The following is a 57,671-nucleotide window of genomic DNA, read 5'->3' on the forward strand; positions in this document are numbered from 1 at the left end:
TCTGCCAAGCGGTGATGTCATCCAAGATGTTGTCAGTGACTCTGGAAACCAAGCTGCTTGAGATGTCGACGTCGTAGATGTCCTTGATGGTTTCGACAATCTCAGTAGTGGTTTGACCTTTGGCGTAAAAGCTGATGATTTTGTCATCAAGACCTGAAATACGGGTTTGGTGCTTACTGACAAGTACAGGCTCAAAGCTACTGTCGCGGTCTCTTGGGGTGGAGATCTCAAGCTCGCCTGTGTCGCTACGGACTCTCTTTTTAGTGTGCCCATTGCGCTTATTAGGCCTGTCTGCCTTTTCATGCTTGGGGTAGCCGAGATGCTCTTCCATTTCTGCTTCTAGGGCAGTGTCGATGAAGGACTGCATGAGCTGCTTTTGAAAGTCTTTGATGTCATCGAAGCTTTTCATGCTGCTGGCCATTTGCTCAGCCAGTTTCTTGATGTCAGATTGGTTAGTCATTGCTTATTCTCCTGTTAGTGGATTATAAGCAGTTACACAAAGTTTGGGAAACTCTCATTGGATATGCTGTTTTAGTGGGAAATGGTAGTTAAGTGAATCATTTACTTCGGTTGCAACGAATCAATTATTGGGCAGTGGCTATCGTCATCATTATTTTGGCATTGTCCTAAATGTTCTTCCAAAGCGTGTTCTAACAACAACAAGTCAGCCATCTTTTTTTGTACTGCGATCAGTTTTTTATTAGCTAATTCTTGTACTTTACTACATGGACTATCGTTTAACGCAAGTAACCCTTCAATCTCATTTAGCGTAAAACCTAATTCTTGAGAACGCTTGATAAAATGTATTCTATTTACCGTTTCTTTCGGGTAATGTCTATAGCCCTGCATAGGCTTTGGTGGTTGTTTAATTAAGCCTTTGCGTTCATAAAAGCGAATTGTTTCGACATTTACACTCAGTTCTTTAGCCAACATACTTATGGTTCGTTTAGACACGTTATCAATTACCTTACTGACTTTTTGTTTACTTACTTTATATCTAATTAAAGTGACCATCAATGAATACCAGTTTAAACATCGCTAATTGATTTTGTTTTTTCTTCTATTAAATAAGTAAAGTTACCGTTGTTACAACAATATTAAACCACAACAATGTATGGTTTATCCTTTTTCATTATCAAAGTCCAAATTAGTGTTATTACATGCAGTTCTACATGAGTATACCCCAAGGAAACCAGTTATTTTACCCTTCAAACATATTAACAGACTACTCAAAATAGACTGTTAATATGGAACCATCTATAACAGACTTTAGAATTATAGGACTGGTTGCTGTGCTTTTTTCCTATCATTAGCCTATACCTAAAACGTAAATCCTCTAAACGATAATTTATCTATCAGTAGACTTGTTTCTAATATTAAATGATAGTAATATCTGTCTATTATCAATGAACATTAATTATTAAGTCTAAGTGATAGGGGTGGCGTTATGACTGTTCGTATTTATGTGAGAGCCAGTACTAAGGATCAAGACGCTAAGAGAGCCTTGTCTGACTTGATTAGCTTTAGCCAAAGCTATGATGATAAGCATGTTGAGTACGTTGAGCATTTCAGTGGTACGAAGCTTGATAGACCAGTACTCACTCTGTTACTCAATGACGCTGAGGAAGGCGATATTCTGTTGGTCGAAAGTGTGGATAGATTAAGCAGGCTATCTCAAGATGATTTTGCAATTCTAAAGCAGCGCATCAAAGACAAGGGCTTGCGATTGGTGGTGGCTGATCTACCAACTACGCATACGGTAAGTAAAGGCATGACAGGTGAGATCCTAACAGTGATTAACCATATGCTGATCGACTTATTAGCAACGATGGCAAAGCTTGATAACGATAAGCGTAGAGAGCGTATTAAGCAGGGGTTGGCGAACAGTGGTTATAAGCCCACTGGTAAGAAGCCTAATACAACGAAACACAATCGTATTAAAGAATTAGCCAGTCAAAACAATATGACAAAAGAGGAGATCGCTAAGGCGGTTGGTGTTGGGGTAGCTACGGTTTATCGGGTGTTAAAGCAGGGCTAGACGACACTATGTCGGAGGGTCTCCAAACCCGGTACGGTTCACTCAAAAAATAGGAGCTTAGAGCTCCCATTTTTATGTTAGCTTTCTAAGTCTCTATGTTAATTTGAAGAATACTTCATCATAACTCCGAATACAGCTATATTTTTTTGATTTCTACAATATCATTTGATTCAATTAGCGATTGGATATTACCAAATAAACTTTGAATATAATCAGACGCTATATGGATATCTGGTGGTGTTCTAAAAAGTATGCTGGCGATAGAAGTCAATAAGAAATCTATGCTAAGTTCTCTGATTCTATAGGGCTTTCAAGGCTTCAAAAATTGTTCAAGTTTTAATCAGCATACTTTTTGACACACCACCAATTAGTTAACCGGACTTATAACAGCCTAATGCCATCTAAATAAGACCTAGACGATCACACCTGAAAGACAGGCGCGAATCCACCGCCTGGCGTACGGAAGTTAGTCACCTGACCTTGATACACACGCGCAGCAGGTAGTAACAGTTTTCCGCCATACGTATAAAGACGTATATCTACCTTTCTTGTTGTTACGATGTCATCAATTTTGAGTGATCTCTCTCCTGCAGGGACAAAGGTCTGTGCGATATAATCTTCATCCAGAATGTTTTCGAAGACGCGTCGAGTCAGTTTGCTACCGCGATAAACGCCTTTGCTTCCATGACCAGCAACTGGCTTAAAAAACAGTTGCCGCCGAGTAAGCCACAACTCTGCTGCATCGTCTCTTGATACAATCTTAGTCCTCGGTACAGACCTTTCGAGGCACTCCACTGCAGCCTCATCCAGACCCCAAGAGCGCAATATTTGGGAGTCTGATAGCAATGTCAGGTTTTGCTTATTGGCCAACATAGCATGTACGCGGGGATTGGGTGTCACTACCACAGCACCCTCTAAATAAGCCTGCTTAAGCAATACATGGTCAGGGTCCTCAAATGCAAAGTCGACAAGCCGATTGTAAATCATATCGATTTTCTGGCCATGGGCTGTTAACGTACCGTCGATATACTCGAGTTCAGAGGGATCAAGTATCACAGTATCAATACCTCTAGCTTGGAGCAGTTGACAGGCTAACTCAAACTCTAAGAACATGAACTGACTCTCGGGGTCATTGTCCACAATGGCTATCCGATTGGGCATAGCAACAGCGGACTGTCGCTGCCATTCCTGTTTGAACATGTCAAACACTGCTTCCTCGAACCTATCTAGCATTTGATTGGTTGCAGCGCTTTGCTCTGAGGGGTTGCAACAGCGTTTTTGTGCGCGAGCGAGCAACACATTCAGAAATGCGCCACCGGCATTAGTATTGACCTCGATGAGCTGAGGTCCATCGCTACCCAAGTGAAAGTCATAACCCATGAGGGCCCCTATTGGGCCTGGGTCGAAAGCAGCTATTTCTGGTGCCCACGACAGCACTTGCTCTTGATACAATGGCAGTTCGGCAGCTGACTCGATAGCCCTGACGATTCGCTCCATCGCCTCTATCTCTGTTTTGGGAACGAACACGGGTGTTGCTGAAAAAAGCTTATTAAGCTCGTTCGCTCCTATTGGATTGTTTCTAGTTTCTACCAATTGATCTTGAAGGCTTGTATTAAGCGCTTTACGATCAAGGGTAATGCAGTAGCACTCTTGGTTAAGTCGATTTGCAAGACCGTCATTTTTTTCGTTGTTATTAGTTGGGTGTTCCATTTAGAGTCCGTCGCTAAGTAGAGTACTCACGCTGACATACTCTAGTAAAAAGTAAAAAGTAAAAAAGGTTCTTGGCGTGTTTAAGTAGTGCTAGCTACTTTCTAATGTTTCATTCCCTGAGACTAAATCATTATTTCGTTCATTTTTAATTAATATCTTTGCTAAGAGTAAACCCAGCTCAAATAATAGCCACATAGGAATCGCCAACAACAGCATTGATACACCATCAGGCGGTGTCACTACCGCGGCGATCCCAAAACAGCCGACTATGATATAACGACGCTTATCTTCTAAAATTTGAGTAGAAACGATTCCGGCCATTATCAGCAATAAGGTAACCACTGGAATCTCAAAAGTCAGTCCAAACACCATAAATAGCTTGAGGGCAAAGCTCAGATAACTGTCAATATCGGTCATTGGTATAACGTTCTGCGGAGCGAACATAATAAAAAATTTCAATACCCCTTTGAGTACGACAAAGTAGGAAAAAGCAACACCAGCATAAAATAGAAATATCGAAGATAGCAGTACAGGAATGGCAATTTTCTTCTCTTTTTTATATAAGCCGGAAGCTACAAATGACCAAATTTGATACAGGATATAAGGCATTGCTAAAAATGCGGCGACGAATATCGTTAAGCGAATGGGTGCCATAAAGTTTGACGTTATATCAGTGGCAATCATGGTCGAATTGATGGGTAACTGCGCCACTAATGGGTCTGATAAAAGATTATAAAGCTCGCGTGAAAATCCCACCAATACTAAGAATATAATTAAGACGACCACGCATATTCTTATTAAGTGCGTACGCAGCTCGATTAAATGTCCGGTAATAGGCATATCGCCAAGCGTACCTAACGTATCTCCAGACTCACTATTCTGTGTTGTATCTGTTGGCGCCTCAAACTCTATATCTGTTATTTTTTCTTGTCGACTTTTTTGCCGTTTAAATAGGCTCACTGATCCGCCTCCTGTTTAATGAACGAGGAGGTAGTATTCTGTTGATGGTCTTTAGCATAAGGGGTGATTGACTGATGTGAAGCGTCTAGGCTTTGGTTCTGTGACTGCTCAAACTTTTGCATACTGCCACGCATTTCTGCTAATTCGCGCTTCATATCCGACTCGGTCTGACGGATTTTCGCAAGTTCATTTTGCATTTGTTGACGTGTTTCAGCTAGATCAAGCTCAGCTTCTATTTCAGATTGTAGAGTGGATACTGTACGGCGCAGTTTGGCATACCATTGCCCAGCGGTACGTGCGGCTTGCGGCAGTTTTTCTGGGCCCAATACGATTAAAGCAATGACGCCAAACAAGAGTAATTCGGAAAACCCAATATCAAACATAACAGTCACATATATTAATAGACTACTTAGTGCCGCTATTTATAAGCGGCGCGCTTCATACTTTAGGCTGGTCATCAGTGGAAATAGGGCTGATTTCCATATCATCAGCCTGATTACCTACACGCGTATTTAAATCATTACTTGCAGCTGGCGTACTATTTTCATGGCTAAGCACATGATTTTTGCGAGCATTCTCGGGTTCTTCATCTTTGACCGCTTCTTTAAAACCCTTCACCGCACCGCCTAAATCTTTACCTGCATTTTTAAGCTTGGCAGTACCAAATACGACCACCACTACGACCAATAAAATCAGCCAATGTGTAATAGAAAAGCTGCCCATAACGGTATCCTTATATTTTGTGATCTTGTTTAGACCAGTATGTGTCAGTGTGCTTTAGAACACTTTTTACCGTACCAGAATTATAGTTTCAAACGGCGCAATCGCAGCGCGTTAGCAATCACCGAGAATGACGACAAGCTCATCGCTGCCGCTGCTATCATCGGACTGAGCAGAAGCCCAAATATGGGATAGAGCACACCTGCGGCAATAGGAACACCAAGTGCATTGTAGATAAAGGCAAAAAACAGATTCTGTCTGATATTGCGCATGGTGGCGCGGCTAAGCTTATAAGCTTTGGCAATGCCCATTAAATCACCTTTTAGCAGGGTAATGCCCGCACTCTCCATCGCCACATCGGTACCGGTTCCCATAGCGATACCAACATTAGCTTGCGCTAGCGCTGGTGCGTCGTTGATACCATCACCCGCCATAGCGACCAATTTACCGCTGTCTTGCATTTCTTTGACGATACGGTTTTTATCCTCTGGTGAGACATCCGCATGAACTTCATCAATACCTAGTTTATTGGCGACTGCCTGCGCGGTTTTTTCGTTGTCACCGGTTAGCATCACAACTTTTAAACCTGCGTCATGAAGCAGTGAAATAGCCTCTTTAGTGCTTGGTTTAATAGGGTCAGCAACTGAAATAATACCAGCAGCTTTACCGTCTATAGCCACAAACATTACCGTTTCACCGTCTTTTCTACGGACATCAGCTTTAGTGGACAGCTCATTATCAAAACTATTTAGGCTTTCCATAAGCTTAGAGTTACCAATAGCGACTTTCTTACCATCGACCACGGCTTGTACGCCTTCGCCAGTAGTCGAATTAAAGTCAGTAGCTTTAGGAATAATGAGTGATCTTTCTTGAGCTGCTCTAACGATAGCTTCTGCTAAAGGATGCTCGCTAGCGCTTTCTACTGAGGCTACCAATGCGAGGAACTCGTCTTCATCTTGACCTACCTGCGCATCAATTGCGGTAAGCTCGGGCTTACCAGCGGTCAGTGTTCCGGTCTTGTCGACGACAATGGTATCGACTTTTTCCATACTCTCTAACGCTTCAGCATTTTTGATGAGGACGCCGTTTTGCGCGCCTTTGCCGGTACCAACCATAATGGACATCGGCGTCGCTAGACCAAGGGCACAAGGACAAGCAATAATCAGTACCGCAATCGCGTTAACCAAAGCATAGGCCATAGCGGGCTCAGGGCCGAATATCGCCCAGACAATAAAGGTTATGATAGAGGTGACAATAACAATAGGTACGAACCAACCCGCCACTTGATCTACCAATTTCTGTATAGGTGCGCGGCTACGCTGGGCTTCAGCAACCATTTGTACAATTTTAGATAATACTGAATCTGCTCCAACATTGACCGCTTCGACTAATAGCGTTCCGGTGCCATTTACCGTACCACCAGTCACTGTATCTCCTGCTACTTTTGATACAGGGATTGGCTCACCCGTCACCATTGATTCATCAACATTACTATTACCATCGATCACTGTACCATCTACGGGTAGTTTCTCACCTGGTTTAACCCGTAGCTTATCGCCAGTGACGACCTCATCAAGCGAGACTTCGACTTCTTCACCGTTTTCATCGACACGTCTTGCGGTTGGTGGTGCGAGCTCAAGCAAAGCTCTAATCGCACCTGAAGTTTGACTTCTAGCTTTGAGCTCTAATACTTGACCCAGTAGCACCAAGGTCACAATGACCGCTGCCGCTTCATAGTAGACTCCGACTTGACCAGAGGCATCTCTGAAACTGTCTGGGAAAATATCGGGAAAAAAGGTCGCGACAATACTAAAAATATAAGCAGCGCCTACGCCTATCGCAATCAAGGTAAACATATTTAGATTGCGGCTTTTTATAGACTGCCAGCCACGGACGAAAAACGGGGCGGCGCCCCAAAGCACTACAGGGGTCGCGAGCACTAACTCAGCCCATTGTAAAACCTGTGAAGGTATACCATACTGACTAAAGTCAACTCCAAACATACCGCTCATCACATATATTAATAGCGGTACAGTCAACACGGTACATATCCAAAAACGACGAGTCATGTCGTCAAGCTCTGAGGTGTCCTCTTCACCGATAGTAAGCGTTTCGGGCTCAAGCGCCATACCACATATCGGACAACCGCTATTTCTAACGTCTCTCACTTCAGGATGCATAGGACAGGTATATACCGTGCCATCGTAATCAGCAGGTACTTTATCGTATTTACCGCCTTTAACAGATTTTACTCCGCTACTATCAGTATCCTTTCCATGACAGCTAGCGTGACTATCATCTTTAGCAACTTCGTCTTCAGGTTTAAGAAACATGCCACATATTGGGCAGTCACTTTTTTCAACATCTCTTACTTCTGGATGCATAGGACAAATATAAATCGTGCCGCTATAATTTTCCGGTATCTTGTCGTACTTATTGCCTTCGACAGAATTTACCTCATTACTATTATTAGCATCCGCTCCATGACAATGCGCATGACTATCTTCATGGTTGTTGGATTCAGCAACCTCGTCTTCAGGTTTAAGAAACATGCCGCATATCGGACAATTGCTCTTTTCAGTATCTCTAACCTCAGGATGCATCGGGCAGATATAAACCGTACCACTATAATTTTCTGGTACTTTATCGTACTGACCACCTTTGATAGATTTTTCATCGGCAATATGTTTCATAAAACCACTCCTTGAAGACAATAAATATTTATAATAAGTACAACTCTTAAAGCACTATCATCAATCCTCGATTGCTATTCATCTAATCATTAATCTAAAAACCTCTAAAAAATAATTTCTATACTTTTCAATTGGAATTTAGTTTTTATCACGCAAATACTTGAGCAGTGCCATGATTGTTAGTACTAGTACTGCGAAAAATAGTAGGGTGAATAACAAACAGATAAGCATCATAACCCAGCCCATGCCATACATCATTGAGCCGTTCATCATGCCATGCATTGACCCATTCATTATGATTTCTCCTCAGTCTAAACTATGATCACTCCAACTCTTCAATTAATTTTTACTCGAACCGAAGAGGTTTACTGACTGTTAATATATCAATATCTTTAGCGCACTTTGGCGAACCAACGGTATAATGGCACGAATAAGATTGCGAAATACCAACCGTAAAGATACGATTCGACAAACCCAATTAGAAAACCTGTCCACGTCAACCACTCAAAGCCAGGTAGCAGAGGCGCCCAAGCTTCATGCATACTTATCTGTTCGGGTGCAAGTAAGCCAAAGCCTATGCATAACAGGTAACTAATGAGTAGAAACAACGATACACTGTTGCCAACAGGGGCAATCCTTAAAGTACTTGTTGTTAAGTTTGATTTGACCATCTTAGTAATCCTCACTATTGTATGATGTGGTTCAAGCTCAAGATAACCAATCGTATCTAACCATGCTAACTCTAAGGATTTGTATGAATTAAAGCTTTATCCTGTATTGATATTACTTTTTAACTCGTGCGGCGGCGGCAAGTTGACGCCATTGACCCCATTGAGGAATAAACATTGGCACTTGCTGTTTGTAAGCAAGGTAGTCTTTACCAAACTCTTCAAACATATGCCGTTCCTCACGTCGAGCTAACCATGTGTATACAAGCACAATCACTGGAAACAGACCGATTGAAAACAGAGTTGGCCAATGCACCACACCCTCACCGAACAGTGCAATAAACAACCCGGTGTACTGAGGATGACGTACGTAGGCATAGAGTCCATCAGTTACTAAACGATTTTCCCCTCGTGCTTTGTGGACTTGGCGCCAACCTTGAGCAAAAAGACCGACTCCTAAAAATGCAATAGCATAGCCGAGTAGCATTGAGATCATCATGCCTGTCTCACCTAAACCAACAAGGGTCGACCATAAGCTAGCGCTGACATATTGGCTGTCCAAACCAAAAAACCGTACTAATAAATATATAGTAAGCGGAAAGCCATACATTTCTGCGTAAAGTGCAATAATGAAAGCCTGAACTACACCAGCACCCGCCCATTCACGCCAGTTCTTTGGTGCGAAATAACGGTAAAAGAACCAAGAAATCAGAACAATAACAATTAGTGCGAGACCCCAAGTTCCAGCGTGATTAAATGACTCATTCATAGCTTACTTTCCCTGTTGTCTTTATGAATATCGTATTGCATGAAATCAATTCTTGAAGATAGTAAGCAGACGCTTAAATCTATGCAATTTTTAACCAAACAATTTTCTGTAAACTCTTTGATGTTACTGTCAATGATGGTCTGCAAGCGTATCTTTTTCGATAGCTTTTTTCCTCGCTGAAGATTTCAGGTAAACCTGCTCAGCCACAGCAATCACTACAATAGTGACGACTGCTACGCCAAGTACGAATGGATCTGAGTTTAGTTTAATCCAGACAAAACCGCCGAGAACCAACAGGTCAAGAAGTATGGCCACTATAGGCACCCACATCACCGCCTTTATATCCTGACGAAGGTATCGCAAAACACCCCAATGAATGGCGATATCCATAATTAGATAGAAAACAATGCCAAGCGCTGCAATTCGTGATAAGTCAAATAACGTCGTAAAAGCTAAACCCAACACCACAGTATAGACCAACGTATGTTTTTGAACGCTTCCCGGCATTCCCAAATGACGATGAGGCACCAGCTTCATCTCAGTCAACATAGCAAGCATACGAGAGACTGCGAAGATGCTAGCAAGGAGGCCGCCAGCGGTAGCTACCATTGCGATTGCAACTGTGAACCATAGACCATAGTCGCCAAGTGCTGGGCGTGCGGCGGCAGCCAAGGAGTAATCTTTAGTTTCGATGATTTCGGCAAGAGATAGATTACTAGACACCGCTAAACCGACTAGAGTGTAAATAACTACGCATATTGCGATTGATATTACAATGGCACGGCCGACGTTGCGATGAGGATTTTTTACTTCCGAGCCACTGTTGGTAATCGTGGTAAAGCCTTTAAATGCCAGTATGCCTAGCGCCGTTGCGCCAAGAAAGTCACCAACAGTATTAGTGTCACCTAATGTAGAAGAATCAACTGCAAAGCTATCAGCTAGCCAGATACCAACCAACCCGAATATAAGAATACCGACAATTTTTATAATACCGATAACCGATGCAACCCCCTGAATCCAACGATTACCAAGTAAATTGATAAAGAACGCAGCAAGAATAAGCGCGGCGCCAAGGATGGATACCATGCGACCGCTGTCATCGCCACCGAATAACTGCATAGTGTATGACCCGAACGTCCGGGCCAAAAAGCTCTGCGCTATAACCATGGAGAAATACATCAGCATGGCATTAAATCCAGTCGGTAAACGATCTCCGTATGCCTGATGCAGGTACATTGCAACACCGCCAGCCGACGGGTAAGCGTTAGAGATTTTGATATAAGAATAGGCACTAAAAGAAACAACGATTGCGGCGGCTAGAAAAGCAAGTGGGAAAAGCGAACCCGTCATCTGAGCCATCTGACCGGTCAGAGCGAAAATACCAGCACCGATCATGACACCGGTACCTAGCATAACTGTTCCTGATAATGTCAAACTATCCTTCTGATAGCGAGTCGTTCTATCTTGCTTCATACTTATTCGACCTTAATCTATTTCTTCGTAGAACTTCAGTTTTACAGGTTATTTTTGAAGTAAGGAGTAGGTATAGTTAGAATTAAAAGACGCGATATAGTAAATAGTTTTTAAAGAAGAGCTTACTTATTGGTATCATAATATATTATTCCAACTCATCAATAAGTGCTTGCATCTCACCGATTTCACGCTTTTGTGCTTCGATAATGTCATCAGCAAGCTGACGTACACGTGGATCTTCGATATCAGCACGCGAACTGGTCAAAATAGCAATCGAGTGATGCGGTATCATCGCCTGCATCCAATCCACTTGATCGACCGTTTGTTGTGATCTAACGCCCCATAAACCAAAGGCAAATAGCACGACACTAATCCCATAAACCATTAGATTGACCTTAGTCTTTTTATACATATTGGTCATAAAGGCGAGCATAATAATAGCCATCATAGCGCCCATATACAGCGCCATATAAGCTCGGGTTTCACTAAAGTAAATATGATCCCACTGATAGGTGTTAAAATACATCATGATAAACATCACCACTGTCGATGTTAAAATCATGATTGTGAACTTTACATAAGGGTTCATTTGCTTCTGTTTATTATCCATATGGTTATTCATATTCTTGTCCTTAATTTAGTAAAAAGGCACCTAAATAAAGAGGTGCCTTTTTTTAGAGCTAGTGTTATAAACTGTTGTTACTTACATGGTTAACACTAGAACCAAAACATCACACCAGCAGTCAGACTATTAGAATCAACGTCTTCGTCCTCTTGACGACGTAAGTCTCGCGCATCACCCAAGGCGCTCTTGTAGCTGAAACCAACATAAGGCGCGAGCTGACGACTGAATGTCTCATAAGCCAGCCTAACTTCAGCTTCAAACTCATTAAATCCTTTAGTAATACCGTTATCGGTATCATCTTTACTAAAGGCAGTCAGCTCCAGCTCTGGTCTGACCACCCAACGCTGATCTAAGCGCCACTCGTACGCTGTCCCAAGATCAAGCTGGACTTGACCATCAGTATATAGATAAGCTCTTGCGTCAGTCTCAACGAAGTACGGCGCCGTACCAACAATGCCTGCCATGATTGCGGACTTATCGTTTTCAGTATTATAAGCAATACCCGCTTCTCCATTCCAGAAGATACCGAGCGGCTTCCAATAAGCGAGTGAGGTTAAGCTATCAATTTCTTTATCATCGTTAGTTTGAGCACTACCTTCACTGCGTAGAGTGACACGATTACTATCAGTACCGTACCACGTATCAAACTCAAAATCGATTTGGTCATTCTCAAACTGATAGCCCAAAGTTTCTACTGACACACCCCATAACGGTAAGCTATCCATCATCACAGGCTTACCAAAGCGACCATAGGGAACACCGTTCGAGTAGTCAGGGCTTCGAGCATCAGCTGGAGCTTTACCACCTTGCATACCTCCTGACATATCCATACTGCCATGGTCCATACCTGACATGTCCATACTACTGTGATCCATACCTGACATATCGCCCGACATATCCATGCCACTATGATCCATATCTGACATGTCACCTGACATATCCATACCACTGTGATCCATATCCGACATATCGCCTGACATATCCATACCACTATGATCCATATCCGACATATCGCCTGACATATCCATGCCACTATGGTCCATATCTGACATATTGCCCGACATATCCATGCTGCTGTGATCCATATCTGACATATCCATACCAGACATGTCCATACTGCCATGATCCATGTTCGACATCTCAGCAGCGTTTGCTAAAGGTGACATTAGTAGCATCAAAGATGACATGCCAATAAACGGTAGACCTACTTTATATATTTTCATAATAAGGCTCATATTCGAAGGTTTATTAAACAACGGCAACTTCTCTAAACATCCCGGCTTCCATATGATAGAGCAGATGACAATGCCATGCCCAGCGACCAGCTTCTCCTGTGACATCAAAGCTAATTTTTTGCGCTGGTTGCACCATTATCGTATGTTTGCGAACTTGAAAATCGCCATCAGGCGTGCGCAAATCGCTCCACATACCATGCAGATGCATAGGGTGGTTCATCATAGTGTCATTGACTAAGGTAATACGCACACGCTCGCCCGGTTTGATATTGACAGGCGGCGCATCCTTAAACATGATGCCGTCGAGTGCCCAGATATAGCGCTCCATATTACCGGTTAGATGTATTTCAATCTCTCGAGTGGGCTTGCGCTGCTCGGCCATTATTTCATTGCCAACAGAATGCAGTTGGTTATAGGTTAAAACCTTACGATTAATATCACGCAAATTAATACCCGGATCATCGAGATTCATCCGTGGACTATCGACGCGCATATCTGTCTTAAAGTCATATTCGGTCTTAGCATGACGGGCATCATAGCCATTAGCACCCATAGCCCCCATCATATCGGACATAGTTAGCCACTCAACATCATCCATAGCAGGTATGGCAGCGCGAGCGCCTCTTTTAGTGGCAAGCGTGGTTGCGACAAAGCCGGTGCGATCGATGTTTTGGGCAAATATGGTATGCGCGTCACGGGTTGGGGTGACGATGACGTCATAAGTCTCGGCCACCCCGATACGGAAGTCATCGACATCAACGGGCGCGACATCAATCCCATCCGTCGCGACGACTTTCATTTTTAGGCCGGGGATGCGTACATCAAATATCGTCTGCGCGGAGCCATTGATAAAGCGTAGTTTGACAGGCTGACCGGCTTTGACCAATTGCGACCAGTTAGCCGCTGTCGTTTTACCATTCATAAGATAAGTAAACGTGGTCTCACCAGATAAATCAGTAAAATCAGTCGGCATCATGCGCATCTGGTTCCACATTTTACGTTTATCATAAGCCGCCTCAAGATCCGTAGCGGCAATATCGGACAATAGCTTTTTAAAGTCTGGCAGATGATAATTATCAAAGTCAGCACGCTGCTTAAGTAGTTTTAGCAGATTATGCGGATCGCGATGCGTCCAATCACTAAGCAGGATAACGTGATCTTCCTCAATAGGATAGCGTTCGCGCCCTTTAGGTTCAATCACAATAGCCCCGCGCATACCGGTTTGTTCTTGGAATCCAGTGTGCGAGTGATACCAATAAGTGCCTGACTGTGTCAGTTTAAATTTGTACGTGAAGGTGCTACCCGCAGGAATACCATCAAAGCTGATACCCGGTACGCCATCCATCTCAAACGGCACTAAGAGGCCATGCCAGTGAATAGAGGTCGACTCATTCAGCTGATTATGGACTCGAATGGTGACCGTATCGCCTTCTTGCATCTTAAGCGTTGGCGCAGGCAGTGAGTCATTTATCAGCGTTGCCATGCTTGACTTGCCGTTGACCGTTATCATCTTCTCACTGACATAAAGATCAAACTCTTTGCCTGTCAGTATAGGTACTTTATGATCGGGTTTATCACTGTTAATGACGGCATTTTTTTGATTTGCACCCAACGCACTATTGGCAATGGTTGGTAACGTCGATAGCATAGACGCGCCAAGTAGCGTAGATGACCCTGTCAAAAAACGCCTGCGGTTAAATCTGTTTTTATTCATAATATTGACCTAAGTTAATCCATGAAATGAGAGTTGAACTTATATATCTGATAACTTATTAATAGAACTACATCTGCTGCGCTGGCGACTCAATAGCCGCATACACTTGAGTGCTGCCATCCTTGTTCAATTGCATGACTTTATAGGGCATGAATTTACCTTCATACTCCATACCGGGGCTACCAACCGGCATACTCGGTACGGCAAGTCCAATAGCTTGTGCAGGAGGATTTGCTAAGAATTCAGCCATGTGTTTAGCAGGAACGTGACCTTCAAAAACATAACCATTAGTAGTGACGGCGGTATGACAAGAGCGCATTTGCTGCGGGACACCGTAACGCTCTTTAAATAAAGATAAATCTGTAACGTCTTGCGCAGTTGCGCTTAGACCATGACCTTCGGCATAGCCTACCCATTCTTTACAGCAGCCGCAGTTGGCATCTTTATAAACCGTGGCTGAGACGTTTTTGAGTAATGATGACGAGCTGTTAACGGGAGCATTTGTAGGAGCAGAACTTTCATTTTGTACTTGTGCATTCTGGGTAGCAGACTGTTCAACCTTTACTGGTTGAGAATCAGAGCCACTGGTATTAGATTGGCTGCAAGCGGCTAGCGTTAACGAGAGTGACGATGTCACCACCAATAAAAGGACACGACCGGATAACCAGCTATGTCCATTAGAAAGCACATGTGTGTAATGTCTCATTAAATTACTCCTAAACGTCTATTATTATGCTCGATATTCTAAAAACTTACACCCTATATTTAAATTCTTATGTACTTAACTAAAAACATTAAATGCAGCATTGTTCAGTACTGCATTATTAATATAATAGCGACAACCGTGAGTTAGGAGGCTTTCATATCTAGAAAGTATTAATGCTGCATTCCAGATCCATCATCCGACATATTCATATCACCGTCAAATGACATGTCCATCATATCGCCATCTATCCTAGTGGTTAGCATCGTGTACTGAGCTTCATCTAATTCAGGTAACGATCTGATAAAAGCAACCATTGCCCACATTCTAGCGTCGTCATGAGAAGCACCCCACGTAGGCATTCCAGATGCCATAATACCGTGCTTGATTGCCCAAAAGCCTTGCTTTGCACCGTCTTCTGTTTGATAACGTTTGACAATATCAGCCTTGGTAAAGTTGGGCGGCTTTGGATATAAGCCCTCACTAAAGTCAGTTTGTGCCACTCCCGGAGACAAGTGACAGCCTGCACACATATCCTTATAGTCCGCGCCCCCAGAAATGATATCGACCTTCTCTAAGTCTGGTACCACAATATCTTTACTGGCATTTGCTATGGAACGATTGCGAGCGGTTTCCAAAAAGCTAAACATCATTGGGCTATGCTCTTGGTCAGCTCCCACATTGACAACACCACTAGTAACAACCGCAAACACGCCAACGATTGCCACAAATACGGTAAAGAGCGCACCCAATAAAAATTTCATATGTTTTCCTAAAACTTTATTTTCGTTAAGTGTTGACTGCTATTTAGCAGAGCTAAAATTTTTAAGATTTACTGTCGTTAGTAACACAGTTTTTTTGGTACATTTGCTTCATTTTACCCATGTTAGCCATCATTGCTTTCATAGCAGGATCTTTCATATCCATCTTGCTATGATCCATTTTTTGCATCATTTGCATATTCTTTTGCATTTTTTCACAGTTCATTTGATCTTTTTTAGCATGCAATTTTGGATCATGCGCCATAGCTGAGGTCGATACGACAAGAGCGATGGCAGTGGCTACGATTGCTTTAGGTAAAGACTTTGATTTAAAGAGTGACATGGTTAATCCTTAATTGATTTAGTTGAGGGTACATAAAGCTTTAGGATATTAATTCAGTCTAAAGCATAACTTATTGATTCTGACAGAGAGATGACAGCAAGATGACAATATTGTCATCTTGCTACTTTTATATTTTAATGCTGCACGTATTCATTTAGTATGGCATCAGCATTTCTATCACGATCGCTACCATATTTTTTTATAAAATACTTTTCAGACTGCAGATGTTGATCTTGATGCTGAACTTGGCAAGCGACTCGTGCATCAACATAGCTTTTCATTTGAGCATCAGACATCTGCGCGTTATTGTGATCTAGATTTCTGGCAAACGTAGTTAAGTTATCGCAATTATCGATAATTGAAGTGCTTAGATTGGTAGTATGCGCATTAGCTGCTGATATACCGATAAGCATCGAAGCGGATAGCAGCACCACTTTTTTGAATGAACGATAGCTTTTCATATAACATCCTTAATAAATTATTAAATATTGAAACTAATTACCTGTAGTAATAATTCATAGTAGCTACTCGTATCAAGAATGAGCCGCTATGTACTATAGGTATAGATTAACAAACGAAGACTGACCATTTGATGACGAGCGCATGACATCTTTGTCAGATACCAGTCCGTTTTGTCATTTATATTGATTTGGGTATTATAAAATCATAATTATATTGAAGGATTACTATGAAAGTACTACTAGTAGAAGATGAATTAAAACTCGGCGAATATGTAAAAAAAGGCTTAAGTGAAGCAGGCTTCATTGTTGATCATCAGCTGACAGGTTTAGATGGCTATCATGCGTTAATGACTGAAGATTTTAGTGTGGTTTTGATGGATGTCATGCTACCTGACGTCAGTGGCTTTGAGTTGGTACAGCGCTACCGAGCTGCTGGAAAGCATACGCCAGTTTTATTTTTAACGGCTAAAGATGATTTAAGCGATCGGATCAAAGGTATTGAAATTGGTGGCGATGATTATCTGACCAAGCCTTTTGCTTTTGCTGAACTGATTGTTAGAATAAAAAGCCTATTGCGGCGTGCCAATCAATCAGACTATAAAAGCTCTGTCATACATATGGCTGACCTAAAAATGGATATTGCTAAACGCACTGTATATAGAGGCGATACCAACATAAAATTGACTGCTAAAGAATTTGCTTTATTACAACTTTTCTTAGAACGTCAAGGTGAGGTACTGCCACGCACTGTGATTGCCTCACAAGTATGGGACATAAATTTTGACAGTGATACAAATGTCATTGACGTGGCTATAAGGCGCTTGCGGATAAAAATTGATGATGGATTTGATATAAAGCTGATTCATACGGTACGCGGAATGGGCTACAAGTTAGAGCCACTGAATGTCGACGTGGATAGTGGCATGGGCGACGATGACACCAACAAAGATGATCTAAAATAAAATGAGAGATAAATTTAAGAATCGACGCTGGCCTTTGTTATGGCGTACTGTTTTTTTACTGACAATATTTGTTGTTATCTCTCAAGTTGTTATTTATATATGGGTTCAGCGCTCTGTTAACGAGCACTTTGAGCAAATGGACTCAGAGATTATTACCCATGCAGCTTTTAACCTGCGTAAACGCATGGTGAATTTTAACGATCACATAGAACCTTTTACAGTGTCAAAGTCGCAAGCGCTAATTGATGCCAATCATCTACATTCTTCTTGGTTAGACTATGATTTAAAAACGTTAATATCAGACAAAAACGGCAATTTATTGTCCAGCGATCCCAGTAATTTCATCAATGATCTACCGGCAGATTTTAGCTTGTTACAACTATTGCAGGACTATCGCGATCAGCAGTTTATGATCAAGATAAATAATAGGCATTACCGAGCCATTATCATTACACATCAAGAGGTTTTGGCATTTATTGCTCTACCTATCGATGTGCATCATCAATATCTTATCCAGTTTAATCGCCAGCTGAGCTTGATACTTATCGCCATTACCTTATTATTGGTTTCAGTAGCAGCACTAAGTGTACACTGGGGTTTTGCTCCCCTAGCTACTATCGTACAAAAGATGAAAGGCATTAATCTTCAAAGGTTAGATGAAAGAATTGTGGTTGGCGATATGCCGTTAGAATTACGTCCACTAACGGAGTCTTATAATTCTATGATGGTCAAGCTTGAAAGTAACTTTGAATCATTATCACGGTTTTCAGACAATATCGCCCATGAGCTACGTACGCCAATAGCGACGCTGAGTACGCAAACGCAAGTCATGTTAACTAAGCCAAGAGAAAGCGACGAATACATTGAGCAATTGCATCATCAGCATGATACGTTAAAGCAGTTATCCGCCATGATTAACGATATGTTATTACTGGCAAAAACTCAAAAAGAGCTGAGTGATTCGCAAATCAGTCATGTCGATATAGAGAGCTTGATCACAAAGCTTATAGATTATTATGAGATGATTGCTGAGGATCGTGAGATAATCTTTGAAAAATCGGGTGATTTTAAAACAGTACTAGGTGATAAAGGCTTATTGCAACGGCTGTTTGCCAACCTGATGTCAAATGCGATTTATTATGCGGCTAGTAATAGCACTATTATGATATCCGCTACTGTCCTCACTTCAAGCACCTCGCTTAATGCGCCAAAAGACGATATTCAATCCCCAGAGCAGCTCTGGTTAAGAATAACTATGACCAACCGTCTAGACAAACCATTAAATCAGATTGAAGCCGATAAACTGTTTGAGCGATTCTATCGTCATGATAAAACGAATACGATGCATTCAGGAACAGGCTTAGGCTTATCTATTGTGCAAGCTATCGCCAATGCTCATAATGGCAAAGTTAGTATTACTATCAAAGATGAGTGTCTTTTTGAGGTTGCTGTAAAGTTGTTGATTGCCAGGTAGTAAATACCTTCATACTGTCTATGAACGAGCCTTTCCTAAATTTCGTGTAAGTACTTCTACAATCTAAATGATAGTTACACACTTTTTAGGAAAGGCTCGACAATGCAAGAGCTAATCTTAGCATGGGAAATATATCAAAATTTTTAATTCCTATACCTCCTCTAGCTGAACAACACCGTATCGTTGCTAAAGTCGATGAACTAATGGCTATTTGCGATCAGTTAAAAGTTAAGCTACAGCAGTCTCAAGAGACACAGGTTCAGCTTACCGATGCGTTGATTGATAGGGCTTTAGGGTGAGTTTTAATGTTGGAGCAATCACGTTTTATATGCCTTAGTACAACTAAAAGAAATAAACAAGACCTTCTATTAGCAGTGATATTTTAAAATCAGGTATAATAACCTTGTATGTATAACCCATATTGTGCAGAATTAAAAGTGCACAATGCTATTATAGCTGTTAAGGCTATGTTATTAGGCGTCTTGTGCATAAATTAGGGGTTATAATATTCCTAGGCGTGCCTTTCAACATTGCGAGCTATGCGCTATTGACTCATATGATCGCGCAGGTGTGTGGTTTAGAAGTTGGAGAGTTTGTTTGGACAGGTGGTGATTGCCATATCTATCAAAACCACCGTGAGCAGGCTGAGTTACAGTTGACTCGCTCGCTATATAAACTGCCGACATTGTCTTTGAATCCTGAAGTAAAAGACATATTTGCGTTTGAATACGAAGACATTAGTGTCAATGACTATGAGTCGCACCCTGCTATCAAAGCCAAAGTTGCCGTATAAAGTTAGTCTGGTTAACTACGCTAAATAAGAGCAAAATTTAAGAATATAATAAAAAGGATATATTATGAGCTATGCCCATACCGAAGTTGCCCAAATCGCTGCTATTAGTAGCAATCGCTGTATCGGCAAAAACAATGAGCTACCGTGGCATATCTCAGCAGATTTGCAACATTTCAAAAGCATGACGACCAAAGAAAACGATAGCAAGATTCAAGGTATCGTGATCATGGGTCGTAAGACATTTGAGTCAATGGGTAGTAAACCATTACCTAAGCGTGTGAGCTTCATTGTCACGACACAGATGGATTATGCTGAGACAAAAGGTCTCGCAGATAGCAACAATGCTTATGTGGTACACAATCTAGACGATGCTCTGACACAAGCAGCTAGCCTAGCACATGGCGCGCATCTTGATACGATTTGGGTGATTGGCGGCGAGCGAGTATTTAGTGACGCTCTGATGTACACCGACCGTATTGAGCTGACTCATGTAGATACTGACATTGCTGACGGCGATGCCTTTTACCCTGAGTTGCCAGAACGCTTTAAAGTAGCAGACGAATCTGAGCAGATGCATGATGAAAAGAGCGATTTAAGCTTTAAATTTACCACTTATAAAGTAGAAACTGATAAGTAGTAAAAGCCTATTAAAAAAGGGGCAGTCTTGGATAATTTGACTTATCCAAGACTACCCCTTTTTTTTTAATCTCCACACAGTCGTATTTATAGACAATGAAAAAGATAAAAACTGCTGCTTGATAATATCTAATCCTTTACTCATGCAATACTTTATAAACCGTTTTTGCGAGTACTGGTCCGATACCTTGTACGCCTGCCAACTCCTGCTGTGAAGCGCCTAACAGCTGCTGCATACCACCAAAGTGATTGAGCAAGTCACGACGACGTTTCTCACCCAGTCCCGGTATTACCTCTAGCACTGATGATGAGCGACGCTTATCGCGTTTTTTACGGTGAGCGGTAATCGCAAAACGATGCGCCTCATCACGAATGTGCATCAGCAAGTGCAATGCTTTGCTATCCATTGGTAGATCTAACGGCTCATGATCGATAAAGTGCAATACCTCAAGCCCAGCCTTGCGACCTTCCCCTTTTGCCACACTGATGAGCAAAGTGTCACCAAGAATACCCAACTCAGTCAATACTTCTTTGGCAATACCAAGCTGACCTTTACCACCATCAACCAATAGCAAGTCCGGCAATGGCTGCTTCTTATAACGTCGGGTCAGCACTTGTTTCATCGCTGCATAGTCATCGCCGCCTTGGATATCATGGATAGCATACTGACGGTAATCGCGACGGCGCGAGCCACCTTGGTCAAATACCACGCAGCTACCGATGGTCGCCTCACCCATCGTATGTGAAATATCAAAACATTCAATGCGATCAATCGTCCGATCGGTGACAGTCGCCAACACGTCTTTTAGCGCACCAAATCGTGCGTGCAGCTCTAAATAATCGCCAAGCTTGGTTTTTAATGCATTACTGGTATTCAATGTGGCTAAGTCCAGCCACTCTGAACGGTGCTCGCGCACGTTGGTCTTGATGACTACTTTATTGCCAAAATGCGTTGCCAATGCTTCGCTTACTGCCACCTGATCTGGTATCTGATGGCTCAATATGATTTCAGCGGGCAAATCATCGGTTACTTGGAAATAGAACGACGTAATAAAGGCTGATAGGTTATCTGCTAACGACTCACTACTATCCACATCTGGGAAATAGTTTTTCCCGCCCAATACACGGCCCCCACGTACCGTCAACACATTCACACAGGTCATGCCAGCCTGACTGGCAATCGCAATCACATCTGCCTCACCTTGTACGGTATAGACCGCTTGCCTTGCTTGTACTTCACGTAACATGGAAAGTTGATCGCGATAAAATACTGCTTTCTCAAAATCTAGTGCTTCAGCTGATGCTTCCATCTTTTCAATCAGAGTCGTATGAATATCACTAGAGTCGCCTTTTAAAAAACGGATGGTATTATTCACATCCTCTGCATACTCTTCTGGCGTTACCAAACCGACACAAGGCGCACGGCAACGTTTGATCTGATACTCAAGGCAAGGACGCTGACGCTGCTTAAAAAAGGTGTTGGTACATTGACGCATTTGAAACATCTTTTGCATCAATACCAGCGTTTCTTTTGCCGCATGTGCAGAGGGAAACGGGCCAAAGAATCGACCCTTTTGATGATTGCCTTTGCCGCGACCGTAGGCCAAACGTGGATAAGGCTTATCAGCTGAGATAAACACATAAAGATAGGATTTATCATCACGCAGCAGCACGTTATAGGGCGGACGATGCTCCTTGATTAGATTCTGTTCAAGCAACAGCGCTTCGGTCTCACTACGCGTAATAATAGTCTCAATATTATGAATCCGTGCCACTAGCGCCCGTGTCTTTGGATGATCTATCGTCTTGGCAAAATAGCTATTTACTCGGCTTTTTAGCGACTTAGCTTTACCAACGTATAAGATGTCGCCGTTCTTACCCAGCATCTTATACACCCCTGGCAAGTTAGGTAGGCGTTTAATCAAATGCTTAAGACGGGCTTTTTTATCATCGATAGGACTCGATTCTGAGACATTAACCATAGAATTTATTGCTCTTAAAAATCTTAGTAATACTGCTAGTTATGGGGCGGGAGTCATTGTTTTACAAGCCAATTATTATCGCAGTGCTACTCATAAAAAAGCCAGCTTTCGCCGGCTTAGTTTGTTCTATTATCGTTTATACAATCACATACTATTAATGACGAAAGTTAGCCATCAGTGCTGGGATACCCGGCAGCATACCGACGATAGCCATGACGCCTGTCAGTACTACAAACATAATACCCGGTATGATCCAGCGGCTCATCTTAGTCAAATTGGCACTACGTTCTTTAGAGCCAATCAAGCCCAAGTTATCAAGCAACAACGTGAGCGACCAACCAAAGGCTGGGTTAACCAATGCAGAGGCAAACACCACGATAGCAGCAGATTGCGTGGTTTTACCTTCACGCGTCATCTCCATACCAGCTTCTAGTAATGGAATAAATACCCCAACGATCAAGGCCACACACATCACTGGCTGCCAAATGGCCAAATCCATCGGATAGCCCCAAACCCCTGCGATAATACAGAATAGAGCCGTCAATAAAGCACCGGCAGGAATCGGTCGTTTAGCAATCGCTGCAGGAACAATATACGTTCCCCACGATGACGCAAAGTTTGCGCCGCCCAATACAGAGCCGACTACCTGACGAAATGAAGCACTAGTCATCGTGTCATCGATATCCATAAGCACTTTTTCAGTACGCTTAGGATAGCTGATTTTTTGGAATACCTGATGGCCTAAGAAATCTGGTGACCACATCGCCACGGCCAAAATAGCAAACGGCAATACTACAATGAAGCTTTCAATCGTCGGCAGACCTAACATCCAACCTGTGTTTTCACCCCACCAATACATTGGGTTCATGTTTGGTAGACCTGGTGCTGTTTTGAACTCAAAAGGTGCGCCCAATGCAAATGCAAGACCACCACCCAATACACAGCTTAGCGGAACCGCGAGCCAGCGTTTTTGCCAATGCTCGAGCAATGCATATAGCAGGATAGTCGCCAGAATAATAAAGAAAGCGATATGCGACATGCCAATCCCTTCTGCCCAAGCAAAGAGATTTTTGACCTGTGATGTGGTACCAATAAAGCCCAAGTAAATCAAGAGGCCACCGCACACCCCTTTACTGGTTAAGTTGGCTAGTAGACTTCCTCCTTTACTAATCGCAAGGAGCAGACCAAAAGCACCGATAAGCAAACCAAAGGCCATCGGGTGCCCACCAGCTGCTACCACAATAGGAATCAAAGGAATAAGTGGACCATGAGTACCAGCGAGGTTGGCGGTCGGCAGTAAAAAACCTGAAAATAAAATAATAAAGAAGGAGACGATCAATAGCTCGTAGCGCACGTTTTCTAAGACAAACGCATCGCCCAAGCCGAGTGGACCTGCAAAGGTTGCTGCAATGGCGCCCACCATAACAACTTTACCAATGGTCGCGGCCATTGCTGGAATAGTATCTTCGTATTCAAAACGGTAATCACGGAATGGTAAATTAGGACGCCAGCGTTTCGGCTGCATGATTTGTAATTCATGGTTTAAATAAGCATCACGACTGTCGAAACTAGAACTGGGCTTATGCAAATCTACATAACTGCCTTGTACTTGACTGTCGTGGTTTACGTTCGAGGTCGGCGGATTAGACCCTGAAGAGGGGGTCTGAGGGTTACTCATCACATTTCCTTGTGTCGATTACGTCTTTGATTGACTACACACGCTCTGCTCTAATGTCATAGACCAAAGCGCCTATTACAAACTGCGAACTATTGTATGCCAAGACTTGATGAAATGCGAACCTAAAACCATTTAAAGATACTATGTATCTCATTATAATATATAAACTAAAGTTTCTATTTTAGACGAAATTAACCTTAATAGAAAACCATGAGTAAAAAATCTCTCTGTTATAGACTTTGAATTAGGATAAACGACCATTTTATTGATAATTGTTTACATCTAGGTAGATTTTTATCACATAGATGAATAGCAAAGATAGTTATAATAAATAACGATCGTTACTTGTAAGTGGGCATAAATATGTCATTTCGGTTACGCTTTAGAGCTAGCGGGTTGGGTACTTTTTAATTATGATAAATACTTTTTATCGATTTATTTCTCAGTGATACTGTTTAAAACCGCATTATTGATACAATCAAAAAATTGAGAAAAGGCAACAGGACAAGTTTATGAGCGTATTACCTACCAACCTTGAGACGTTGAAACGTCGGGCCAAGCAAAGCATCATGCCATTGCTGACACCGCATTTATTAAAGCTGCGCCTTAATACTTATGCACCATACATTGGCGCAGGTATCAAAATCGATCATATCAGTCTTGATCAGGGTTTATGTGTGGTAAGCATGGGACTAAACACTCTAAACAAAAATATCGTCGGTACTCAGTTCGGTGGTAGCTTATATTCGATGGTTGACCCTTTTTATATGCTTATGCTAATGCATCAACTGGGTAGCAATTATGTGGTGTGGGACAAAAGCTCGCACATTGATTTTGTTGCGCCTGGCAATAGCAAAGTCACAGCACGCATGAAAATACCTAGCTCTGAAATCATTACTATTCAAGAGTTGGCAAAAGAAGGCGAAGCAGTATTTCGTGAGTATAAAGTCGACATCGTTGATGAGCAGCAAAAGCTAATCGCGACCGTCACCAAGACTTTATACATTAGACTGCGCAAATACAGTAAGTCCAAAGAGCAAGTCAACCGCATCGATACCTTTGATGCTCAATAAACTTTAGCTTATAACTGGTACTATTAGAGCTGATAAAACTCAAATTATTAATGCTATACATACAAAAACCCCAATCTAGCTTTCGAATAGATTGGGGTTTCGTCTTTTTTGGTATGGCCCGCTTATTTATAAATAAACCTATGAATAAGGGCTTGTATCTACTATTACCTTGTTTTGAGTCGATTCCAGAATAATACAATCAACTCAAGACGGCAAACTTGTGCTTAGATACCCGGTGCAGTATCAACTGCATCAGGTACGCCAGCGTCAGTCTTTTTCTGAGCTGGACGTGGCGCAAGTTTTTCGCGGATACGTGCTGATTTACCAGAACGCTCACGTAAGTAGTACAGTTTCGCACGGCGAACAGCACCGCGACGTTTCACTTCAATGCTATCGATGATTGGTGAATGCAATTGGAATGCACGCTCAACGCCAACGCCGCTTGAGATTTTACGTACAGTAAACGCTGAGTTTAAACCGCGGTTACGCTTAGCAATTACAACGCCTTCAAAAGCCTGTAAACGCTCACGCTCACCTTCACGTACTTTTACTTGTACCACAACGGTATCGCCGGGTGCAAAGCTTGGGCGCTCAAGCAATTGAGCGTTTTCGATGACCTGAACCAATGGATGCTTGTTGCTCATGAGAGTTATCTCCTCACATTAGATAATAGAGGCTTGACGCATATCACCTGTTTGTAATAATTAATCGCATCTCTTTATAGTGAGACACAACGTAAATGGGTTATAACCAACGGCCACTATGCTATGACTCGTTTTATTATTGCTCAAAATTCTGTTTCTTAACTGTTTATTAAACTTGCTAACGATAAAGTCAGATTTTAAAAATCTACTTTTTATCTGCTTTGGCCAGTGCTTTCAACCACTTCGCTTGCTCTACCGTTGGAGTAAACGCTTGCCATAAGTCTGGACGACGCATTTGCGTACGACTGACTTGCTGACTAAAACGCCACTTGGCGATATTGGCATGGTGACCTGAAAGTAATACCTCAGGAACCGCCATACCCGCAAACTCATGCGGCTTAGTATAGTGTGGACAGTCAAGCAAGCCATCGACAAAAGAGTCTTGCTCCGCTGACTTGTCATCACCCATGATATCGGGCAGACGACGTATCACACTATCCATCAGCACCATTGCTGGCAACTCGCCACCAGTTAACACGTAGTCACCTAACGATACTTCCATATCGACATATTGTGATAGTAAACGCTCGTCAATACCTTCATAACGACCGCATAATAAAATCATGCCATCGTAATCAGTCATATTGACTACGCTACTCTCACTAAGCGTCTGTCCTTGCGGTGACATATAAATCACCGGACAGTGCTCACTATCGACACGACAACCATGTTGACTGGCACGCAATCGTGCATCCTCAATGGCTTTCGATAATGGCTCAGCCATCATCACCATCCCAGGACCACCCCCATAAGGGCGCTCATCAATACGGCGATAGTTATCGGTGGTATAATCACGTGGATTAATGCATTCAATCGTAACTTGATCTTGAGTCACTGCTCGGCCCGTGATTCCAAACTCACGAATCGTGGCAAACATCTCAGGAAAAATACTAATTACGGCAAAATACATCTGATGTCTACTTGCGTTAAGGCTAAAACAATCGGTGTAAGTACTAATAATGTCTGACTAAAAAGCCAGAAACGCTATTAGTAATCACTTGGCCATGCCACAAGCACTGTTTTTTCAGTCATATTGACTTCTATCACAGTTTGCTTATGCCATGGAATCAGGCGTTCTTCATTGTCTAAACTGTCTGAATTTGCCGTTACACGCATGATGTCATGGGCACCGGTTTCAAACATTTCAGTGATATTACCTAGATACTCATCCTGCTCGTTCATCACGCGCAGACTGACCAAATCCGACCAATAATATTCGTCTTCAGCTGTTTCAGGTAGGACGTTTTGCTCGACCCAAACGGTAACACCGTTCATAGTCTCAGCAACATTACGATCAGGAATCTGCTCAAATTGAGCCACAATTCCTGTTCCTTGCTCACGCCAAGCCTTCACAGTCAAAGGTTTCATGCCAGTGGCAGTTTTCATCCACCAAGGCTTCATGTCGAATATCGCTGTACGGTCATCAGTATCACTGAATACCCAAAGCCAGCCTTTAATGCCGTAAGGCTTCTTAAGCTGACCAATTTTCATAAGGGCACTAGCGTTTGGAACAGATGACATAGCAGCTAACCTAACAATGATTAAAACAGCAATTGCAAAAACAATTGCGTCAAAAGCGATAAACAGTTAATGGCGCACCCTGGTCAGACCAGTTACGCTATGTATTCTAAAGTCTACTGAGTCATGTCATAGTTTTGCTATGAACGTCTCAGTAACAACCAAAACTTAAGCAGTTGCTTCAGTTTGAGCTGCAGACTTGTTGTAAGCTTTTGCTAATGAAGCAACGCGATCTGAAGGTTGTGCACCTTTTGCGATCCACGCATTGTACGCTTCCATGTTTAGGCGTACTGCTTCTTCAGACTCTTTAGCGAGTGGGTTAAAAAAGCCGATGTTTTCAATATAGCGACCGTCACGCGCGCGGCGTTGATCAGCAACAACTACTTGATAAAATGGGCGTTTCTTGGCACCGCCCCGTGCTAAACGAATAACAACCATGTGAATTCTCTCTTTCGCAGGTATACCAAAAAGGGCATAATTATATCACAGTCTTTATTTGTTGAAAACATAAACTGTGCATATTTAATTATTTATTAACAATAGCTTAAATGTCGACCTAAGTAAAATATAACTGATAATAATGGCTTATTTTTAAAGTTTTTCTTTAGATTCTATAGATTACTGTCGCTCTCTCTGAAAAATAGATGATTGCTAAATACATTTATCCTTAAGCTTAACTTTATATCTATTCCAATAACTGTTTGGCTCGCTCGTCGATTGCATACTGTATCAGTACTATTTATTGATTATGCTATTCTATGATATACCGCTATAGATTGATGCACGGACTAGCTTTAAGGCAATCGCAATTAAAGAGCTACACGCTATATCACGCTAACTTTTCTTTTACTCTGTTGGACACATATGATCTCTCCGAACCCAAAGCCGCGTCGTAAAGGTTGGCTGCCACGCTCTTATTCCAACACTTGGCTAACGACCTTGATGGTTGCCTTTATCGTGCTTATCAGTGTGAGCTTATCGATTTTGTTCTTTTGGCGCAGTCTGTATCTGCCAGAGTTAAAAAACCATGCGCGTTATTTAACGAGTGAATTACAGCTGATCAATAGCGTCAATAAAGACTGGCAAGGTCGTCCCGAAGTACGTCAATGGATTTACCAGCACTCTCATGTCGTCGTGGTGAATAACCCAAGCGACTTTCCAGAAGTCGCTGACAAGCCATTCGTGAGCTTTTTTACGGATGTATTACAACGTGAAATCGGTGCACAGCTCGGCCGCCCTGTAGAGGTCTATTTTAAATTTAAGCCAACACCTCAGCTATGGGTACAAGACAGCCGTGATGATAGTTTTTGGGTGCGTGAGCCTGTGGTTTACTATTCACAATATAGCCCGACGTTACTGGTGCTATTTTTGATCGGACTGCCTATCCTATCGCTACTAACGATTATTCTATTAGCCCGTCAGTTAAATCGCCCGCTACGCTACCTACAGCGGGCAGCTACTAACTATATTCGTCTCGGTCATGCAACCACACTGCCCACTCAGAAAGGTCCCACAGAAATACGTCAAGTTAATATGGCGTTTAACCGACTGTTTACGACATTGAACCAAGCTCAAAAAGAGCGAACAATCATGCTTGCCGGCATCTCACACGATTTGCGGACGCCGTTGACACGTATGCGCTTGACCGCAGAAATGCTACCAGATGATTTTTTCCGTGAAGGGCTGATTTACGATATTGAAGATATGGATGCCATTTTGGAGCAGTTCATCTCATTTATGAAAGATGGTTCTGATGAGCCAGTCAGCTTGACCAATCTAGACACTATATTTAACGAAATCATGGTGCAGTTTGCGCCAATGAAGTTTGTATATGAGTCAGAATGCGACAAGGTTGTTCCCGTACGTCCATTATCCATCAAGCGTCTGATTATCAACTTGGTCAATAATGCCAATCGTTATGGAAAGCCACCAATTTATTTATCGGCGACGGTTGTACCGACATTTATAGAAACTGTCGAAGACGAAGATACGGATGTGGTCAGCGAAAATGTAGTGAACAAAGAAGCTCAAGAACAGCTAGTGATTTGTGTACGAGATTGCGGTGATGGTGTCGCTGACGATCAATTAGAGCGAATTATGCAACCGTTTGAACGTGGAGAGACGGCACGGACTACTCAAGGTAGCGGACTAGGTCTTGCAATTGTTGATCGTATTGCACGATTACATCACGGTACTGTTGAAGCCATTAACCACCCTGAAGGTGGGCTACAAGTATGCGTACGCATTCCCCTACTCTCTAAAGTCGCTGGAGATACTACGTTAGCGGCTGAAGTAGAAGAGGTATCTGAGGTAGACAATACGGTACCAAATTCAAAATAGTGATGAAACTTTAATCTGAATAAGCAAAGAGGTCAACGCTAGTCTTTGCTACCAATAGCCGGCGGAATATACTCAGCACTGTTAGTAAAAGCTAGTGGCTGGGTAATTTCAGCCTGAGCTGTTTGTAGTGTTCGGGTCGTTGATGGCTGTTTTAAGAATAAATAATAGCCTAGCGTAATCGCATTCAATACTACCAAGCCACCAAATAAATATGGCATCCTATGCCCTCCTATGACATTGTCCAACTGTCTTAAAAATAGCGACAAGCGCCGCACCCAGCTATAAAGCTGTATCCTGTTATACCATTAAGATGACGCTGATTGTCTTTAGCATCATGACTAAAAATTATGGCGTAGTCTGATGATTTAGTCTGATGATTTAGTCTGATGATTTAGTCTGATAGCTTGCTCTTATAGCTTAGCCCTATAACTTGGGCTAATCTGACAACTTAGTATCGAAGTCGCGCTCGCTTTTCTCTTGCGTCAATTCATCAGCAGCAAGAATTTGCGTCAATGGTTTCATAGGCCATGTCATCACAAACCTTGCACCGCCTAACTCACGACTCTCATCTACTTTCATACTACCATTAAACCAAAATGCAATACGCGATACAATAGACAAGCCTAGACCATAGCCACCTGACGCGCGTGTACGGCTATCATCTAAGCGTGAGAATGGAATGAATACTTTTTCGCGATCTGCTTCAGGAATACCATGTCCATCATCTTCAACACTGACGAAGGCATTGCCTTTTTTGACACCTGCACTAATGATAATAGTCGTTTCTGCATAGCGTAACGCATTACCTGCAAGATTCTGAATCACACGGTGTAAGTAGCGTCTATCTGCCACTGCTGTTACTTTTGCATTTGGCAGACTGGTTACTATTTTGATAGGTTTACCTAGCGCATTGGTTTCGCGCTCGATCTGCTCTAACAGCTCTCTTAAGTTTACTGGTTCTAAATCTAACTTTGGTGACCCTTCCTCAAGCTTAGCATAGGTCAAAATCTCATCAATCAAACCATTAAGCGATTCAATATCTTCATCAATATAATCACGCTGCATAAAACGTGAGTCTTCGTCATCTGTATCAGCAAGCATATCTACGGCAAATCGAATACGAGCCACTGGCGTACGAAGCTCATGTGAGACCGCTCGGGTAAGCTCGCGCTGTGATTCAATCAAACGCTTAATATGCGAGGTCATGGCATTAAAAGTCGCTGACAAACGCGCTATTTCATCTTGACCAATAACCTGTACTTGAATATCAAGGTTACCTTGACTGACCTCATTCACACCTACCTGAATCAATTGTAGCTTACGTTCAAGCGGGAAGATGAGCGCATATACACCTAAGCTAATTAGGAACATACTGATAAGAATCATACTAATAATTAAGTTAAGCGGGAACCAGTTAAATAACGGTATAGGCCCAATTAAAATTGCCATATCATTGATTTCAGAGGGTACTATTACCCTAATAGCAGAGTTACTCGTACTACTGTTAGTATCTTGCAGTGATATGACGACTTCGTCACGACGCAGACGAGCCATCTGATCTGAATCTAACTCAAGCGTATTAACTGCTTTAAACGCTAAAGGAAAAGAAAACTTTTTCTCCAATTCAGCCAAACGTGCGCGCTTGTCCGATAGTGTCATGTGATAAGACAAATCATCTAACAGAAATACCGCGATTGCCCGTACTTGCTGCTCGGTAACCTGTGAGATTCTCGCTGTTAATACACTCTTATTATCCGGCAAGCGATAATAAACATCTGCATATACAGGCTGGTTGAAATAACGTACAACGGTATTATCATTTTTAAAACGGCGTAGCTCACTGGCGCTAAAATCTACTTCATCAATAGGCAAGACTTTAAAAGTAGTACCAAACAAACTACTCGCATCTGATAACCAATATTCACGCTCTTCTTCGCTATTTTGGTGAGAGATGCCTTCACTCACCAAATGAAACACGCCCTTTGCCATATTTTCACGATAGGACTGGACACGCTCCTTATTGATGGTATCCATCAATAACTGCGCAAACAGTGCCACACATAAGCAGACTATAAGTAGCCCAGCATAGATACGAACAAAAATACTGTGTTTTAAAGAAGAGACTAATGACATACGTGCCGTGACCAACTTAATAAATAGAGATTGCTAATATCATCAAACATATAGATAGTGCTATGTGTTTGATGATATCGAGCATGATCGAATAGAGATAGACTTTTAATTACCGCATTTTAATTCATATGCAGCAATCATCCAAAGACTTATATGTATGACATATATTTAGTCAGCGTCTATAATAATGAGTTAATTAAACCACATAACACTGCATTTAAGTTTAAAAATTAGAATTTAGCCACAAAAAAACCAGCATCGTTGCTGGTTTTTTCGAATAGTGATTAATAATTAATCAACCTATAGAAGCAACAATATTAGTTGCCTTCTTTTACGAATAGATAGCCTTTACTACGTACGGTCTTAATACGCTTTGGATTTTCTGGATCATCACCGATTTTTGGACGAATACGTGAGATACGTACGTCAATTGAACGATCTTGACCATCATACTCAATACCGCGTAGACGCTCAAAGATATCTTCGCGAGATAGAATACGACCTGCATTAGAAGCAAGTAACCATAGTAGATCATATTCAGCACTGGTGAAATCAACCAACTCATCACCTAGGTTAACTGAACGACCACCGTTATCAATAACCAATTCACCAAACTCTAGACGTTGTGGCACGTCTTCTGATGGTGCATTTTCTGAGCGGCGCAGTAGCGCACGAATACGGGCAAGCAATACACGTGGCTGAGCAGGCTTGGCAACATAGTCGTCAGCACCCATCTCAAGACCCAATACCTGATCCATGTCTTCAGTACGTGCAGTCAACATCAAAATTGGATTTTGATAATGCGGACGCACTTCACGGCATACGGTCAAACCATCGCTACCAGGTAGCATAACATCAAGTACAACCATATCTGGCTGCTCATTGACGATACGGCGAATAGCACGATTACCATCAGTTTCAATTGCCACTTCTAAACCATTCTTGACCAAGTAATCTTGAGTCAGCATGGCCAGACGCTCATCATCTTCAACAATCAAGATTCGGGGGGTGTTGTCTTCTTCATTCGTTGTCATTGTTATATCCTCTAATACATCTAATTTAAAAGCAGTAAAAGTAAGAGCGGTAAAATTAATAGCACCATATAGTGGCACAATTGATGTTCGTATAGCTGTTACAAACTTGGTAGCACAGTATACTATTAAATTATCAGCTTCCTATACTATAGCTGATAGTCGGTAACAAAACCTATAAACTACCCCTATCAAAACTTTAGTTTGCGTCCAGAAATTACGTCAATTACTTCGTTACTACATCGCAATTTGTATTATCTATCGTTTGCTAATTACACAAATCATCGAGCCAACGTTATCGCGTACAATTACTGCTCGTTGCTTATAATACGTTATGTCTAATATAACCATATATTACCGTTGTCGCCAGTGTCTTTTTAAGAAAACTCCAATAGGCGATGATTCATTGATAATAAAAGATTTTTCCTGAGAATAGAGTGAACTGCCACAAATATTATCCAAGTGATAATCATGTGTATTCAATGCAGAACCGTTAATTTCATAATGAATAGGCATAAAAAAAACAGCCCATATAATGGACTGTCTTTTTATCATTATTTCTAGCGACAACTCTAAATTATTAGCTAGAGCTATCAGTAATAAATTACGCGCGGTTTTTGTACTTACGAATAGTCTGTAATTGTCCTACAGACTCTGCAAGTGAGGCCAAAGCCGCATTGGTTTGTAGCGTATCAGACTGGTTAACTAACATTTGCTCAGCTTTTTTACGTGCTTCGACGATTTTGCTTTCGTCAAGATTGTGTGCACGCATAGCTGTATCAGCCAATACCGTAACCATCTTAGGCTGTACTTCTAGTACACCACCTGAGACGTAAATTACTTCTTCTTCACCGTTTGGTGTTTGCACTCGCATTGCACCTGGCTTTAGCAAAGTAATAAGCGGTGTGTGACCTGGCAATACACCAATCTCGCCTTCGGTACCAGTAGCTATTAACATGCTAATTTCGCCTGAATACAACTCTTCACGAGCACTTACGACGCGACATTGTAACGTTGCCATACTTAATTCCTTACCATCAAAGCGCGATCAAAAAACAGTAAAACTGCGATGCGTTACTGAAGAGTAGACACAAGGTTTATATTATATCTACTCGTTAGCTTATGCTCATATAACTTACGCTGACTTAGACTTCATTTTTTCAGCTTTAGCGACTACTTCATCGATGCTACCAGCCATGTAGAACGCCTGCTCTGGTAGGTCATCGTATTCACCAGCGATGATTGCTTTAAAGCTAGCAATGGTATCGCGTAGTGGTACGTATTTACCAGGTGCACCAGTGAAGACTTCGGCTACGTGGAATGGCTGAGACAAGAAGCGCTGGATCTTACGAGCACGATAAACAACCAGTTTATCTTCTTCTGATAACTCATCCATACCCAAGATAGCGATGATGTCTTTAAGCTCTTTATAACGCTGTAGAACTTCCTGAACACCACGAGCAACATTGTAATGATCTTCACCGATTACTTGTGGATCTAACTGACGTGATGTTGAATCCAATGGATCAACCGCAGGATAGATACCTTGTGATGCGATATCACGGCTTAGTACAACTGTTGCATCCAAGTGAGCAAACGTTGTAGCAGGTGATGGATCGGTCAAATCATCCGCAGGTACGTATACCGCTTGAACTGAAGTAATAGAGCCTGACTGAGTTGACGTAATACGTTCTTGTAGTAAGCCCATCTCTTCAGCTAGTGTTGGCTGATAACCAACCGCTGACGGCATACGACCAAGTAGTGCTGATACTTCTGTACCCGCTAGTGTATAACGGTAGATGTTATCAACAAACAATAGTACGTCACGACCTTTGCCAGTAACAGGATCTTTGGTATCACGGAAGTACTCAGCCATGGTCAAACCAGACAGTGCAACACGTAAACGGTTACCCGGTGGCTCATTCATCTGGCCATATACCATTGCTACTTTAGACTTACTGAAGTCTTCAGTGTTTACAACGCCAGCTTCCTGCATTTCGTGATAGAAATCGTTACCTTCACGAGTACGCTCACCAACACCAGCAAATACTGACAAACCTTCATGTTTTAGAGCGATGTTGTTGATCAGCTCCATCATGTTAACGGTTTTACCAACACCAGCACCGCCAAACAGACCAACTTTACCACCTTTAGCGAACGGGCAAAGTAGATCGATAACTTTAATACCAGTCTCTAGTAGCTCAGTGCTGTTTGACTGATCCGCGTAGCTTGGCGCTTCACGGTGGATAGACCATTTTTCGTCAGCAACAACAGGACCTTCTTCATCGATAGGACGACCAAGAACATCCATGATGCGACCTAGCGTACCAGTACCTACAGGCACAGAGATAGGTGCGCCAGTATTAGTAACAGGTAGGTTACGCTTTAAACCTTCGGTTGAACCCATTGCAATAGTACGTACGATACCATCACCTAGCTGTTGCTGTACTTCTAGGGTAGTTTCGGTACCGTCTACTTGCAAGGCATCAAAAATTTGAGGAACTTCATTACGGTTGAACTCAACGTCAAGAACCGCGCCAATAATCTGTACAATACGACCGCTACTCATTGCGTTCTCCTTGAACTTCTATATATAGGTGTAGTCAATTATGAAACAGCAGCAGCACCGCCAACGATTTCCGAGATTTCTCGGGTAATCGCCGCTTGACGCAGCTTGTTATAAACCAACTGTAAATCGTTAATAAGGTCACCAGCATTATCTGTTGCCGCTTTCATCGCAACCATACGTGAAGATTGCTCAGAGGCAATGTTTTCCATTACCGCTTGATAAACAATCGACTCAATATAGCGACCAAGCAATTCATCAATTAACGTCTTGATGTCAGGCTCGTAGATATAATCCCAGCTAAGTTCTGTCTGTAGACCACTGTCTTCATCATCGAATGACTGCTCTGGTAGAGGAACCAACTGATTGACTGTTGGTTTTTGAGTCATCGCATTGACGAATCGGTTGTAGACCACATAGATACGGTCAATATTGCCGTTACTATAGTCTTCAAGCATCGCTTGAACCGGTGCATTTAATTGTTCAAACGTTGGTTTATCGCCATAATCGGTCACAGCCGATGTAACTTTACCACCAAAGTTTTTGAAAAAACTCACACCTTTGGCACCGATGACTGCAAACTCAGCTTGTACAGACTGATCTTGATAATCTTGGATACTTTTAGTTAGGGCTTTGAATAAGTTAATATTCAAACCACCCGCTAGGCCACGGTCAGAGGTAATGACAATATAGCCAACCTTATTGACTGGACGCGATACCATATACGGATGTTTATAGTCTGATGAGGCATGCACCAAATGTGAAATAACCCGGCGCATACTATCAGCATACGGGCGACCCACGTCCATGCGCTCTTGCGCACGGCGCATTTTACTTGCCGCTACCATTTGCATAGCACGAGTAATTTTCTGGGTGCTTTTAATACTGGTGACTTTGGCACGTATCTCTTTTAAGCTTGCCATAATGATTCCAATATAAGAGGGTTAAAAAGCATTGGCGCATGCGACAATCGTTTGATATACAACATCAATCCTACAGAATAACATTTTATATCTTGTGGCATTACGCGATCTAATACCGGTAATGGTTAAAACAGTGGCGCAAATATCTGGTCAGACAACGCGCCACTTTATCAGCTCTAAGCTACAGTTATAACCAATTCGGCTTAACCCGTTAAATTAATAACTGTGATTTTGTTTAAAGGTCTCTAGAGATGACTTTAAACGACCTGCGATATCATCATTGTAGTTCGCAGTGTCATCAATCTCACGCATCAATTCACTTTGCTCATCATGCATATAACGTAGGTACGCTTCTTCGAAAGAACCAATCTTTTCGACAGGTACGTCAGCTAAGAAGCCTTCGTTCGAAGCATAGATAACGGCTGCTTGCTCAGAGATTGACATCGGCTGATACTGCTTCTGCTTCATCAATTCAGTCACACGCTCACCATGATCAAGCTGCTCGCGAGTTGCATCATCAAGATCTGATGCGAACTGAGCGAATGCTGCTAGTTCACGATACTGAGCTAGAGCGGTACGAATACCACCAGATAGCTTTTTGATGATCTTAGTCTGAGCAGCACCACCAACACGAGATACCGAGATACCAGCGTTTACTGCTGGACGGATACCTGAGGCGAATAAGCTAGACTCTAGGAAGATCTGACCATCAGTGATCGAAATAACGTTGGTTGGTACGAATGCAGATACGTCACCAGCTTGTGTTTCAATGATTGGTAGTGCGGTTAGAGAACCAGTTTTACCTTTCACTTCACCGTTAGTGAACTTTTCTACATAATCAGCATTTACACGTGATGCACGCTCAAGTAGGCGTGAGTGTAAATAGAATACGTCACCAGGATAAGCTTCACGACCTGGCGGACGACGTAATAGTAGTGAAATCTGACGATAAGCGACTGCTTGCTTTGATAAATCATCAAATACAATCAGTGCATCTTCGCCGCGGTCACGGAAGTATTCGCCCATCGTACAACCTGAGTACGGTGCGATATACTGAAGTGCTGCAGGCTCTGATGCTGAAGCAACCACAACAGTGGTATATTCTAGTGCGCCAGTTTGCTCAAGCTTACGTACGACGTTAGCGATCGTCGAACGTTTCTGTCCGATAGCCACGTATACACATTTAATGCCTGAAGCTTTCTGTGCGATGATCGCATCGATAGCCATCGCTGTTTTACCAGTCTGACGGTCACCAATGATAAGCTCACGCTGACCACGACCGATTGGAATCATGGTATCAACGGCTTTATAACCAGTCATTACTGGTTGATCTACTGATTGACGGTCGATAACGCCTGGAGCGATCTTTTCGACTTTATCAGTCATCTTGGCATCGATAGGACCTTTGCCATCAATAGGATTACCCAAAGCATCAACAACACGGCCTAACAGCTCAGGACCTACTGGTACTTCAAGAATACGACCAGTACAATAGGCTTTTTGACCTTCTTGCAGCTTTAGGTAATCACCAAGTACTACCGCGCCAACAGAATCACGCTCTAAGTTTAGAGCCATTCCGTAGATTTCGCCTTCAAACTCAATCATTTCGCCGTACATGGCATCTTCAAGACCATGAATCTGCACGATACCGTCAGATACTTTGACAATCGTGCCTTCATTCTTTGCAGTTGCACCCGCATCAAGGTCTTGAATACGCTGCTTAATCAGGTTACTGATTTCCGCTGGATTCAATTGTTGCATTGCCTTGTTTCCTTTAATTTATGATAACCCGCCCACTGACTTAATTGCTCTTATAATCATACAGTCAATATTTGACTGTATTGATGATTGGCATTAGGCAGTTAGCTGTGTTTTTAACTGTTGTAACTTGCCGCGCATCGAATCATCAATGACTTTGTCACCGACTTTGATTGTAGCGCCTGCCAATAGACTTGGATCAACTGATTCGTGAATCACTACACTAGCATTTAGCGAGGCAGCAAGACGCGTTTGTAGCGTTTGACGCTGTTCATCAGTCAATGGGTAGGCAGAGGTCACATATGCGTCAAGCTGCTTTAAGCTTATTGCCTTGTGACGGCGATAATGCTCATAAACTTCAGGAAGCAGCGCCAGACGCTCTTGTTCTGATAACTGTTTAACGAAGTTACTAAGTGCTACTGATACTTTTGGATAGCTTACGTTACTGTCAAGGCTAGTCCCTTGAGCTTCGCTTAATAACTGCTTAAAAGCAGAATCATTAGCGCTAGCTACTTGCGTATCATAAAGATCGACCAAAGCAGCTGACTTATGCTCAGCAGAAACAGCTGGATTGTCTAGCCAAGTACTGAACGACTTGTCATTGACAACAGTGCTAGCAACAAGTAAGAAGTTTTCCCACTCGATGACTGCGCCGTTTTCGTTGGCATAGTCAAACGCGGCTTTAGCGTACGGTCGTGCTAAGGTTGATAAGTCAGCCATTATATCCTCACAATTACAGCTTCGCCGCCAGTTGGTCTAACATACTGGCATGTTTTTGCACATCGACTTTGTCTTGCAAAATCTTCTCTGCACCAAGTACAGCCAGTTCAGCAACTTGGGCACGCAATGATTCACGCGCTTGATTGATTTCTTGATCGATAGATGCTTGCGCTTGTTGACGAATGCGCTCGCCTTCCGCTTGGGCTTGCGATTTTGCATCTTCGACGAGCTGATTGGCACTCTTGTTCGCTTGCTCGATTAGAGCGGCAGCCTTGGTCTTTGCAAGATCAAGTTCCTGCTGGACATTTTGCTCCGCGGTCGCCAAATCTGCTTTTGCTTTTTCTGCGGCATTCAGACCTTCAGCAATTTTACGCTGACGCTCATTGATGGCACCGATAAGTGGTGGCCACACGAATTTCATGCAAAAAATCACAAATATTGCAAAAGCAATGGCTTGACCGACGAGGGTAAAATTGATATTCACGTGATCACCTCTTTGTTAATGAAAAATCAGTTTCATTGATCATGTTTGGTAGTCAAATCTTGACTATATTTGATAGAAAGTCTCCGAATACCAAACATTTACAACTGAGCTTTCGGATTAACCTGCTAGAGGGTTAGCGAACAACAATAGCATAGCAATACCAACACCGATCATCGGAATAGCATCAAGAAGACCTGCTACGATGAACATACGAGTTTGCAATTGTGAGCCAAGCTCTGGTTGACGCGCAACGCCTTCTAAGAATTTTCCACCTAGAATAGCAAAACCAATACCTGTGCCAAGTGCGCCAAGACCGATAAGTAGTGCTACTGCGATAACTGTGTAACCACCTAATACTGGATCCATTGATGTATCCTCATTTACCTATTGAATGTCTAATTAATGTTCAGTTGATGATGCAAGCGACATGTAAACTATCGTCAGCATCATGAATACGAACGCTTGAAGTGTAATAACTAAGATGTGGAAGATAGCCCACGGTACCGATAACGCCCATTGAATCCAAAACGGCATTAGAGCAATCAGTATGAAAATCAATTCCCCAGCATACATGTTGCCGAATAGACGCAAACCAAGTGATACAGGTTTGGCTATTAGAGTAACTGCTTCTAGGATGAAGTTGATGGGAATCAAAATCGCTTGTACGATTGGGTTTTTGGCGCCAAACGGATGTAGTGTTAACTCACCGATAAAGCCGCCCAAACCTTTTTCTTTAATGCTATAAAAGATAATCAGTGCAAAGACAGAGAACGACATGCCAAGCGTGATGTTAGGATCAGTCGTTGGAACAATCTTAAAGAAAACATGATGTGGATCATGGCCCATAGCGGCACCGATTTGCCCAGCAATACCTGGAATGAAATCAACAGGTATTAGATCCATCAAGTTCATCAAAAAGATCCAGACAAAAATGGTCAACGCCAATGGCGCAATCAATTTTGATGTACCACTGTATGAATCACGAACGTTGTTATCAACAAACTCAACGATCATCTCAACTGCTGCCTGAGTTTTTCCTGGCACGCCTGAAGTGACTTTTTTGGCAACCATCCAAAAGACGGCGCAAAATAAGATACCTAGACCAATCGACCATAGCATAGAATCAAGATGGATAGCGTTAAAGCCCATTGCCCCTGCTTCTTCAGCAGTATGAGCAACTTTCCAACCTTCGCCCGGCAGATAGCCATACGTCCAATTCGTTAAGTGGTGAGAGATATATTCTGATGATGTTTGCTCGGATGCCATAATGTAAGCTTCTTATTAATCAACGATTTAATCAACTACCAAAAATATGGTTGTCATCTGATGAGGTGTAGTATGGATATCTATCTTGCTATTAAGCAAATAAATAAACCTTACTAAAACACTCATGTAACCAACAACATCCAACCCATAGTTCTATTACTAATATGCAGTATTTGATAGCGTGAGATAAATTTTAGCTATCAAAAAAGGGCTTATGATAACTCAGTAATAGCCCTTGCATTTTTATACGCAAAATTATTATATATGTGCTTGCCCACTGACCGTTTTTTACGATCGGCGCTTAATGTAGCGCTTATAAGCAAAATATTTAGCCGCCTATATTAATGCAGCGTTGTATTCGTGTAAAGTCAATTGTGATTTTTTTATCCACTGTATGAATAAGTTAGCCACTAGTTTTACTTGCTAATATAGCTACTAACCATAATCAGATAACCGTACTCTAATTATCAGCAATACAGATAGTTGAATAACCCCTACCCTCTCACTGCATACTACGTCTAACATTGAGACTCATAGTGCGGTCTTTATAATCACTGGTGCTATCCTAAGACAACGTTGTGCTTCGACTTTTCGAACTAGTCATAGAGAAGCTGGACGGCAGGGTGACTTGCCAGTACTATTAATAAATCATCTGTTTAGCGATCATTTATTAGCGCTAGCGTATATGCCACAACATCCAACTGTGACTAATTTGCATTACCATAAAACCGATAAACAGCGCTGGCGCAGATAGGGGTTGTACGGTAATAAAAATTAGTGCAAAACCAAACACGGTCAATAACCATTTTGACATTTGACCCCGATATAGCTGGCTAACGATGTGTTGGCGCGCGCGATATCCGGTGTACCAAAAAATAAAAAACGCAAATACTGCTTGAGTGATAAAACTTAGTAGCGCACCAATTGCAGCGCTTTTTGCTATCGTAAGCTCACTATGTAGCCAAATAGTATCTACTATCCAAGCAATGATAATAAGGATAAATAGTATCCATGCTTGTCGTTTAATATAGATGCCAATCTTGTCTTTTTGCGTGCGTTTGGCAGGCTTGGTCATCGGTATTCCTATAGCCCTTACAGCATTGGGACAATATATCATACTTATGATAATTTTATCCGTGAATGACTTACTCTACAGGCATTACCTTTCGGCCAAAATAAAACGCTACTTATTATAGGTAGAGCGTAACTATTAAGCAAGTAAAATATGACTTTTATCAGTCACCTAACGCATTTTGCTAAGATTATTATAGTATTTAGTCTGTCATAAGTGCTTGAAGCGAAGCTGTACAACCAACTCAAACAATCCTAGCAAATTGCTGTTTTTGGCTACATTAAGAGATACATTGATATATCTGTTTAGCCATACTCTGCCAACCGCTGATAAAGTCATCGCTACTACTCATATCTTCAGGTTGTACCGTACTCTTCACTGGTTGCAATTTCGCAAGTAAGCCCTTTGCTGGCTCACTTGGACTGACTAAACACATTTGCTTAGCTGGGCGTTGCTCGTTTAACCAACGTAGTTGGCTTGCTTTGGGTGATAGATGATGATCTACGCTAAGGCTACCGACGAGCGTTAAGTGTAAGCTGTCTTCGATATATTGATACGCATCATGATAAGCCCAATAAGGTCGTGTTTTTGAGGCACTTTGAGTAGAGCTTTGCTCAAATGCAGTAACTTCTTTGTCTAGTTGCTGTGCAAATTTTTTCGCGTTGGCTTGGTATAGGTCTTTATATTGCGGATTGGCATGGCTATGAATCACAGCCAATGCACGGGTAATGGCTTTGGCATTTTCAGGGTCTAACCAAATATGTGGATCTAGTGTACCCGCGATAGCGTCGCCCTTTACATCACGTAATGGATGACGATTGAATGCATCAAACTCAAATAAAGCAATGGCATTTGGGGCTGTTTTTAGACTTGCTGCTAGATTGTTTTCTAGCGGCTCACCGAACCATACCACAAACTTGCTGTCTTTGATTGCTTTGATATCACCTGGGCTGATACTACCATGATGTCCCACCTCCCCCGCTTGCAATAGTCGATTGGCTGATGGCGCGCCTTCTGTTACTGCTTCACTTAACAAGAATAGCGGATAATTGCTAACACTGACCGTTGCAGCTTGTGCATTCAGTGTGAAAGTTCCTAAAACTATCAGTCCTGTCATTAGCAAGCGCTGTAATGTGATAAGCGAACGTACGGAGTAAGTAAAAACAGCGTTCATAGTAAGCTCTTTTATTGTTAGATAACATTATTGGATAACGAAAGTATAAGTAATAATATCCTGCCCAACTCCTGTGAAAAGGGTAGATAAACAAGACTATTATAAGACAATTAGCTCAGTTCTTATTTTAGTATGTTATACTATAACAATAAAAAACGCTATCATAAAAAACGTCATGCGATTACCATGCTATTTTTAGGAGCTTGTACCATGTCTATTACTTCATCGATCTGCGAACATTTGCATGATGTGCAAGATCTGACTCCGCATGATGTTCATGAACGCTTAGCAGCAGCTAAAGAGCATTGCCGTGTAAATGGCGCGCGATTTACGCCTTTGCGTCAGCAGATATATCAATTGGTCTTGGAGGCAGATCAGCCCGTCGGCGCTTATGACCTAATCACTCAGTTGCAGCAAATGCGACTGTCTATACCTAATGATAGTAATATTCAAAAAGTAGCGAGCCCACCAACACTTTCGGTAGACACTAAGACAACCAAAAAACGAGCGCCGAAAAATGTCGCGCCACCGACGGTTTATCGCAGTTTAGAATTTTTGCTAAGTGAAGGATTAATTCATCAATTAACGTCTATCAATGCTTATGTTCCTTGCTGTCACCCGCGCGCCCAGCATACAGCCGCCTTCTTGATCTGCGATCAGTGTCAACGCGTGCAAGAATGCAGCAGTCTGCCCGTTCAGGAAATGATGAGCTTTGCCGAGCAAGATGTGGGGTTTGTGGTTGAGCGTAGTGTCATTGAGCTTAGCGGTCGTTGCCAAGCTTGCCAGTAAAATTAAAGCTACTGTGGTTTTTGTGAATGTTTTAAGCATGATTCGTCGATTGTCTATTTACCTATGCGTTGTCATATTATGAATACCTCTACCCTACCTTCTAATCAGTCGAATACTGCTGTTGCGAATAGCAGTACTGTGAGTAATGCTGACAAATTATTGAGCTTAACCAATATCAGTTATCATATCGGGCCTCAACGCCTGCTCTCTCACATAGATATCGACATTGCTGTTAATGAAACGGTCAGCCTTATCGGTCCCAATGGCGCTGGTAAGTCAACGCTAGTCAAACTTATCTTAGGTTTGATTGAGTCAACTGATGGCTCTATGACAGCACATCATCCGCTACAGCTTGGCTACGTACCGCAGCGATTTGCTGTGCCACCGATATTGCCGCTACGTGTCTGCGACTTGTTGGGGCAAGCAGATAAGAAACGTTTAACCCCTGAGCAGCGGCAGTTTATCTTTGATAACTTATCATTAACCCATCTACTGTCACGGCAGATGTTGCATTTATCAGGTGGTGAGACGCAGCGCGTACTATTGGCCAGAGCGCTACTAGACAAACCCAACTTGCTTATTTTAGACGAGCCGATGCAGGGTCTCGATCCCGATACTGAAGTTTGGCTATATCAGTTCATTGATGAGCTGCCTGATTTCTTACGTTGCGCCATGCTGGTGGTGTCTCACGATTTGCATTGGGTCATGAAAGGCAGCCGCCGCGTCATTTGTTTGAATAAGCATATTTGCTGTGAAGGACAACCAAGCGAGCTGGCCATTAGTACTGAGTTTCAAAAGCTATTTGGTCATCATTATGAGCAGCCATACGTGCATCAGCCCCATGCCTGTGAACACCATGCACCAAGCAAGCTATAGCGTCAGTAATCAAGGCTCAAAATCGCCAAAATCTAGCTCATTAAAGCCAAAACTATTAAACATATAAATAATACGGCTTTACTCTTTTATAAAAAATTTTACGGACATTCATTATGACTGCTTGGTTAGCCATCATTGCGCCTGCTTGGATCGCTGGCAGTATATTAGCGTTATTATCAGCGCCGTTAGGTTGCTTGGTATTGTGGCGGCGCATGGCGTTTTTCGCCGATGCCTTAGCTCATGGCACGTTGCTAGGTGTGGCTTTGGCTGTGTGGTGGCAATTACCAATGGGTATCGGCATTGCATTAGTCAGTGTCATGGTCGTACTGGGGCTGGTCTTGATTGATGATGAGCGTCTGCCAGTGGATGCTGTACTGGCAGTCGTTTCGGTATCGCTCTTATGCCTAGGCTTGCTGGCTTTGACCCAATTGACTGACCAACAGGCCAATGTGCTCGGGTTTTTATTCGGCAACTTGCTAGATCTTGATTGGGCAGATTTGCCTTTGCTTGCTGGTAGCGTATTAGCTGGCTTGGGACTGCTTATTTACATTTGGCCTGCGCAAATCAAGCTGGCAACGCATGAAGCATTGGCACGTATTCAAGGTATCAACCCAACGCGGCAACGGCTGTTTTTTATGGGTGTACTGGCAGGGTTTTGTGCGATTGCACTACAAGCGGTTGGCAGTCTATTAATCAGCGGATTATTAGTGCTACCTGCACTGACCGCACGTCTATGGTCGGCATCGCCAAAACAAATGGTGATTATAGCGTTGATAATCGCTCAACTGGGTGTGACACTTGGTGTGTGGGGCAGTATTTGGCTAGATATTCAAACAGGTCTTTCTATCGTCTTGATATTAGCTGCTTTATTTTTTACTGCACTCATTTTTTCGAAGTTAATAAAGATAAAACTTTAGTTAGCGTCGCTGTAAATACGTTATAATAAATAAAATATGACTGTTTTTCGCTATCTTTTTGTTCGACTTTATTTTATTAATATAATGAATACTTTAGTTCAATATTACTATAAGTTGGCTCTAACTTTGATATTACTAGTTAATAGTATAAATATCGTTGATTAGAGTCAAAGTAAGTTCAAAGCAAACGCTGTGCTCTTTTATAGTAGATTGATGATAATTATAAATACCCAGTGAAAAATAGTAGCTCATTTATCCATACTCGCGCTAACAATACTTATTGTTGTGATTCGATAAGGGACTGAACCAATGCCAAACTATCCTGCCAATAAGTTAAGCACCTCTGACCAAACGATAAATATCTTACAGATTACTGATTTGCACTTATCGACGCCTGTCTTTGTTGATGAGAATAATACCTATAATGATGACGTGACTTGTCAGCGTAGCTTTGAAGCAGTGCTTCAGCAGGCGCTTAGTGAAGATATTCGCTGTGATTTGATTATTGTGACCGGTGACTTGGTCAATCGAGTAAAGTCTTCAATTTATGATCATATCTTTACTGTATTACAGGCGACTCAGATTCCTTTTGCTTGTATTGCTGGTAATCATGATGTGACGGACGAGAATGGTAAAGACTTGCCATTTTTTCAGCGAGAGCTTGTCGCTCAGCCTGCTGACTCACGCTTGTTAAGTCGTCATGTCATTGAGACTGAATACTGGCAATTGTTGTTATTAGACTCGTCCATTTCTGGTAAGGTCGCAGGCGAGATCACGCCTACTGATATCAATTGGTTATGTGAGAGACTCAGCACCTGTGATAAGCCCGCATTAATCGCCCTACACCATCATATTGTTCCAGTTGACTCTGACTGGATTGATACCCATATGGCAGAAAACACTGAGAGTTTTTGGCAGCATATGGCGCCATTTGAACAGCTACAAGTGGTGATCAGTGGCCATACTCACCAAGAGCAAGTTCGATTGCGCCAAGGCGTCACGGTGTATAGCACGCCATCTACCTGCTATCAGTTCAAACCTTATGAAGATGATTTCTCTTATGATGAGCATGCATTACCAGGATATCGCTGGTTGCAATTAGCCAACAATGGAACAGTTGCAAGCTGGGTTGAAAGACTGGATACTTGATGCCCAGAATTATTGGTACTGGTATAAGTCTTAGCCCTTTATACTTATAGCTTTCACCAATGTTTTTTGATAAAAAACACAGTAATAAACAAATAAAATATGCATTCAGTATAAAAAATCACTTCATTATTATTACAAACAATGATACAACTTATGAAATAAAGCAAGGGTGGCCCAATATCTAATATGAAGCCACTGCACGATAGCTAGGATGGCCCATTAACCACAAGCTCAGTTTTCACAATCAATGACCTACGGCATGCTTTAGACAGTATTATTAAAACCGAAGTTTGTATAACAATCTATCTAACAATCGGTATATAACTGTCAGTATATAAAGTCTACGATATTATTTGATCAGCTGTGTTACTTGTATTACCAAGTGGTGAAACGTTTGATAAAAGGACAAATTGTAGCGTTTGTAGCATTAATAACGTCTTGTCTTTTGATACGTCGTTTTATTGAATTAATTTGAAAAAGTAGGATACCCATATGAGCACCCTGACCACGAATCCGAGTGAAGTTAAATTTACTCCTTATGTGCCGGCCAAAGACGAAGAGTATATGTCTGATGCGCAGTTGGAGCACTTTAAGGCTATTTTATTGGATTGGAAAAACCAACTGATTGGCGAAGCGGATCGTACTAAAAATTACATCCAAGATGAGTCAAGCGCCATGCCAGACATTAATGACCGTGCCACTCAAGAAGAAGAGTTTGCATTGGCATTACGTACTCGTGACCGTGAGCGCAAACTTATCCGCAAAATCGACAAATCTATGTTAGAAATCGAAAATGACGACTATGGATTTTGTGAGACTTGTGGTGTAGAGATTGGATTACGTCGCCTTGAAGCACGTCCAACCGCTACCCAATGTATCGACTGCAAAACTTTATCTGAAATCAAAGAACGTCAAAACCAAGGCGCTTAGATCAGATATTACAGATATGAATGTAAACAGAAGCGACCTTATAATGGGTCGCTTTTTGTATTTTAGACTGTCACTACTTTGCTGTATTGCTGACTTTGCTCTGACAAATACAATCGTCTAAATAATGACATGACTAACAAAACAATCTCATTTAATGAATATCTTTTGATACTCATATTTATTATTCTATCTTTATTACCTCTTATAGACAGCCATTTATTTTGAAAACAATGCCTACCACCATGCCAAATCAAACGCCACCATCACAGCCCATTGGCCGCTTTGCGCCTTCACCAACGGGTGAGTTACATCTCGGCTCTTTAACGACTGCGCTTGCCAGCTTCTGCCATATCAAATCAATCGGTGGTAAGTGGCTGCTGCGTATGGAAGATACTGATACTGAACGCTGCGATAGACAGTTCACTGAGCAAATTTTGATGGATCTTGAGGCACTTGGGCTACATTGGGATGGTGATGTCATTTATCAGTCTGAGCGCATTGATATCTACAACGATTATATATCATCATACCTAGGGCCGTTGACCTATGGCTGCCAATGCTCCCGTAAGGACTTAGAACAGTACTGGGCGCAAGAAGAGATAAGTAGAAACCATAGTCGTGCTAGCTTAGCTGCGCTGACCGACCAGACATCGTTAGACGAACAAGTTTCACCAATTGATCAAGTACATTCAAATAGACAACGCTATCCGCGTCGCTGTGTGGGAGCTGACCTTGATAGACAGCAGCACAAGCTACGTATTCAGCTACCAGACTATCGGATTGGATTCAATGACGGTATTCAGGGATTGCAGTGGGATAATCCGCAGCAGACATTAGGCGATATGGTTGCTCGCCGCCAAGATGGTATGATTAATTACATACTGGCAGCCAGCCTCGATGATGGTCTACAGCAGGTTACTCATATCATGCGTGGTCTCGATATTCTACCTATGACGACGGCGCAAATCGGTATCATGCAAGCCGCGCGCCTACCTACTATTGACCAATGGTATCATCTGCCATTGATTAATAATGCTGATGGCCAAAAGCTCTCTAAGCAAAACCTTGCTCAACCAATCGACACATCAGATCCGAGCCAACTTATTACTGAAGCCCTATCGCTACTGCAGCAAGCAAAGGTCGATAGCGATACCCCAGAAAATATGCTTAAACAAGCCATTGCTCAATGGGACAATACCCCACTACAAGGCAAGCAACAGTTAAACTTGTCCTACTGATAAGAGTTCAAAAGCTATAAATAGACAATAAAAAGCGCCACTATGAGTGACGCTTTTATTCCAATAGTTCGCAACACTATTTACCGAAATCTTAAAGTTACATTATGCCAAGCCCATTGTATGCAAAACCTATTAATAGTAACGGCATTGGCTTTTTTCTATTTCAGGGCTTTCTTTATATATCTTCAATAATAGCGCGACCATAACCAAACTAATCAACATAGACGATCCGCCATAACTAAAGAACGGCATAGTCAAACCTTTGGTTGGAATGGCGCCCATATTCATCGCAGCGTTAATAATCGTCTGGGCAATAAACACCACACCGATTCCGAAAGCGGTATAGCTCATACGCATTTGACGACGTTTCAGCGCGTTGTAACTGATACGCATCGCACTACCGATGATCAATGCTTCAAGTATGAGTACCATGCTAACACCGACGAACCCTAACTCTTCACCCGTAATGGCTAATAAGAAATCCGTATGCGCCTCAGGCAAATGCGACAGTTTCTGTACACTTTCACCATAGCCGACACCCGTGAACTGGCCACGACCAAAGGCGATCAAACTACGTGCCAGCTGATAATCGGTATCCTGCACATCGTCAAATGGATCCATAAACGACATCACACGCACCAATCGGTACTCTGCCGTAGTCACCATCAACACTGCACCGCCAACAGCAGCAGCAGCCAATGCTAAGAAATGCTTGTAAGGCGCCCCAGCAATATAAAAAATCGCGAACAGCGTACCAATAATGACGACAAAAGAACCAAAATCTGGCTGCGACAATAGCAGTATCGTTATCAGCGCCACTACTAGCATAATTCGTAAGAAACCGTCTAGGCCATTACGAACTTCAAAAGACCGGCGCACCACAAAGTCAGATACAAACACAATCATGACCAGTTTGGCTAGCTCGGCTACCTGAAAGTTAAAGCCGCCTACCGTAAGCCAGCGTTTAGAGCCATTAATTGGTGTGCTAAACAATGTGGCAATAAGCAATAGCCCCGTGATGCCCAGCAAAGCAAACTGGGTCTCGGTCTTATATAGGGTGCGTAAAGACACGCCATAATAAGGAATGACCGCAACGATTAAACCAATCGTCATATACAACAGCTGGTTTTTGAAAAAATACAGCTCGGTCATACCACGGCTAAGCGCAAAAGGGATAGAAGCAGAAGCCACCATCAGAAGACTAAGCACCATCATACAGCCGACGCTAGATAATAAAATTGCGCGCGCTGACGGCATAGACAGAACACCATCTGAGCCAGAGGTTTGCTTGGTTTGGGGCGAGGAACGAAAAAAAGAAGAGAGCGCCATAATTTTATATACACTAACAAACGAAAAAACACGGCGTCTATGAAACGCCACCGTTTAAAAAATTATAAAATAAATCGTACTAAATAGATGGTAATAAAAAACCTTTAACCATCGACAAACGCCTTAGCTAGCACCTATTTTAGTAATCAGGATTATATGCTTGACAGTAGCAGCAATCTATAAGCAAAACAATCATTTATCCAGAAAATACTGGCTGTTGCTAGAGAATAGACATCTGCTATGCCAACCTATATAGCTGCTTAATATATTCGACTACCTATCAAGCTTCTGATTGTGCGGTGTCTAATTGATTGACCAGTTGGCTAAAGTGTTCACCGCGAGCCGCATAACCACTATATTGGTCAAAGCTAGCACAAGCGGGTGACAGCAATACAGCTTGTACTTGCGATAAACTACTGGTAGTGACTTGTTGAATAGTCGCAAAGGCATTCTCTAGTGTCTGACACTGATGTAGTGCGACATCATCACTCAATTTCGCAGCTCTGAGATGTTGTTCAATCTGCTGACCATCCTCACCAATGAACAAGACTTGGCTCACATATTGATTGATAAAAGGCGTTAATTCACCAAACTGTTGCCCTTTGCCTTGCCCGCCTAGGATCAATAGTAGCTTACCGTCTTTTGGCGCATAGACTGCGCCCAAGCCTTCGATAGCGGCCATGGTCGAACCAATATTGGTGCCTTTAGAATCATTGAAATAATCAATGCCAGCAGCATTTGCCACATATTGGCAGCGGTGCTCAAGACCTGTGAACCGCTGTAAAGTGGTTAGCATGCTCTCTAGCGGTAATCCTGCAAGCTCGCCAAGTGCCAGAGCCGCTTGCGCATTCAGTAGATTATGACGACCTTTAATCAACAGTTTGTCTGCCGACAGTAATCGTTCTGTACCACGAGCAAGATAAGTTTGGCCTTCTGTGTCGGTAATAAGACCATACTGACCTTTATCAGGGGCATGAATACCCGTACTAATTCTCGGTAGGTTGTCTGCGACCAATGGACGAGTCAGTGCATCTTCGCGGTTAATCATCACTGATTTAGCACCTTGGAATATACGGTGTTTGGCTTGATGGTAGCCAAGCATATCTCCATGACGATCTAAGTGATCAGGCGACATATTGAGCACAGTTGCTACTTTTGCGCCCAAGTTGGTGACGGTTTCTAACTGGAAGCTAGACAACTCAAGCACTGCAAGCTCCATATCAGGATTCGCTAGTAATGTTAAAGCTGGTACACCGATATTGCCGCCGACACCCACATTAACGCCAGCATCTGCCGCCATTTGACCGACTAACGTAGTGACCGTACTTTTGGCGTTAGAGCCTGTAATTGCTACAATGGGTACAGTACACGCTTCGCAGAACAGTTGAATATCGCTAACTACAGGAATATTGGCTTGGCGAGCAGCAGCTACAGCGGCAGTTTCGAGAGAAATACCTGGGCTAATAATAATACGTGCCGCTTGCTGCAATAAATCGGCATCTATCCCACCGAACTGACGAATCTCAATCTCGGCTGGCAACTGATCGGCCAATTTAGGGGTAACTTGAGCATCAGTGACTGCGACTTGATAGCCTTGCTTGGCCAGATAATGCGCGACTGACAATCCAGACTGCCCCAAACCGACCACGACTTGTAGACCACTACCCTTATGAAGTAAGGCTTCTGTTGCTGTATTAGTGGTCATATCTATTCCTTCTATTAAACGAGAAAAGTTGTATCAAATAAATCTGCTGTATAGCGACTCTAATCGACACCGCTAAGATGTGCAGCATCTTAACGCCATCGTTCAGATTTCGGTACTGATTTTTTATGAGTTTATGCTATTATTCGCCTGTTTTTATATTAAGTGGCTAATGCTATAATAGTCAGCTTGATTAATATTTATCAGTATTTTGCTGAGCACATTGCTCAAGCATTTTAGTTTAGCATGTTGTCACATTTATCGCGCGATTGTCACGTCTCTTCATCAACGATTCTCGTTGTAATAAGGGTGTATCAGACAATTTTGATAATTTGACGAGTGATATATCACCTTCTACTACAGCAAGTGATTGCTGACTCTATATATTATTGTAGGTACATCTATCTAGTTGCCTATTTTAAGCAATCTTTTAAAAAATATTTTTAGGTAATTTACTGCCCTTATCATCGTATTGATTATTGATGAGCGTATTTTTGATACCAAAAAAATCAGTAGCTACTTTGGTTATTAGTTAGATACCTCGGTTATTAGTTAGATACCTCGGTTATTAGTTTCTCACAATTCAACACAGCAACATGACCTAGTGCATGTTGAAGTAAAAGAAAAATGAATAGCTATTATTAGCGACGCGATCATTTTATAAATGAGTAATGATTACTTTTTTTGCCTCTAACCCTATGTAGTTTACTTATGACATCTTTTATTGATAACTTGCGTGACGAGTGGTTTTCCAATGTTCGCGGTGACGTTTTATCGGGTTTGGTTGTAGCCCTAGCCCTTATTCCAGAAGCCATTGCCTTTTCTATTATCGCTGGTGTCGATCCAAAGGTTGGCTTATATGCCTCATTTTGTATCGCGGTAGTAATCAGTTTTGTCGGTGGTCGTCCAGGTATGATTTCGGCAGCAACTGGCGCGATGGCATTGGTCATGGTCGATTTGGTTGCTGACCACGGTCTGCAATATTTGCTTGCCGCAACTTTGCTTTGCGGTGCCATTCAGGTCGTAATGGGCATTCTAAAGCTTGGTAACCTGATGCGCTTTGTCTCTCGCTCAGTGGTTATCGGTTTCGTCAATGCTTTAGCAATATTGATTTTTGCCGCGCAATTACCAGAACTGAACCCAATGACTGAGCGTGTCGGCATGACCGTTTATATCATGACGGCAGCTGGTTTGGCGATTATTTATCTGTTTCCACTTATTCCTAAAATCGGTCGCATCGTTCCTTCACCGCTTATTTGTATTGTAGGTTTGACCGCTGTTGCAATGTATATGAATCTTGATATTCGTAACGTTGGTAGCATGGGTGATTTGCCAGATTCATTACCAGTATTCTTGTTGCCTGACATTCCATTGAACCTAAATACCTTGCTGATTATTGCGCCATACTCTATCGCGCTTGCCATCGTTGGTCTTTTAGAGTCTATGATGACAGCAACGATCGTCGATGAATTGACTGATACCCCAAGTGATAAAAACAAAGAGTGTCGTGGTCAAGGTATGGCTAATGTCGTATCAGGTTTCTTTGGTGGTATGGCAGGCTGTGCGATGATTGGCCAATCAATGATCAACGTCAAATCGGGTGGTCGTACGCGTCTGTCTACTTTGATGGCCGGTGTTGTGCTTCTTATTATGGTCGTGTTCTTAAGTGAATGGGTCAGTCAAATTCCAATGGCAGCCCTAGTTGCAGTCATGATTATGGTATCGATTGGTACGTTTAACTGGCAATCTATTCGCGAGTTTAAAACGCATCCAATGTCGTTTAATATCGTTATGCTGGCGACTGTATTGACTACCGTTTTTACTCACAATCTGGCTTACGGTGTGGGCGTAGGTGTCCTGCTATCTGCTTTAGCATTTGCCAATAAAATTGGTCAGTTCCTAACCATCTTTAGTGAATATGATGACAGCAGCAATACCCGCTACTATTATGTTCAAGGGCAGGTATTCTTTGCCTCTACCACCCAGTTCTTGCATAGTTTCGATACCAAAGAGGCTGTAGATAGTATTCAGATTGATGTAAGCCAAGCACATTTCTGGGATGTCAGCGCTGTTGATACCTTGGACAAGCTAGTGATGCGCTTGCAACGTGAAGGTATTGATGTCAAAGTGGTAGGACTCAACAATGCAAGTCGAACACTGATTGATCGCTTCTCTGTTCATGACCGCCGAGACATTGGCTTGTTAGACTAAGCGACACTGCTAAGTAAATCTACGCGGTTGCCATGTGGCTATATTATTAGTCCATGGCTGATGTATCGGATATTAATAGACAGTTATATTGGTAAATGGGTTGGATATATTTTTCATACATCTACCCTAAACTGAGATAGCAGATTTTTATTATTAAAATGATGTGGTCGTTTTATGAGTAATTTAAAACCAGATAGTGTGATTGCTTGCTTGGACTGTCCTGATCATGTTCAAGCGGTACTAGAGGCCAGTATGTGGGCTTCTATTCGCCTGCGCGCGCCTGTTGGCTTATTGCACTCGATGCCAAGCTTGCAGCAAAAAGCCGCTATTAATTATTCTGGTTGCCTCAATATTGATGACGAAAACGCTTTGCTCGAACAGTTCACATCTAAAGAGCATCTGAGCAACTGTGAACTAAAAGCGCAGGGGCGACTGCTATTATCTCAAGCAACCTCATATTGTGAGCAGCAACGTCATAAGCTAAAGACATACACATTGCATCGTCATGAGAACCTCAATCAGAGCATTGATTACGTCGATGACCAAGCACAATTGATCGTTATAGGTCATCATGTCACCTGCAAATCAACACTGAGCCAACTCATTCGAGTCAGTCACTGCCCCATTTTGGTGACACATGCACCATTTTTGCCCCCTACTACCGCTTTATTTGCGTTTGATAACAGTCCAACGTGCCATAAACTACTAAATTGGCTGTGTAAAACGCCACTGGTGCGTGCACTAACGGTTCATATTGTGATGGTTGGCAAGGAAACTTCTGATAACTGTGATGCGTTGCGTGAAGCCTACGCCAAACTCAAACAGGCAGGTATCAAATCCAAAAAGACATTGCTTGACTGCCGTGATGTAGCGGCAGCTTTGAACTACTATCAAAACCAACATGATATCGGTTTACTTATGACTGGGGCTTTTGGCCAATCTCGTCTACGCGAATTACTACAAGGTAGCGATACAAAAAAGCTATTGGTCAGTACAAAAACCCCTTATCTACTCTTTCCTAAAGCCTAACGACATATATATAAACACGTCCAAACCCTTTATTTACCTAAGCGCAGGGGTCTGACTACTATGTTAGGCTCTGCCGCTTATCTCTATTTTCTCTCTACCTTCCCGCCATTCATCTTTGATATGCTTGCATGAAAAGACCAAGCTAACGACCAAACTCAAGTTAGCAAATCGTCACATGAAATAAAGGGATAGCCTCCCCAAGCACTCAAAAAGTTGGTTATAATAAAGTTTTCGTTAACCAAACGCTAAAGATTGATTCACCTTTATTATGCTTGTAGCGATGGCTCTAATCGTTGCATCGTAGCCCATATTCTATGTCACTACTGTCATTACTTTTTAATGAACACGCCAATTCTACCTCCCCCCTTGAGTAGGTTGGCACAGTTCTTGAATAACTTACAGTAAGCAAGGCAGAGATATGATGATGCACCATAGTACTTCTATCAATCTGCGGCATCACACAAATAAGGAATTTTTTATGAAGCTAATCACTGCGATCTTAAAACCGTTTAAGCTCGACGACGTGCGTGAAGCGCTTTCCGACATCGGTGTTAAAGGTGTCACTGTCACTGAAGTCAAAGGTTTCGGTCGTCAAAAAGGTCATACCGAGCTCTATCGCGGCGCAGAATACGTGGTGGACTTTTTACCTAAAGTAAAAGTCGAAGTCGCTGTGATCGACGAGATGGTTGAGCCTGCTATCGAGGCAATCACTCGTATCGCTAGCACTGGTAAAATTGGTGATGGCAAGATTTTCGTCACTGCACTTGAGCAAGTTATCCGCATCCGTACGGGTGAAACAGGACCTGACGCTATCTAAATTTGAAGACCTACCTACGGGCATAAACTTATAGGTACAGACTCTTACAGCATTTTTATCTATCGGTAATGCCGATATCTATATTATAAATTCAAGGGGGAATTTAAATGGAAAGTCAAATTTTTGAGCTCCAATATGCGCTCGATACGTTTTACTTTTTGATATGTGGTGCGTTGGTCATGTGGATGGCAGCAGGCTTCACTATGTTAGAGGCCGGACTGGTCCGATCAAAAAATACAGTCGAAATCTTAACCAAAAACATCGCACTATTTGCAACGGCTAGTATCATGTATATGGTATGCGGCTATGCGATTATGTATGGTGGCGATCTATTCTTAAGCGGAATTGCAGGCGGTGATACGTTAGTAGAAGACGCTCTAGCAGCCTCTGCTGAAAACGGCTTCGGTGGCGACTCTGTCTACTCTGCCGCATCAGATTTTTTCTTCCAAGTAGTCTTTGTAGCGACCTGTATGTCAATCGTATCAGGGGCGGTTGCTGAGCGCATGAAACTGTGGTCATTCTTATTATTCGCTGTGGTCATGACTGGTGTTATCTACCCACTAGAAGGTAGCTGGACATGGGGCGGCAACGATGTCTTTGGTCTATTCAACCTAGGCGACATGGGCTTCTCTGACTTTGCAGGCTCTGGTATTGTACATATGGCAGGTGCTGCAGCAGCTCTAGCAGGTGTATTACTCTTAGGTTCACGTAAAGGTAAATATGGCCCTAACGGCGAGATACGCGCTATTCCTGGTGCCAACCTACCATTGGCGGCACTCGGTACACTAATCTTATGGATGGGTTGGTTCGGTTTCAACGGTGGTTCAGTGCTTAAATTAGGCGACATCGCTAGTGCTAATGCTGTTGCAATGGTATTCTTGAACACTAATGCTGCTGCTGCTGGCGGTGCTGTCGGTGCCTTAATCTTAGCCCGCATCATCTTTGGTAAAGCGGATCTAACCATGCTTCTAAACGGTGTACTAGCAGGTCTAGTTGCCATTACTGCTGAGCCTTCAACTCCTTCTGCATTACAAGCTACTATCTTCGGTGTTATTGCCGGTATCATTGTAGTGTTATCAATCTTAGCCTTAGACAAAATTAAAATTGATGATCCAGTTGGTGCAATCTCAGTTCACGGTGTGGTCGGTCTATTCGGTCTACTAATCGTACCTATTACTAACCCAGCATCTACCTTTATCGGTCAGATTGTGGGTGCTGCAACCATCTTTGCTTGGGTATTCATTGCCAGCCTAGTGGTTTGGTCTATCATCAAGCTGGTTATCGGTCTACGTATCTCTGAAGAAGACGAGTATGAAGGTGCTGATATTGCAGAATGTGGTATGGAAGCTTACCCAGAATTTATAAGATAAGCTCCTTTCAAGTAAGCTAAAGATTGATGTTAAATGCGCTGATACTACCCACTGTAGTATCGGCGTTTATAATTTTAGTGTTTAAAGTTCTCCCCTGTTGAAGCCATAAGCTTAAATCTAAAACGTAAAAAATCCCGCGAGACCTTTCGGTAAC

General features: G+C 42.4%; 55 protein-coding genes and 3 pseudogenes. 18 read left to right on the plus strand and 40 right to left on the minus strand.

What is annotated here, in order from left to right; all coding sequences use genetic code 11:
• Positions 1-460, minus strand: a 460-nt coding sequence (locus tag JMX63_RS10010; protein WP_201572224.1) for a transposase, incomplete at its 3' end; no start/stop codon positions are given.
• Positions 461-561: 101 nt separating this feature from the next.
• A complete protein-coding gene (merR, locus tag JMX63_RS10015; protein WP_033011277.1) occupies positions 562-933 on the minus strand; it encodes an Hg(II)-responsive transcriptional regulator in 372 nt (123 codons plus the stop codon).
• Between the two features lie 514 nt (positions 934-1,447).
• Between merR and JMX63_RS10020 the strand changes: the two genes are divergently transcribed.
• Entirely contained in the window at positions 1,448-2,038 is a 591-nt protein-coding gene (locus JMX63_RS10020) for a recombinase family protein (RefSeq protein ID WP_189586930.1), read from the plus strand.
• Positions 2,039-2,174: 136 nt separating this feature from the next.
• On the opposite strand, the pseudogene JMX63_RS10025 reads toward JMX63_RS10020, so the two are convergent.
• From JMX63_RS10025 to JMX63_RS10100, 17 genes and pseudogenes are all read right to left on the minus strand, one after another.
• Positions 2,175-2,270, minus strand: a pseudogene (locus tag JMX63_RS10025) (putative quinol monooxygenase); the annotation flags it as partial.
• A gap of 188 nt (positions 2,271-2,458) precedes the next feature.
• Complete coding sequence (locus JMX63_RS10030; protein WP_036599449.1) at positions 2,459-3,748, minus strand: ATP-grasp domain-containing protein; 1,290 nt, start codon at positions 3,746-3,748, stop codon at positions 2,459-2,461.
• A gap of 90 nt (positions 3,749-3,838) precedes the next feature.
• Positions 3,839-4,708 carry a twin-arginine translocase subunit TatC gene (gene tatC, locus JMX63_RS10035; protein WP_011959994.1) on the minus strand — a complete coding sequence of 290 codons (870 nt, stop codon included), beginning with the start codon at positions 4,706-4,708 and terminating at the stop codon, positions 3,839-3,841.
• Positions 4,705-5,091, minus strand: a complete 387-nt coding sequence (tatB, locus tag JMX63_RS10040; RefSeq protein ID WP_011959993.1) for a Sec-independent protein translocase protein TatB — start codon at positions 5,089-5,091, stop codon at positions 4,705-4,707. The genes tatC and tatB overlap by 4 nt, the downstream gene beginning before the upstream one ends.
• A gap of 55 nt (positions 5,092-5,146) precedes the next feature.
• On the minus strand, positions 5,147-5,431 hold the full coding sequence (gene tatA, locus JMX63_RS10045; protein WP_011959992.1) for a Sec-independent protein translocase subunit TatA: 285 nt from the start codon (positions 5,429-5,431) through the stop codon (positions 5,147-5,149).
• A gap of 80 nt (positions 5,432-5,511) precedes the next feature.
• Entirely contained in the window at positions 5,512-8,121 is a 2,610-nt protein-coding gene (locus tag JMX63_RS10050) for a copper-transporting P-type ATPase (RefSeq protein ID WP_201572227.1), read from the minus strand.
• 138 nt (positions 8,122-8,259) lie between these two features.
• Positions 8,260-8,415, minus strand: a complete 156-nt coding sequence (locus tag JMX63_RS10055; protein ID WP_156770962.1) for a hypothetical protein — start codon at positions 8,413-8,415, stop codon at positions 8,260-8,262.
• Between the two features lie 98 nt (positions 8,416-8,513).
• Positions 8,514-8,792 carry a DUF5676 family membrane protein gene (locus tag JMX63_RS14645; RefSeq protein WP_102093205.1) on the minus strand — a complete coding sequence of 93 codons (279 nt, stop codon included), beginning with the start codon at positions 8,790-8,792 and terminating at the stop codon, positions 8,514-8,516.
• Positions 8,793-8,904: 112 nt separating this feature from the next.
• A complete protein-coding gene (locus tag JMX63_RS10060) occupies positions 8,905-9,558 on the minus strand; it encodes a methyltransferase family protein (RefSeq protein ID WP_068037334.1) in 654 nt (217 codons plus the stop codon).
• A 129-nt stretch (positions 9,559-9,687) separates the two neighbouring features.
• Entirely contained in the window at positions 9,688-11,031 is a 1,344-nt protein-coding gene (locus JMX63_RS10065; RefSeq protein ID WP_265088802.1) for an APC family permease, read from the minus strand.
• Positions 11,032-11,176: 145 nt separating this feature from the next.
• Positions 11,177-11,653, minus strand: coding sequence for a DUF305 domain-containing protein (locus JMX63_RS10070; RefSeq protein ID WP_201572229.1), 477 nt, complete (start codon positions 11,651-11,653; stop codon positions 11,177-11,179).
• Between the two features lie 95 nt (positions 11,654-11,748).
• Entirely contained in the window at positions 11,749-12,879 is a 1,131-nt protein-coding gene (locus tag JMX63_RS10075; RefSeq protein WP_093068430.1) for a copper resistance protein B, read from the minus strand.
• 25 nt (positions 12,880-12,904) lie between these two features.
• Positions 12,905-14,605 carry a copper resistance system multicopper oxidase gene (locus JMX63_RS10080; protein ID WP_201572231.1) on the minus strand — a complete coding sequence of 567 codons (1,701 nt, stop codon included), beginning with the start codon at positions 14,603-14,605 and terminating at the stop codon, positions 12,905-12,907.
• 67 nt (positions 14,606-14,672) lie between these two features.
• The gene (locus JMX63_RS10085) at positions 14,673-15,311 is read right to left on the minus strand and encodes a DUF411 domain-containing protein (protein ID WP_102078920.1); all 639 of its coding nucleotides are present in this window, start codon (positions 15,309-15,311) and stop codon (positions 14,673-14,675) included.
• A gap of 170 nt (positions 15,312-15,481) precedes the next feature.
• Positions 15,482-16,072: a c-type cytochrome gene (locus JMX63_RS10090; RefSeq protein WP_102078921.1), complete on the minus strand. Its 591-nt coding sequence runs from the start codon at positions 16,070-16,072 to the stop codon at positions 15,482-15,484.
• A 61-nt stretch (positions 16,073-16,133) separates the two neighbouring features.
• Positions 16,134-16,412 carry a hypothetical protein gene (locus JMX63_RS10095; RefSeq protein WP_201572233.1) on the minus strand — a complete coding sequence of 93 codons (279 nt, stop codon included), beginning with the start codon at positions 16,410-16,412 and terminating at the stop codon, positions 16,134-16,136.
• 134 nt (positions 16,413-16,546) lie between these two features.
• On the minus strand, positions 16,547-16,873 hold the full coding sequence (locus tag JMX63_RS10100; RefSeq protein ID WP_093068413.1) for a hypothetical protein: 327 nt from the start codon (positions 16,871-16,873) through the stop codon (positions 16,547-16,549).
• Positions 16,874-17,100: 227 nt separating this feature from the next.
• Between JMX63_RS10100 and JMX63_RS10105 the strand changes: the two genes are divergently transcribed.
• The 5 genes and pseudogenes from JMX63_RS10105 (at position 17,101) to JMX63_RS10125 (ending at position 20,739) form a co-directional block, all read left to right on the plus strand.
• Positions 17,101-17,835: a heavy metal response regulator transcription factor gene (locus tag JMX63_RS10105; protein ID WP_201572235.1), complete on the plus strand. Its 735-nt coding sequence runs from the start codon at positions 17,101-17,103 to the stop codon at positions 17,833-17,835.
• 1 nt (position 17,836) lies between these two features.
• Complete coding sequence (locus JMX63_RS10110) at positions 17,837-19,309, plus strand: ATP-binding protein (protein WP_011959982.1); 1,473 nt, start codon at positions 17,837-17,839, stop codon at positions 19,307-19,309.
• 119 nt (positions 19,310-19,428) lie between these two features.
• Positions 19,429-19,608: pseudogene (locus JMX63_RS10115) on the plus strand (restriction endonuclease subunit S); the annotation flags it as partial.
• 206 nt (positions 19,609-19,814) lie between these two features.
• Positions 19,815-20,102 (plus strand): annotated as a pseudogene (gene thyA / locus JMX63_RS10120) (thymidylate synthase); the annotation flags it as partial.
• Between the two features lie 64 nt (positions 20,103-20,166).
• A complete protein-coding gene (locus JMX63_RS10125) occupies positions 20,167-20,739 on the plus strand; it encodes a dihydrofolate reductase (RefSeq protein WP_201572239.1) in 573 nt (190 codons plus the stop codon).
• Positions 20,740-20,875: 136 nt separating this feature from the next.
• Here JMX63_RS10125 and uvrC read toward each other — a convergent pair whose 3' ends face one another.
• Both uvrC and JMX63_RS10135 read right to left on the minus strand, forming a co-directional pair.
• Positions 20,876-22,720: an excinuclease ABC subunit UvrC gene (uvrC, locus tag JMX63_RS10130; RefSeq protein ID WP_201572240.1), complete on the minus strand. Its 1,845-nt coding sequence runs from the start codon at positions 22,718-22,720 to the stop codon at positions 20,876-20,878.
• Positions 22,721-22,874: 154 nt separating this feature from the next.
• Positions 22,875-24,398, minus strand: coding sequence for a DUF3360 family protein (locus JMX63_RS10135; RefSeq protein WP_102092091.1), 1,524 nt, complete (start codon positions 24,396-24,398; stop codon positions 22,875-22,877).
• Positions 24,399-24,910: 512 nt separating this feature from the next.
• Between JMX63_RS10135 and JMX63_RS10140 the strand changes: the two genes are divergently transcribed.
• The gene (locus tag JMX63_RS10140; RefSeq protein ID WP_201572241.1) at positions 24,911-25,471 is read left to right on the plus strand and encodes a DUF4442 domain-containing protein; all 561 of its coding nucleotides are present in this window, start codon (positions 24,911-24,913) and stop codon (positions 25,469-25,471) included.
• A 224-nt stretch (positions 25,472-25,695) separates the two neighbouring features.
• Here the strand turns inward: JMX63_RS10140 and rplS are convergent, their stop codons facing one another.
• The 4 genes from rplS to rpsP all read right to left on the minus strand — a co-directional run bounded on the left by rplS (position 25,696) and on the right by rpsP (position 28,131).
• Entirely contained in the window at positions 25,696-26,115 is a 420-nt protein-coding gene (gene rplS / locus JMX63_RS10145; protein ID WP_165598205.1) for a 50S ribosomal protein L19, read from the minus strand.
• Positions 26,116-26,320: 205 nt separating this feature from the next.
• On the minus strand, positions 26,321-27,085 hold the full coding sequence (trmD, locus tag JMX63_RS10150; protein WP_201572242.1) for a tRNA (guanosine(37)-N1)-methyltransferase TrmD: 765 nt from the start codon (positions 27,083-27,085) through the stop codon (positions 26,321-26,323).
• A gap of 77 nt (positions 27,086-27,162) precedes the next feature.
• The gene (rimM, locus tag JMX63_RS10155) at positions 27,163-27,696 is read right to left on the minus strand and encodes a ribosome maturation factor RimM (protein ID WP_101205950.1); all 534 of its coding nucleotides are present in this window, start codon (positions 27,694-27,696) and stop codon (positions 27,163-27,165) included.
• Between the two features lie 165 nt (positions 27,697-27,861).
• A complete protein-coding gene (rpsP, locus tag JMX63_RS10160) occupies positions 27,862-28,131 on the minus strand; it encodes a 30S ribosomal protein S16 (RefSeq protein WP_021812802.1) in 270 nt (89 codons plus the stop codon).
• 426 nt (positions 28,132-28,557) lie between these two features.
• Between rpsP and JMX63_RS10165 the strand changes: the two genes are divergently transcribed.
• Entirely contained in the window at positions 28,558-30,033 is a 1,476-nt protein-coding gene (locus tag JMX63_RS10165; protein WP_201572243.1) for an ATP-binding protein, read from the plus strand.
• A 38-nt stretch (positions 30,034-30,071) separates the two neighbouring features.
• Here JMX63_RS10165 and JMX63_RS10170 read toward each other — a convergent pair whose 3' ends face one another.
• The 13 genes from JMX63_RS10170 to JMX63_RS10230 form a co-directional block, all read right to left on the minus strand.
• The gene (locus JMX63_RS10170; protein ID WP_201572244.1) at positions 30,072-30,251 is read right to left on the minus strand and encodes a hypothetical protein; all 180 of its coding nucleotides are present in this window, start codon (positions 30,249-30,251) and stop codon (positions 30,072-30,074) included.
• Positions 30,252-30,468: 217 nt separating this feature from the next.
• Positions 30,469-32,166 carry an ATP-binding protein gene (locus tag JMX63_RS10175; protein ID WP_201572245.1) on the minus strand — a complete coding sequence of 566 codons (1,698 nt, stop codon included), beginning with the start codon at positions 32,164-32,166 and terminating at the stop codon, positions 30,469-30,471.
• Positions 32,167-32,483: 317 nt separating this feature from the next.
• On the minus strand, positions 32,484-33,200 hold the full coding sequence (locus tag JMX63_RS10180; RefSeq protein ID WP_057761994.1) for a response regulator: 717 nt from the start codon (positions 33,198-33,200) through the stop codon (positions 32,484-32,486).
• Positions 33,201-33,801: 601 nt separating this feature from the next.
• Positions 33,802-34,218 carry a F0F1 ATP synthase subunit epsilon gene (locus tag JMX63_RS10185; protein WP_057761996.1) on the minus strand — a complete coding sequence of 139 codons (417 nt, stop codon included), beginning with the start codon at positions 34,216-34,218 and terminating at the stop codon, positions 33,802-33,804.
• Between the two features lie 114 nt (positions 34,219-34,332).
• Positions 34,333-35,766, minus strand: coding sequence for a F0F1 ATP synthase subunit beta (atpD, locus tag JMX63_RS10190; RefSeq protein ID WP_057761998.1), 1,434 nt, complete (start codon positions 35,764-35,766; stop codon positions 34,333-34,335).
• 38 nt (positions 35,767-35,804) lie between these two features.
• Positions 35,805-36,686, minus strand: a complete 882-nt coding sequence (atpG, locus tag JMX63_RS10195; protein WP_160022091.1) for a F0F1 ATP synthase subunit gamma — start codon at positions 36,684-36,686, stop codon at positions 35,805-35,807.
• A 216-nt stretch (positions 36,687-36,902) separates the two neighbouring features.
• A complete protein-coding gene (atpA, locus tag JMX63_RS10200; RefSeq protein ID WP_057762002.1) occupies positions 36,903-38,447 on the minus strand; it encodes a F0F1 ATP synthase subunit alpha in 1,545 nt (514 codons plus the stop codon).
• 93 nt (positions 38,448-38,540) lie between these two features.
• Positions 38,541-39,164 carry a F0F1 ATP synthase subunit delta gene (locus JMX63_RS10205; protein ID WP_114701799.1) on the minus strand — a complete coding sequence of 208 codons (624 nt, stop codon included), beginning with the start codon at positions 39,162-39,164 and terminating at the stop codon, positions 38,541-38,543.
• Positions 39,165-39,177: 13 nt separating this feature from the next.
• Complete coding sequence (locus tag JMX63_RS10210) at positions 39,178-39,648, minus strand: F0F1 ATP synthase subunit B (RefSeq protein ID WP_101205956.1); 471 nt, start codon at positions 39,646-39,648, stop codon at positions 39,178-39,180.
• Positions 39,649-39,765: 117 nt separating this feature from the next.
• Positions 39,766-40,014: a F0F1 ATP synthase subunit C gene (gene atpE / locus JMX63_RS10215; RefSeq protein WP_010197960.1), complete on the minus strand. Its 249-nt coding sequence runs from the start codon at positions 40,012-40,014 to the stop codon at positions 39,766-39,768.
• 33 nt (positions 40,015-40,047) lie between these two features.
• Positions 40,048-40,914 carry a F0F1 ATP synthase subunit A gene (atpB, locus tag JMX63_RS10220; RefSeq protein ID WP_101205957.1) on the minus strand — a complete coding sequence of 289 codons (867 nt, stop codon included), beginning with the start codon at positions 40,912-40,914 and terminating at the stop codon, positions 40,048-40,050.
• Positions 40,915-41,590: 676 nt separating this feature from the next.
• Positions 41,591-41,989 carry an ATP synthase subunit I gene (locus tag JMX63_RS10225; protein WP_102093133.1) on the minus strand — a complete coding sequence of 133 codons (399 nt, stop codon included), beginning with the start codon at positions 41,987-41,989 and terminating at the stop codon, positions 41,591-41,593.
• A gap of 277 nt (positions 41,990-42,266) precedes the next feature.
• Positions 42,267-43,160: a metal ABC transporter solute-binding protein, Zn/Mn family gene (locus JMX63_RS10230; RefSeq protein ID WP_201572246.1), complete on the minus strand. Its 894-nt coding sequence runs from the start codon at positions 43,158-43,160 to the stop codon at positions 42,267-42,269.
• A gap of 210 nt (positions 43,161-43,370) precedes the next feature.
• On the opposite strand from JMX63_RS10230, the gene JMX63_RS10235 reads away from it, so the two are divergent.
• The 6 genes from JMX63_RS10235 to gluQRS all read left to right on the plus strand — a co-directional run bounded on the left by JMX63_RS10235 (position 43,371) and on the right by gluQRS (position 49,059).
• Positions 43,371-43,949 (plus strand): Fur family transcriptional regulator, encoded by a 579-nt coding sequence (locus tag JMX63_RS10235; protein WP_102078336.1) that lies wholly within the window; start codon positions 43,371-43,373, stop codon positions 43,947-43,949.
• A gap of 78 nt (positions 43,950-44,027) precedes the next feature.
• Positions 44,028-44,825 carry a metal ABC transporter ATP-binding protein gene (locus tag JMX63_RS10240; RefSeq protein WP_102078326.1) on the plus strand — a complete coding sequence of 266 codons (798 nt, stop codon included), beginning with the start codon at positions 44,028-44,030 and terminating at the stop codon, positions 44,823-44,825.
• Positions 44,826-44,938: 113 nt separating this feature from the next.
• Positions 44,939-45,742: a metal ABC transporter permease gene (locus tag JMX63_RS10245; RefSeq protein WP_101205961.1), complete on the plus strand. Its 804-nt coding sequence runs from the start codon at positions 44,939-44,941 to the stop codon at positions 45,740-45,742.
• A gap of 309 nt (positions 45,743-46,051) precedes the next feature.
• Complete coding sequence (locus tag JMX63_RS10250) at positions 46,052-46,891, plus strand: metallophosphoesterase (protein ID WP_201572247.1); 840 nt, start codon at positions 46,052-46,054, stop codon at positions 46,889-46,891.
• A gap of 492 nt (positions 46,892-47,383) precedes the next feature.
• Positions 47,384-47,821, plus strand: coding sequence for an RNA polymerase-binding protein DksA (dksA, locus tag JMX63_RS10255; protein WP_057762021.1), 438 nt, complete (start codon positions 47,384-47,386; stop codon positions 47,819-47,821).
• Positions 47,822-48,063: 242 nt separating this feature from the next.
• Positions 48,064-49,059, plus strand: a complete 996-nt coding sequence (gene gluQRS / locus JMX63_RS10260; RefSeq protein WP_201572249.1) for a tRNA glutamyl-Q(34) synthetase GluQRS — start codon at positions 48,064-48,066, stop codon at positions 49,057-49,059.
• A gap of 132 nt (positions 49,060-49,191) precedes the next feature.
• Here the strand turns inward: gluQRS and JMX63_RS10265 are convergent, their stop codons facing one another.
• Positions 49,192-50,388: an FtsW/RodA/SpoVE family cell cycle protein gene (locus JMX63_RS10265; RefSeq protein WP_201572251.1), complete on the minus strand. Its 1,197-nt coding sequence runs from the start codon at positions 50,386-50,388 to the stop codon at positions 49,192-49,194.
• Positions 50,389-50,668: 280 nt separating this feature from the next.
• On the minus strand, positions 50,669-52,093 hold the full coding sequence (gene murD, locus JMX63_RS10270; RefSeq protein WP_201572253.1) for a UDP-N-acetylmuramoyl-L-alanine--D-glutamate ligase: 1,425 nt from the start codon (positions 52,091-52,093) through the stop codon (positions 50,669-50,671).
• A 708-nt stretch (positions 52,094-52,801) separates the two neighbouring features.
• Here murD and JMX63_RS10275 point away from each other — a divergent pair.
• The 4 genes from JMX63_RS10275 (at position 52,802) to JMX63_RS10290 (ending at position 57,517) form a co-directional block, all read left to right on the plus strand.
• Positions 52,802-54,301 (plus strand): SulP family inorganic anion transporter, encoded by a 1,500-nt coding sequence (locus tag JMX63_RS10275; RefSeq protein WP_057762027.1) that lies wholly within the window; start codon positions 52,802-52,804, stop codon positions 54,299-54,301.
• Positions 54,302-54,475: 174 nt separating this feature from the next.
• Positions 54,476-55,330, plus strand: coding sequence for a universal stress protein (locus tag JMX63_RS10280; protein ID WP_102092102.1), 855 nt, complete (start codon positions 54,476-54,478; stop codon positions 55,328-55,330).
• Positions 55,331-55,808: 478 nt separating this feature from the next.
• Positions 55,809-56,147, plus strand: a complete 339-nt coding sequence (locus JMX63_RS10285) for a P-II family nitrogen regulator (RefSeq protein ID WP_010197981.1) — start codon at positions 55,809-55,811, stop codon at positions 56,145-56,147.
• A gap of 107 nt (positions 56,148-56,254) precedes the next feature.
• Positions 56,255-57,517, plus strand: coding sequence for an ammonium transporter (locus tag JMX63_RS10290; RefSeq protein WP_102078333.1), 1,263 nt, complete (start codon positions 56,255-56,257; stop codon positions 57,515-57,517).
• The last annotated feature ends 154 nt before the right edge of the window (positions 57,518-57,671 follow it).

The sequence above is a fragment of the Psychrobacter nivimaris genome (assembly GCF_904846365.1).
Classification (GTDB): domain Bacteria; phylum Pseudomonadota; class Gammaproteobacteria; order Pseudomonadales; family Moraxellaceae; genus Psychrobacter; species Psychrobacter nivimaris_B.

Excerpts from the sequence above, each read along its gene's own strand:
- merR (WP_033011277.1), bottom strand. The coding sequence starts at position 933 with ATGTTGGCTAAAGAACTGAGTGTAAATGTCGAAACAATTCGCTTTTAT.
- JMX63_RS10020 (WP_189586930.1), top strand. The coding sequence starts at position 1,448 with ATGACTGTTCGTATTTATGTGAGAGCCAGTACTAAGGATCAAGACGCT.
- JMX63_RS10030 (WP_036599449.1), bottom strand. The coding sequence starts at position 3,748 with ATGGAACACCCAACTAATAACAACGAAAAAAATGACGGTCTTGCAAAT.
- tatB (WP_011959993.1), bottom strand. The coding sequence starts at position 5,091 with ATGTTTGATATTGGGTTTTCCGAATTACTCTTGTTTGGCGTCATTGCT.
- tatA (WP_011959992.1), bottom strand. The coding sequence starts at position 5,431 with ATGGGCAGCTTTTCTATTACACATTGGCTGATTTTATTGGTCGTAGTG.
- JMX63_RS10050 (WP_201572227.1), bottom strand. The coding sequence starts at position 8,121 with ATGAAACATATTGCCGATGAAAAATCTATCAAAGGTGGTCAGTACGAT.
- JMX63_RS10055 (WP_156770962.1), bottom strand. The coding sequence starts at position 8,415 with ATGAATGGGTCAATGCATGGCATGATGAACGGCTCAATGATGTATGGC.
- JMX63_RS14645 (WP_102093205.1), bottom strand. The coding sequence starts at position 8,792 with ATGGTCAAATCAAACTTAACAACAAGTACTTTAAGGATTGCCCCTGTT.
- JMX63_RS10060 (WP_068037334.1), bottom strand. The coding sequence starts at position 9,558 with ATGAATGAGTCATTTAATCACGCTGGAACTTGGGGTCTCGCACTAATT.
- JMX63_RS10065 (WP_265088802.1), bottom strand. The coding sequence starts at position 11,031 with ATGAAGCAAGATAGAACGACTCGCTATCAGAAGGATAGTTTGACATTA.
- JMX63_RS10070 (WP_201572229.1), bottom strand. The coding sequence starts at position 11,653 with ATGAATAACCATATGGATAATAAACAGAAGCAAATGAACCCTTATGTA.
- JMX63_RS10075 (WP_093068430.1), bottom strand. The coding sequence starts at position 12,879 with ATGAAAATATATAAAGTAGGTCTACCGTTTATTGGCATGTCATCTTTG.
- JMX63_RS10080 (WP_201572231.1), bottom strand. The coding sequence starts at position 14,605 with ATGAATAAAAACAGATTTAACCGCAGGCGTTTTTTGACAGGGTCATCT.
- JMX63_RS10085 (WP_102078920.1), bottom strand. The coding sequence starts at position 15,311 with ATGAGACATTACACACATGTGCTTTCTAATGGACATAGCTGGTTATCC.
- JMX63_RS10090 (WP_102078921.1), bottom strand. The coding sequence starts at position 16,072 with ATGAAATTTTTATTGGGTGCGCTCTTTACCGTATTTGTGGCAATCGTT.
- JMX63_RS10095 (WP_201572233.1), bottom strand. The coding sequence starts at position 16,412 with ATGTCACTCTTTAAATCAAAGTCTTTACCTAAAGCAATCGTAGCCACT.
- JMX63_RS10100 (WP_093068413.1), bottom strand. The coding sequence starts at position 16,873 with ATGAAAAGCTATCGTTCATTCAAAAAAGTGGTGCTGCTATCCGCTTCG.
- JMX63_RS10105 (WP_201572235.1), top strand. The coding sequence starts at position 17,101 with ATGAAAGTACTACTAGTAGAAGATGAATTAAAACTCGGCGAATATGTA.
- JMX63_RS10110 (WP_011959982.1), top strand. The coding sequence starts at position 17,837 with ATGAGAGATAAATTTAAGAATCGACGCTGGCCTTTGTTATGGCGTACT.
- JMX63_RS10125 (WP_201572239.1), top strand. The coding sequence starts at position 20,167 with ATGAGCTATGCCCATACCGAAGTTGCCCAAATCGCTGCTATTAGTAGC.
- uvrC (WP_201572240.1), bottom strand. The coding sequence starts at position 22,720 with ATGGTTAATGTCTCAGAATCGAGTCCTATCGATGATAAAAAAGCCCGT.
- JMX63_RS10135 (WP_102092091.1), bottom strand. The coding sequence starts at position 24,398 with ATGAGTAACCCTCAGACCCCCTCTTCAGGGTCTAATCCGCCGACCTCG.
- JMX63_RS10140 (WP_201572241.1), top strand. The coding sequence starts at position 24,911 with ATGAGCGTATTACCTACCAACCTTGAGACGTTGAAACGTCGGGCCAAG.
- rplS (WP_165598205.1), bottom strand. The coding sequence starts at position 26,115 with ATGAGCAACAAGCATCCATTGGTTCAGGTCATCGAAAACGCTCAATTG.
- trmD (WP_201572242.1), bottom strand. The coding sequence starts at position 27,085 with ATGTATTTTGCCGTAATTAGTATTTTTCCTGAGATGTTTGCCACGATT.
- rimM (WP_101205950.1), bottom strand. The coding sequence starts at position 27,696 with ATGTCATCTGTTCCAAACGCTAGTGCCCTTATGAAAATTGGTCAGCTT.
- rpsP (WP_021812802.1), bottom strand. The coding sequence starts at position 28,131 with ATGGTTGTTATTCGTTTAGCACGGGGCGGTGCCAAGAAACGCCCATTT.
- JMX63_RS10165 (WP_201572243.1), top strand. The coding sequence starts at position 28,558 with ATGATCTCTCCGAACCCAAAGCCGCGTCGTAAAGGTTGGCTGCCACGC.
- JMX63_RS10170 (WP_201572244.1), bottom strand. The coding sequence starts at position 30,251 with ATGCCATATTTATTTGGTGGCTTGGTAGTATTGAATGCGATTACGCTA.
- JMX63_RS10175 (WP_201572245.1), bottom strand. The coding sequence starts at position 32,166 with ATGTCATTAGTCTCTTCTTTAAAACACAGTATTTTTGTTCGTATCTAT.
- JMX63_RS10180 (WP_057761994.1), bottom strand. The coding sequence starts at position 33,200 with ATGACAACGAATGAAGAAGACAACACCCCCCGAATCTTGATTGTTGAA.
- JMX63_RS10185 (WP_057761996.1), bottom strand. The coding sequence starts at position 34,218 with ATGGCAACGTTACAATGTCGCGTCGTAAGTGCTCGTGAAGAGTTGTAT.
- atpD (WP_057761998.1), bottom strand. The coding sequence starts at position 35,766 with ATGAGTAGCGGTCGTATTGTACAGATTATTGGCGCGGTTCTTGACGTT.
- atpG (WP_160022091.1), bottom strand. The coding sequence starts at position 36,686 with ATGGCAAGCTTAAAAGAGATACGTGCCAAAGTCACCAGTATTAAAAGC.
- atpA (WP_057762002.1), bottom strand. The coding sequence starts at position 38,447 with ATGCAACAATTGAATCCAGCGGAAATCAGTAACCTGATTAAGCAGCGT.
- JMX63_RS10205 (WP_114701799.1), bottom strand. The coding sequence starts at position 39,164 with ATGGCTGACTTATCAACCTTAGCACGACCGTACGCTAAAGCCGCGTTT.
- atpE (WP_010197960.1), bottom strand. The coding sequence starts at position 40,014 with ATGGATCCAGTATTAGGTGGTTACACAGTTATCGCAGTAGCACTACTT.
- atpB (WP_101205957.1), bottom strand. The coding sequence starts at position 40,914 with ATGGCATCCGAGCAAACATCATCAGAATATATCTCTCACCACTTAACG.
- JMX63_RS10225 (WP_102093133.1), bottom strand. The coding sequence starts at position 41,989 with ATGACCAAGCCTGCCAAACGCACGCAAAAAGACAAGATTGGCATCTAT.
- JMX63_RS10230 (WP_201572246.1), bottom strand. The coding sequence starts at position 43,160 with ATGAACGCTGTTTTTACTTACTCCGTACGTTCGCTTATCACATTACAG.
- JMX63_RS10235 (WP_102078336.1), top strand. The coding sequence starts at position 43,371 with ATGTCTATTACTTCATCGATCTGCGAACATTTGCATGATGTGCAAGAT.
- JMX63_RS10240 (WP_102078326.1), top strand. The coding sequence starts at position 44,028 with ATGAATACCTCTACCCTACCTTCTAATCAGTCGAATACTGCTGTTGCG.
- JMX63_RS10245 (WP_101205961.1), top strand. The coding sequence starts at position 44,939 with ATGACTGCTTGGTTAGCCATCATTGCGCCTGCTTGGATCGCTGGCAGT.
- JMX63_RS10250 (WP_201572247.1), top strand. The coding sequence starts at position 46,052 with ATGCCAAACTATCCTGCCAATAAGTTAAGCACCTCTGACCAAACGATA.
- dksA (WP_057762021.1), top strand. The coding sequence starts at position 47,384 with ATGAGCACCCTGACCACGAATCCGAGTGAAGTTAAATTTACTCCTTAT.
- gluQRS (WP_201572249.1), top strand. The coding sequence starts at position 48,064 with ATGCCAAATCAAACGCCACCATCACAGCCCATTGGCCGCTTTGCGCCT.
- JMX63_RS10265 (WP_201572251.1), bottom strand. The coding sequence starts at position 50,388 with ATGGCGCTCTCTTCTTTTTTTCGTTCCTCGCCCCAAACCAAGCAAACC.
- murD (WP_201572253.1), bottom strand. The coding sequence starts at position 52,093 with ATGACCACTAATACAGCAACAGAAGCCTTACTTCATAAGGGTAGTGGT.
- JMX63_RS10275 (WP_057762027.1), top strand. The coding sequence starts at position 52,802 with ATGACATCTTTTATTGATAACTTGCGTGACGAGTGGTTTTCCAATGTT.
- JMX63_RS10280 (WP_102092102.1), top strand. The coding sequence starts at position 54,476 with ATGAGTAATTTAAAACCAGATAGTGTGATTGCTTGCTTGGACTGTCCT.
- JMX63_RS10285 (WP_010197981.1), top strand. The coding sequence starts at position 55,809 with ATGAAGCTAATCACTGCGATCTTAAAACCGTTTAAGCTCGACGACGTG.
- JMX63_RS10290 (WP_102078333.1), top strand. The coding sequence starts at position 56,255 with ATGGAAAGTCAAATTTTTGAGCTCCAATATGCGCTCGATACGTTTTAC.